This is a genomic window from Enterobacteriaceae bacterium Kacie_13 (genome assembly GCA_013457415.1).
In the GTDB taxonomy this organism is placed as follows: Bacteria; Pseudomonadota; Gammaproteobacteria; order Enterobacterales; family Enterobacteriaceae; genus Rahnella.
This window is the reverse complement of sequence record CP045665.1, coordinates 2248836-2306506: the sequence shown is the minus strand read 5'-3', so window position 1 is coordinate 2306506 and position 57671 is coordinate 2248836. Positions and strand designations below refer to the sequence as shown.

The window sequence follows — 57671 nt, the reverse complement described above, 5'->3', positions numbered from 1 at the left end:
CAGCATGGTCCATGCGTCCGAAGGCGTGGGAATTCCGTTATCGAAAGAGCAGCGTTCAGAAACCGCGATTGTCTGCGGTATCGCTGATGCGGTTCTTGGCGACAAATACCTCGACTGGATGGCCCTTGCGGATGATTACAACCTGATCCGCGATCATATCGAAGCGACCATTCCGGGCTTCAAAGACTTCAATACGCGCTGCGACATCAAAGGCGGCTTCTACCTGGGGAATGCGGCGGCGGAGTTGAACTTCAACACCCTGAGCGGCAAAGCCAATTTCAGCGCTGCACCCTTGCCGGAAGTGCTGATCCCGATGGGCGATCAGGATGCGCCGTTTACCCTGCAAACGTTGCGTTCGCACGATCAGTACAACACCACGATTTATGGTCTGGATGACCGTTATCGCGGCGTGTACGGCCAGCGCGAAGTGCTGTTCATTCACCCTCAGGATCTGGCTGATTTAGGGCTGAAAGACGGCGAACTGGTGGAAATTGAAACGCTGTGGAACGACGGCGTAGAGCGCAAAGTCAGCGGATTTAAACTGGTGAGCTACGATATTCCGCGCGGCAATCTGGCGGCCTATTATCCCGAGACAAACCCGCTGGTGCCGATGTCCAGTTTTGGCGACCAGACCCATACCCCGACGTCGAAAGCCGTTCCGGTGACTATCCGTCGCTGCGAGCAACCTGTCTGTCTGCAACGCATCGCCTAAACCGTTTTGCGAGGCATGCCTTAAATCTCCCCTTTCGCTTCAGGGTTATGAGGCGAAAGGGGGATAAGAGCTTGCCCGACGGGGTCAGATCGCGTAAAACTGTCTGCCGCTAATCGAGCCACATTAACCCCCAATTCTCTGGACGATATGTTTCAAGATAACCCGCTGCTCGCGCAGCTAAAACAGCAACTTCACTCTCAGACTCCACGTGTCGAAGGCATCGTGAAAGGCACTGAGAAAGGCTTTGGCTTTCTTGAAGTAGACGGCCAAAAAAGCTATTTCATTCCGCCTCCGTACATGAAAAAAGTCATGCACGGGGACCGCGTGATCGCCTCCCTGCAAACCGAAAAAGAGCGTGAAGTCGTCCAGCCGGAAACCCTGGTTGAACCTTTTCTCAGCCGTTTTGTGGGCCGCGTGACCAAGAAAGACGACCGTCTTTCCATCATTCCCGATCATCCTTTATTACGCGATGCCATTCAGTGCCGCGTAATGCGCAACATCAATCATGAAGTGAGCGATGGCGACTGGTGTGTGGCCGAGATGCGTCGTCACCCGCTGAAGGAAGGCGATCACAGCTTCCAGGCTGAAATCACCGAATGGATCACCACCGGCACCGATGACCTCGCGCCGTGGTGGGTCACTCTGGCACGTCATAATCTGGAACGTGAAGCGCCAAAATCTGAAATAGCCGAACTGCGCGATGAAGGTCTGACCCGCGAAGATCTGACTGCCCTGCCGTTTGTCACTATCGACAGCGGCAGTACACAGGATATGGATGACGCGCTGTTTGTGAAAGACAACGGCGACGGCACCCTGCAAATGACTATCGCCATTGCTGACCCGACGGCGTACGTCGCCGAAGGCAGCGATCTCGATAACACCGCTAAGAAACGCGCATTCACCAACTATCTGCCGGGCTTTAATATCCCGATGCTACCGCGCGAATTGTCCGACGACATCTGTTCCCTGTGGCCAGATGTCAGCCGTCCGGTTCTGGCATGTTCCGTTACGCTGGGCACCGATGGCGCGCTCGGCAACGACATTCGTTTCTTCGCCGCGACCATTGAATCCAAAGCCAAGCTGGCCTACGACAATGTCTCTGACTGGCTGGAAGCGGATGAGAAAAGCGAATGGCAGCCTGCCACCGATGTGATAGCCGATCAAATTCGCCTGCTAAAACGCGTCTGTGACGTGCGCAGTGCATGGCGTACTGAGCACGCGCTGGTCTTTAAAGATCGTCCTGATTACCGCTTCGTGCTGGGTGAGAAAGGCAACGTGCTGGAGATTGTCGCCGAGCACCGCCGTATCGCTAACCGCATCGTGGAAGAATCGATGATCGCCGCCAACGTCTGTGCCGCTATCGCCCTGCGCGACAGTCTTGGTTTCGGCGTCTACAACGTGCATAACGGTTTCGATCCATTGCTGGTTGAGAACGCGGTGACCGTATTGCAGGCCAACGACGTGGAAGCCAACGCCGAAGAGTTGCTGACCCTGCCGGGCTTCTGCGCACTGCGCCGCAAACTTGATGCTTTGCCTACGCAGTTCCTGGACAGCCGCATTCGCCGTTCCCAGACCTTCGCAGAAATCAGCACCACCCCTGGCCCGCACTTTGGTCTGGGTCTGGAAGCGTACGCAACCTGGACTTCACCGATCCGTAAATACGGCGACATGGTAAATCACCGTTTGCTGAAAGCGATGATCCTGAACCAGTCTGCCGAGAAACCGCAGGATGAGATGACTGTCCAGCTGGCTGAACGTCGCCGTGCCAACCGCATGGCCGAGCGCGACGTCGGTGACTGGCTGTATGCACGTTATCTGGAAGATAAAGTGGGTACTGACATGAAGTTCAGCGCTGAAATCATCGATGTCACCCGCGGCGGTCTGCGTATCCGCCTGCAAGATATCGGCGCCGTCGCCTTCATTCCTGCTCCGTTCCTGCATAGCGTGCGCGACGAACTGGTATGCAGCGCGGATACCGGCACCGTACTGATTAAGGGCGAAGTGGCCTATCGTCAGAGTGACATCATTGATGTGGTGATCGCAGAAGTGCGGATGGAAAATCGCAATGTGATTGCCAGGCCGGCGGCTTAGCTAACGCTGGGATTATTGATGTGATTGAAAAGCCGGTTAAGAACCGGCTTTTTTTTGTGCGGAGCCGCACACGGGGGCTTTCATTCAACCTCAAGTTCAAGTTCAAAACCTTGGGTTGCCACCCAAACCGGCCTTAAGGGGGGCTTATCGCCGCCCCCCTTAAGAATCCCAGGCTCTTTAAAACACGTGCCATGCATACCGGCTCTGTTTCAGAAACGCCTGCTATTGCCGCAAAATCCCGCCACTGCGCGGTTCCCTCCGGTCGGGTTACAACCCGCGCAGAAAGCCGCGCGGTTTTCCACCTCTTCCTCCGGCGTGATTTTTGAAAACGGCCACAGGCTTTTTAGGTCACAACTTCACCCGCTCAGATCATTTCAAAAAACCAAACACTTTGTTCAATCTCTATTTGTCTTCAAAAATGGTGAGATGGCGCGATCAAAAAATCCTGCCGAACGGAGCGGGCTGGAGACCTATGGCTCCAGCACCGAGAGAGGGAACCGCGCAGCGGCAGGGTTTTGCGCCACATGCGGGCGCTACAGAACATGTCCATCGACCCAGCGATAGCGCGTGTTTTAAAGAGCCTGGGGGGTCTTGGGGGGCGGCGGCGATATGCCGCCCCCCAAGTCGGTGTGGGCCGATGCCCACGACCTTGACCTTAAGGCCGGTTTGGGCGGCAGCCCAAGGTCTTGATTTTGAGGTTAAATGCCGCCCAGTGCGCGGCCCCGCACTATCAGATCTGATAGTCAATTACCGTCTCACTCTCCTGCCCTGACGCAAACACCTTCTCCTTAATATCATTCACCGATAAGCCCGGATTACATAATTCGATAAACCGCCAGACATAGTTACGCTGCAACTGCGCCCTTTTCAGACCCAGCCAGACGGTGTTGGCTTCGAACAGGTGTTCAGCATTGATGAGCTGAAGGCCTGTATCGCGTGCGGCTTCATAAGCTTTGTCGGCGAGAATACCGACGCCTAAACCAAGCTCGACGTAGGTTTTGATCACGTCAGAATCCTGGGCGCTGAGCACGATATCCGGGCTAAGTGCGGCACGGCTAAATGCTTCGTCAAGACGCGAGCGACCGGTAATGCCCTGACGATAGGTAATCAGCGGCTGTTCGCTGAGATGTTGCAACGTGATTGGATGCTGCAACGTCAGCGGATGCCCCTGCGGGACAACGATAGCGTGGTGCCAGCGGTAATACGGGAACGCGGCAACCGAGGTATCGTTCATCAGCTTCTCGCTGGCGATGGCGACATCTGCCTGCCCGCTGAGTAACATCGCCAGCACTTCGTTCGGAGAGCCCTGATGAAGCTCAAGCCGGACGCCAGGATAAATGGCGCGGAAGGCTTTGATGACTTTTGGCAGACTGTAACGCGCCTGCGTATGCGTGGTGGCAATGGTCAGCACGCCCGCATCCTCTTTCGAGAAGACATCCGCCAGCCGCCGGATATTCTGAGCTTCGTTGAGAATACGCTCAGCCACGGCCAGTAACTCTTTACCGGGTTCGGTCAGCCCCAGCAAACGCTTGCCGCGACGGATAAAAATTTCGACGCCCAGCTCGTCTTCCAGCTCGCGAATGTGGCGGCTGACGCCTGACTGCGAAGTGAAGAGCATGTTCGATACTTCGGTCAGGTTGTAATTGCATCGCGCTGATTCCCTGATAATTTTGAGTTGTTGAAAATTCACCGCCGTCGCCCCTGTCTGTTCAAAACCCTATTGTTACGGCCTGCGGGTATGCCAGACAAATAAGAAAAAGCGGTTACTTATGCTTTTTCCGACTATAGAGGTTTGCGGCGGATTTCCGGGGTTACTCCGGAACGGGTGTCAGCACCGGTTTGCCGGAGAAATGCGCGTTCAGGTTATCGAGCACCAGCGCCAGCATATTTTCGACTGATTCAGGCGAGCGCCCTGCCACATGCGGCGTGATCACCAGATTGTCCAGCGTCAGCAACCCGAGTGGAACCTGCGGTTCGCCCTCCACAACGTCCAGCGCTGCCCCGGCAATTTCGCCATTTCGCAGGCTGGCTGTCAGCGCGTCGGTATCTACCACGCTGCCTCGCGCAATGTTAATGAGAAAGCCTTCTGCGCCCAGCGCACGCAAAACGGCGTCATCCACCAGACTGACTGTGTTTTTGCCCCCCGGCGTGGCAACCACCAGGTAATCCGCCCAGGCGGCCAGTTCCGTTACGCTGCAAAAATATTGATAAGGCGTGTCTGCCTGTTGATTGCGGTTGTGATAACCAATCGCCATATCAAATCCACCCGCTGCGCGGCGTGCAATCAGCGCGCCGATATTTCCTAACCCTACGACACCGAGCTTTTTGCCCGCCATGCCGGGGACATTCCAGCGCGCTTTATTCCACTCACCGCCCCGAACCGCCTGGTCAAACTGCGGAATGCGGCGGGTGATGGCCAGCATCAGTGCCAGGGTGTGGTCAGCAACCGATGAATTGTTGGTGCCCGGTCCGTGCGTGACCAGAATACCGCGCGATTTTGCCGCCGCGACGTCAATATGTTCATACCCGACGCCCTGCGCACAGACAATTTTCAGCTGCGGCATTGTCGCCATTTCGGCATCACTCAGGCCGATGCTGCCGATGGTTAACACCGCCTGAATTTGCTGTGCAAGTTCGGGCGAGAGCGTGGCGCGCTGCCCGGGTGTGGTAGCAAAATGGAGGGTAAATCCGGCGGCGGCAAAACGTTCAGGGTAGCCAGCATCCAGCGGGACATGGCTTAGCAACGCGATAGTCATGGAGGCTCCTTTATTAATCATGGAAACAGGACGCATAAAGAGGGTGAATGCGCTCAGCGCCCGCCTGTTTACTGCGGGTCAGAGTGAATATCAGCGAATGCAGGGCTCATGTACAGCAGTTAAACTTTGCAGAATGATGCAGACGAAAAATGCCGGTGTGAAGGTTTCACACCGGCGAATTTAAACAGCACGGATTAAATAACTGAAATGTATTTCTGAGAGCGAATTACACCGCTTTATGTTGATAAGTCGCGATAATCTTGCTGTAGGCGTAAGACACGGTGCCTTCATATGTACATTGATACAGGTTGTTGTGATCGCTGGTGTGACACATTTCCAGGCCCTGATTGTAATCGCGGGTCGCATCCCAGCCGGAGATGGTGCCGAAATTGTATTTCTTCGCCAGGTCGATCAGTTTTTTCATGTGCTCAGTAGTGAAACTCGGGCCGGTGTCGTTGATGCCGAACATCGGTGTCACACCAATACGGCGCCACAGTTTGGCGTCTGACCATTCGGTGAAGACAGTTTTGATCTGACGATGCATTGCCAGCATCGACATTTCCACACCGGTATACATATCCGGCGGTGGCGCGACGTCGCCGAAGTCCATCGACATAGCATTAAACAGTGCAGGAGAAATGCCAGAGTCATGCACCATGCGCACGAAATCTATACCGAAAGAGGTCAGACCCTGTGAATCATCGGACGTCTGGCCATCAACCGGCAGTGTGAAGGCGATTTGCAGTGACGGATTGTTTTTCTGCACTACCGCCATGGTCGCCAGCAGGCGGCTAAGCATTTCGGTTTGCTGCAGTGCGCCGCCTTCGATATCGAAGTCGATGTGATTTACTGCATAGTTGTCGAGCACGCCCTGATACAACGCGGCCAGTTCACCCACGTCGGTGATGTGCTCTTCGAGGAAGTTGGAATTCGCTCCGCCGAAGGAAATCGCCACATCACCACCCGCAGCGCGAAACGCGGCGATATCTTCTTTACCGTAATCAGAGACCGTGGCATCACCGGTAAAATCTGCGCCGTAATCGCCAACGTTCGCATCAGTGATGCTTACCAAACCACCCCAGCATGGACGGTAGTTCGGCACCCCTTCACCGTTATTCATGTCGGCAGCGGTGATAAAGCCCAGCGTATAAGCTTTCAGGCCGGACTCTTTACCGAACACGCTCGGACGCGGCGTCGGCCAGCCGGTGAAGTCCATAAACGGGGCGTGGTTGAAGCTGTAGTCTCCTGAATCCGGCAGAGTTTTATCGGTAGTAACGTTCAGCACTGGAGATTTAGCTGAGAAATTACCGGCCAGATCGTAAGCACGCACCTGAACGTTGTAGGCCGTTTGCGCCGTCAGCCCGACCAGAGTGACCGATGTGCTGGTGGTTTTCTGGGTTTTGGCGACTTTGGTTTTGGTGTTGGTATACGTGACTTCGTAACCGCTGACCATCACGTTGTCGGTAGACGCCTTCCAGCCAACGGTCAGGGTTACTGCACCGCTCGCCACCACTTTGACATCAGAAGGTACCGTCGGTGCCTGAGTATCAGCCACCTGATCGGCTACTTCGCCGTTGACTTTAAAGCCGCGCGGCAGATTACCAATGCTCACGCCGGTGTTATTGCCAATCATAATGGCAAACGTGCCTTTGCCGCCCGCCGGGATAACGCTGCAATCGTCAATCAGCGTACCTTTGATCGGGCTGCTCCAGGTTTCGAACTGGAAGTTAATGTTTGCAGATGCGCTCTGTGAATTATCGAGCGTAAATTCTACTTTTCCTGATTCCAGATCGGTGTCCGTCATATTAAATACGTCAATAAAACAGGCGGCTGACCAGACGTCGTCAACATTTTCCCATGCAGCGGAAACCATATATTTTTGTTTGGTAGTGCTCATAAATCGTAACTCCAAAGATAAGTGTCAGTGAGTGAATAGCGGAAAGCAGACGATGCGAGCGGGGTAAAATGCGTTATCTCATCGCTCGCCACTGCTTTCTCTGTGGCCAGTATCAGAGCCTGATTTCAAAAGAGAAAATCACACTGCATCAAAAATTTTCGTGAGGAATGAAAGCTTAACTATCAGTGATTAAGAGGCGTATTTGTGATTGATGGTGAGACGTAAAAACGCATCAATCAGAAATGTTTTCATCACACTGTTTTTACTATGGCACGTTTGATGCCTCTTTTTTGTCATACGCAAAAGTGTGATTTAACCGTTAATTGGCCGCTGGCAGGGGAAAAGCTGTAACTGCAACTACACTGATTTGATAGCAACCGACAAGCGGCCCCATGAGCCGCGGATCTTTTTCGCTCAATTCTTTCTCAGGATTTATTCTGATTGACCTGCTCAGGAGTGTGAAACGAATGGCAAAAGCCCGATCCAGTAAAGTGACCCAGCCCACGGCCAGCACTGATGAAGTCCGCACTGTCCCCTCAAACGCCCAGGTCAACATCGCTGTTGACGAACTCGGCGTGCGCATCATGCATCCTTACAGTGATGGCGAAATCGTCCGCAGTTTCGATTCCGGTCACACCACCCGCGTGCGTGAAGGTTTACCGGTACCCCTCGGCGCGACGTGGGACGGTCTGGGGGTGAATTTCGCGCTGTTTTCCGCGAATGCCACCAAAGTCGAACTGTGTCTGTTTAATGAGGAAGGCGAACAGTACGACGTCATCGAACTGCCGGAATACACCGATGAAGTCTGGCATGGCTATCTGCCGGATGCCCGCCCGGGTCTGCTCTATGCTTATCGCGTGCACGGTCCTTACGCACCACACGACGGGCACCGGTTTAATCCGGCCAAGCTGCTGCTCGATCCTTACGCCAAGCAAATCGTCGGCGACCTGAAATGGGACGACGCGCTGTTTGCTTATGACATGCAAAGCGCCAAGAAAGATTTGCATATCGATAATACCGACAGCGCGCCCTTCCTGCCCAAGTGCCGCGTGATCGACCCGGCATTCTCCTGGGCTCGTTCACGCAAAAAGCATATTCCCTGGGAAAAAACGCTGATCTACGAAACGCATTTGCGCGGCTATACCATGCGTCATCCGGCGGTGCCGGAGCATCTGCGCGGTACGTTTTCCGGGATGAGTACGCCGCACATTGTCGAATATATCCGCTCACTGGGGGTGACCTCCGTCGAACTGATGCCGATCCACGCATTTACCGATGACCGGCATTTGCAGGATAAAGGCCTGCATAATTTCTGGGGTTACAACACGCTGAGTTTCTTCGCGCCGCATCCACAGTATATGGCCACGCACACCGTAAACGAATTCAAGCAGATGATCGCCACCTTCCACGCGGCGGGCATCGAGGTGATCCTGGACGTGGTCTATAACCACACGGCGGAAGGCAATGAGCTTGGCCCGACGCTGTCGTTTAAAGGGATCGACAACGCCAGTTATTACCGGCTGATGCCCGATAATAAACGCTATTACATCAATGATACCGGTACCGGCAATACGCTCAATCTCAGTCATCCACGGGTGTTGCAGATGGTGACGGATTCGTTGCGCTACTGGGCGACGGAAATGCAGGTGGATGGTTTCCGCTTTGATCTGGCGACCATTCTCGGGCGGGAAAGCTACGGTTTCGACGAGGGCTGCGGATTCCTTGATACCTGCCGTCAGGATCCGATCCTCAGCCAGTGCAAACTGATCGCCGAACCCTGGGATTGCGGTCCCGGCGGCTATCAGGTGGGCGGGTTCCCACCGGGCTGGATGGAGTGGAATGACCGCTTCCGCGATACGGTACGTAAATTCTGGCGCGGTGACGAAGGCCAGCTGGCGCAGTTTGCCACACGACTTTCCGGCTCGGCGGACATCTTCAATCACCGTGGGCGCAAGCCTTACGCCTCGGTGAACTTCATCACCGCCCACGACGGTTTCACCCTCAATGACTGGGTTTCTTACGAGAAAAAGCACAACAGCGCCAATGGTGAAAACGGCAAGGACGGCAGCGATAACAATATTTCAGCCAACTATGGGGTCGAAGGCCCGACTGACGATGCGGAAATAAATGAACTGCGACTGCGGCAGATGCGCAACATGCTGGCAACGCTGCTGTTTTCACAGGGTACGCCGATGCTGCTGGCCGGGGATGAATTCGCCCGCTCGCAGGAAGGTAACAATAATGCTTATTGTCAGGATACCGACATCGCCTGGGTGAACTGGAACGTTGGCGATAAAGGCAAATCGCTGTTGCTGTTTACTTACAGGCTGATCGCCCTGCGTAGGCGTTTCCCAATTTTGCATCGCGGACGTTTTCTCACCGGGGCGGTGCATGAAAAGCACGGCGTGAAAGATGTGAGCTGGTTCCAGCCGCAGGGGCCGGAAATGACCGACGCAGCGTGGAGCGATCCGCACGCGAAATGCATCGCCATGCTGCTCGATGGCCGCGCACAGCCGACCGGCTTGCTGCGTCAGGGATCGCTGAGCACCGTGCTGTTGCTGTTCAACGCCTCACACAAAGACGTTATGTTCACCCTGCCATCGGTGGCACACGGTGAGAGCTGGCGGCATATTCTCGATACCTTCCAGCCCGATGACGTGAACGAGCATAACTTCGATTTTGGTCGCGAATATGTCTGTACCTCACGAACCGTGGTGCTGTTTGAATTGATCAGCGCCGCGAAACATTAATCTATAACGACTTCGCCACGCTGCTTCAGGCATTGAGGATCTGAAGCAGTGTTTCACGCCCTTCCGCCAGCCCTTTCTCCCGACCGAGCGCCTGACGGCTTACGCCTTCTGCGCGGATCACGTGGCAATCTGCCACGCCCATCAGTTCCAAAATCGAGGCCAGATACGGCTCCTGAAAATCATGCAGTTTGCCTTCCGGCGTGCTGTATACGCCGCCGCGCGTGGAAGCAATATACGCCGTTTTTCCAGGGATCAGCCCCACCACGCCCTGCGGCGTATAACGGAACGTCAGCCCTTTCTGGCAGACCTGATCCAGCCACGCTTTGAGGTTGCTGGGAATGGAATGGTTGTACATCGGCGCGCCAATCACCAGCACATCGCAGGCGGTCAGTTCTTCAATAGACTGATAAATGCCGTCCAGCTCAGCCTGCAAAGCGGGCGTAATCACTTCATCCTGCGAATTATGCAGCAGGCTCATCGCCGCAGCAGAAAGATGCGGAGGCGGCGTGGTGCCCAGATCACGATAAGTCACTACAGCGTCATGATGTCGGGCGCAAAGCTCGGCGACAATCGTCGCCGACAGTTCACGGGAAACGGAGCCTTCAATAAACGGGCTGGAATCAAGGTGTAAAATTTTCATAGTAGTTTCTGTTTTCATCTCTTAATTAGAATGAACACAGGTTAATCGTTGTGCTATTAATCTAAAATACCTGATATCACAACATATCGTTGCAGGCCTGCAACGATACCCAACCGGAAGATCTCAGATGAAGGACAATCTCAATGACATGGCGCTATTCGCCGCTGTGGTAAAGCATCATGGCTTTACCGCCGCCGGGCGCGCGCTGGGTGTGTCGAAATCCCTGCTCAGCCGCCGCGTGGAAGCGCTTGAATCGCGCCTCGGCGTACGTCTGTTGCAGCGCACGTCGCGGCACTTTTCCGTTACCAGCGTCGGCGAACGGTACGCGGCTGAATGTCAGAAACTGCTGGAACAGGCGCAGTCCGCGCAGCAGGTAATTGATGATTTGCAGCAGAGCCCGCGCGGGTTGTTGCGCATTTCAGCACCGGTGATGATGGCAGAGACGGTGATTGCGCCGCTGATGAAGACATTTCTGACGCGTTACCCACAGATCACACTCGAACTTCTGGCGATCAACCGCTCTGTAGATTTGTTGGAGGAAAACTTCGATGTCATGATCCGCTCGCACAACGAACCTCTGGAAGATTCCGGGCTGCATCGCAAACCGCTCGGCACATTGCGCTACGTGCTGGTCGCCAGCCCGGCATTTATCACCGCCCTGCCGGTGCCACCTTCAGTCGAACAACTGAGCGCCCTGCCGACGCTGGTGCGAAAGACACCCTGGGCCGGGGAGCAATGGGAACTGGTACATCCGCAAGAAGGTAGCCGCAGAATATCGCTGACGCCGCGCATGGTGAGTAACAATTTGCTGGTGCTTTGTCAGGCGGCTGCCGACGGACTGGGTATCGCGCTATTGCCGGAAATCGCCTGTGCCCAGCGGATTGTGCAAGGAGAACTGCAACATCTTTTGCCGGAGTGGCATACGCCGCCCTCTTCGGTTTCAGCGTTGTATGCCAGCCACAAAGGCCAGTCTCCCGCGCTGCGGGTCTTTCTGGATTTCCTCAGTGAGACGCTCAATAACGATTTGTGAACCGCGTTATTCCGGATCTTTAAGATAGGCTTTGAACTGCGGCGTCATATGGCTTTTGAAGCTGTCGCCGTCTTTGGTGATCAGATAGACCGCCAGATGTTGCTGCTCCGCCAGCGCCATCGCTTTTTGGGTGCCTAACACCATCAGACCGGTATCCCAACCGTCTGCTTCCAGCGCGGTCGGCGCAATTACCGTGGCGGATACCAGCTTATGGGTGATCGGCTCTCCGGTCGCCGGATCAATGATGTGCGACAGACGTTTGCCGTTTAGCTCGTAATAGTTGCGATAACTGCCGGACGTACTGATGCCCATGCCCTGCAAATCGACAATCGCCTGCACGGCCGTCTCTTTGTCGGTCGGTTTTTGAATCGCCACCTGCCAGGGTTTGCCCTTAGCGTTATGGCCGCGCGATACCACGGCACCGCCCACCGACACCAGATAATTGCTTATACCATTGCCTTCCACCAGCCGGGCCAGATGGTCGGTGGCGTAGCCTTCACCCACCGTCGAGAGATCGACATACATGCCTGGTAAATCTTTCTGCAAATACTGCCCGTCGCTTTGCTCAATAACTTTCAGATGCTGTAAGCCGATACGCTGACGCGCAGCACTGATCTGTTCTGCCGTCGGGGTTTTCACCGGCTGTTTATCAGGACCAAATCCCCACAGATTGACCAGAGGCCCGACCGTGATATCCATCGCGCCGCCGGTTAAAGCTCCGATACGCATAGAAGTGACAATGGCATCCGCCATGCCGGAGCTTATCGGCTGCGGCACGTTGCCCTGATACTGGTTGAAACGCGAGAGCACTGAATCTTCTTTGTACGTGGACAACTGGTGATCGTCCTCTTTGAGCTGCGCCTCGATTTGCTCACGCAGCGCCGCCTCCCGGTTTTTATCGACCCCCGCCAGACTGACACGATAAAACGTGCCCATGGTTTTGCCTGCAATGACTAGTGCGCTGTCCTGTGTGGAAGACGCACCATCGCAGGCGGATAACAGACTGACGGCGCACAGCACGAGGGCGTGGCGCAATAAAACCGGTGTTAAAGACATGAAGAAAGACTCGTCTGAGTGCCCGAAACCGGACAAGAAAAGGTGCGCAATAGTAAAGGATGACATCTAAACCGCAGCAGAACTGCGGCAAATTATCCTGATATTTCACCGTCGGGTAAAGCCACGTCGTCGCCGGTAAATATTCCTGAAATGTGCACTGCGACAATAAACGACTTTTTTGAATCTATACTTAGCTGCTGGAACAGAAAGTCATTTGCAAGAATGAGCTTCTGTTCTGCCACACAATTGAGGAGAAAGAATGCCGTACCTTGATGATCCCTTAATTATTTTCACCGACCTGGATGGCTCGCTGCTTGACCACCACGATTACAGCTGGCAACCCGCGCAGCCCTGGCTGGACAGGCTTGCCGCCGCGCAGATCCCGCTGATTCTGACCACCAGTAAAACGTCCGCAGAAGTGGCGGCCTTGCAGTCTGCTTTACAGTTAACGCATCTCCCTTTTATTGCTGAAAACGGCGCAATGATCCACTTTCCGTCCGGCTGGACGCCTGAAAGTCCGGTGCCTGGCGCACGCTACGCCGATATCCGCCATACGCTTGTGGAGTTGCGGCATCGGTATGATTTTGAGTTTCGTGGTTTTGGCGATGTCACGCCCAAACAGGTCGCCATCTGGACGGGACTGTCTGAGCCAGATGCTGCACTGGCGATGCAGCGTGAAGCCTCTGAGCCGCTGATCTGGTTTGGCAACGATCTGGACTTCAGCCATTTTAAAAAATGCCTGACCCGCGAAGGTCTGGCGCTGACCCGCGGTGGTCGTTTCTGGCATGTGATGGGAGTCGATGCGGGAAAAGGTCCGGCGGTGCAGTGGTTAGCAGCCGAATACCAGCACCAGCGCGGTAAGCCGGTCATCACCCTCGGACTCGGCGATGGCCCCAATGATTTATCCATGCTGGAAGCGGTCGATCACGCCGTGGTCATCAAAGGCCATCACGATCATGAGATGCCGCTGAGCCGTCACCACGCCTCACAGGTGTTTCGCACCACGGAGTTTGGCCCGCACGGATGGGTTCAGGGACTGGACCATTTTATTACGCTCCCGGACACGGGAAATTCAAAATGAATGAGAAGAGAAATACTTTAGCTATTGTTTGTTCCCAATAATTTTATCAATTCCAAAATTGGAGAATACCGCATGAGTGATTTTTATCAGGATGGAGTCATTACTAATTTCCATAATTTGACTAACCGTAAAGTTGAAGAACTGGAATACGATCTGCAGGTGTTTTCGGGCCGACGCTCAATGGGATTAATATTACCTTCACTTTTTTCAGAACTTGAAGGTCCGGCGCTGACAAAAATTGTCGATGAACTGACAAAAGTCCCCTATCTGGAAGAAATTGTTATTGGTTTAGATCGCGCTTCTCGCGATCAGTTTTTATTTGCTCGTGAGTTTTTCTCCCGCCTGCCGCAGCGTCACCGTATTTTATGGAATGACGGCCCGCGCCTTAAAGCGCTGGATGAAGAGCTGAAAAAAGAAAATCTCTCACCAATGGAACCGGGTAAAGGCCGTAACGTCTGGTTCTGCGTCGGCTACACACTGGCGTCGCGGCGCACGTCCGTCGTGGGCCTGCATGATTGTGACATTGTCACTTATAGCCGCGATATGCTGGCGCGCCTGATGTACCCGGTCGCCAATCCCAATTTCCATTACGATTTTTGTAAAGGCTATTATGCCCGCGTGGCGGATGGAAAATTCAACGGGCGCGTGGGCCGCCTGCTGGTTTTCCCGCTGCTAAAATCCCTGCAAATCGTTTATGGACACTCCGATTTTCTCGAGTACCTGCGCACTTTCCGTTATCCGTTGTCCGGAGAATTCGCCATGCGCACTCACGTTCTGAATGACTTGCGTATTCCAAGCGACTGGGGTCTGGAGATAGGTGTCCTTTCCGAACTGCACCGCAATACCGCGACCCGCCGTATTTGTCAGGTGGATATCGCCGATAATTACGACCACAAGCATCAGCCGATGTCAGAAGATGATGCCACCAACGGCCTGCAGCGCATGAGTATCGACATCACCAAAGCGCTCTACCGAAAGATGGCAATTCTGGGCGTTAACATTACCAGTGAATCTTTCCGTATCCTGAAAGCCACCTACTACCGCAACGCGCTGGATATGATTGATGGATTTGAGAATGATGCGCGTATGAACGGGCTGTCTTTCGATCGTCACAGCGAAGAATCCGCAGTAGAGTTGTTCTCCGGCGCGATTATTGAAGCAGGTCAGGCATTTGTCGATACGCCAAGTGAAAAGCCATTTATCCCGAGCTGGAGCCGTGTGCAGTCTGCGTTCCCGGATATGCTGGATCGTCTTCACGAAGCAGTGGAAAAAGATAATGAAGGCGACGTATAATTTCGCAAGATAATTTAATGACACAAATCAACGCTGCAATTGCAGCGTTTTTGCTTTTCGTAAAATCAAAATCGACGCGATGAATATCCTAAGCCGCCTTAAATTGATTCAGGCAACGTATTCGTTAAAAATTTTATATACATTTTGCAAATAAATTGACCCAAAGCTAAATCTCATTGATTCTCAATTCGTGTAAATAACTCGTTCAGATCAAAATAATGAGAAAAAAAACCCGTTAAAAATCGTAGTTTTTTAACATTTCGCTCTTTTCGCGCCATTCAGCTACTTATCACTCGCTGCAAAAGATGTTAAAATTGACCCATATCAATATTGCCTGAGTGACTCTTATGATCCCGGAAAAGCGTATTATTCGACGTATCCAATCTGGTGGCTGTGCGATCCATTGTCAGGACTGTAGCATCAGCCAGCTTTGCATTCCTTTCACGCTGAATGAACATGAACTCGATCAGCTCGACAACATCATCGAAAGGAAAAAGCCGATCCAAAAAGGTCAGGCACTGTTCAAAGCCGGCGATGAATTGAAATCCCTTTATGCCATTCGCTCCGGGACCATCAAAAGCTACACCATCACCGAACAAGGCGATGAACAGATCACCGGTTTCCATCTGGCGGGCGATTTAGTCGGTTTTGATGCGATTGGCGGTCTGCAGCATCCAAGCTTCGCACAGGCGCTGGAAACTTCCATGGTCTGTGAAATTCCGTTTGAAACGCTCGACGATCTTTCCGGAAAAATGCCCAATCTGCGCCAGCAAATGATGCGTCTGATGAGCGGTGAGATAAAAGGTGACCAGGATATGATCCTGTTGTTATCTAAGAAAAATGCGGAAGAAAGACTGGCTGCGTTTATCTATAACCTCTCCCGCCGTTTCGCAGAACGGGGTTTCTCTCAGCGCGAATTCCGCCTGACAATGACCCGTGGCGATATCGGTAACTACCTCGGCCTGACCGTGGAAACCATCAGCCGCTTGTTGGGCCGTTTCCAGAAATCAGAAATGCTGAGCGTGAAAGGCAAGTACATCACCATTGAGAATCACGCCATGCTCTCTCAATTAGCGGGCCAGTCTGTCGCTGTATCTGTCTGATAGTCCACATCGTTAAATTTTGAGTCGGCTCAGCAATGAATAATTTGTTGATCCGACTCAATTTCCCCTCTGTCCGATTGCTTAATCTTGGTTTACTCTGTACTTAATACAGTGAACGCTGTTCTCTCACAGGTGTTAAGGAGTCCCCATGGCTAAGTATCAAAATTTACTCGTTGCTATAGACCCCAATCAGGATGATCAACCTGCTTTGCGTCGCGCCGTGTATCTGGTGCAACGTAACGGTGGCCGGATCAAAGCTTTCCTGTCTATTTATGATTTCTCCTATGAGATGACCACCATGCTGTCGCCGGATGAACGGACAAGCATGCGACAGAGTGTGATCAATGAACGGGCCGAATGGATTAAAGAGCAATGTAAGTACTACATCGAAGCGGGTATCCAGATTGAAGTAAAAGTGGTCTGGCACAATAAACCCTTCGAAGCGATTATTCAGGAAGTCATTTCAGCCGGTCACGATCTGCTACTGAAAATGGCTCATCAGCACGACCGTCTGGAATCTGTCATCTTCACCCCGACCGACTGGAATTTGCTGCGCAAATGTCCGTGTCCGGTCTGGATGGTCAAAGACCAGCCGTGGCCTGAAGGCGGTAAAGCCGTTGTTGCGGTTAACCTTTCCAGCGAAGAGCCCTATCACGACCCGCTGAACATCAAGCTGGTAAAAGAAACCATCGAACTGGCCTCTCACGTCAATCAGACAGAAGTTCATCTGGTCGGTGCTTATCCGGTCACGCCAATCAATATTGCCATCGAACTGCCGGACTTCGACCCGAGTGTCTATAACGATGCAATCCGTGGTCAGCACCTGATTGCCATGAAAGCGTTGCGGCAGAAATTCCAGATTGATGAGAAATTCACGCACGTGGAAAAAGGCCTGCCGGAAGAAGTGATCCCGGACCTGGCGGAACATTTGCAGGCGGGTGTCGTGGTATTAGGCGCGATTGGTCGTACCGGATTATCAGCGGCGTTCCTCGGCAATACTACCGAACAGGTGATCGACCATCTTAAATGCGATTTGCTGGCTATCAAGCCGGATGATTTTGAATGCCCGATTACGCAAGACGATGATGAAGAGGATGACGACGAATAGCGTCTGAATCACCTATAAAAAGGCCAGTCAGTTGACTGGCCTTTTTCATTTCAACGCTTCAATCATTACAGCGCGCGCAATATTTTCTCTACGCTTTCTTTCGCATCGCCAAACAACATTTGTGTGTTGTCTTTGAAGAACAGCGGATTTTGAACGCCAGCATAACCCGTATTCATCGAACGTTTGAAAACAATCACGTTCTGCGCCTTCCACACTTCCAGCACCGGCATTCCCGCGATCGGGCTGCGTGGATCTTCCAGCGCTGCCGGGTTTACGGTGTCATTGGCACCGATAACCAGCACGACGTCGGTATCCGTGAAGTCGCCGTTGATTTCGTCCATTTCCAGCACGATGTCATAAGGCACTTTCGCTTCAGCCAGCAAGACATTCATGTGGCCAGGCAAACGCCCTGCAACAGGATGAATACCGAAACGCACTTTGATGCCTTTGGCACGCAGCTTCGCGGTGATGTCGTGAACCGGGTACTGTGCTTGCGCCACCGCCATGCCGTAGCCTGGGGTTATTATCACTGAACTGGCGTTTTTGAGCATGTCTGCCACATCTTCCGCGCTCACTTCGTGATACTCACCCATCTCTTCCGCATTGCCGGTTGAGGAACCGTCAGTACCGAAACCGCCTGCAATCACGCTGATGAACGAACGGTTCATTGCTTTACACATGATGTAAGACAGGATCGCACCGGAAGAACCGACCAACGCACCGGTGACGATCAGCAGGTCGTTGCTGAGCATAAAGCCCGCCGCCGCCGCCGCCCAACCCGAATACGAGTTCAGCATCGATACCACCACCGGCATGTCTGCGCCGCCGATAGAGGACACCAGATGCCAGCCGAAGCCCAGCGCGATGATGGTCATGATCAACAGGGCAAATACTTGCAGGCCCACGCTTTCGGTACGAACAAACGTCACCATCAGCAGGAAAGACACCACCAGCGCCGCCAGGTTCAGTTTATGACGATGTGGCAATGCCAGCGGTTTGGAAGAGATAATCCCGCGTAGTTTGCCAAAGGCCACAATCGAACCGGTGAAGGTCACCGCACCGATGAAAATACCAAGGAAGACTTCGGTCAGATGGATGTTTTCCATCACACCTTCCATCGGTACCGCACCGTGATCGAGGTAGCTGTTGAAGCCAACCAGAACCGCAGCCAGACCTACGAAACTGTGCAGAATGGCCACCAGTTCCGGCATTTCAGTCATTTCGACCTTACGCGCCAGATAAACACCAATCGCGCCACCGATGACCATCGCAACAATGATCCAGCCAACGTTACCGGAGTCAGGACCAAGAATGGTCGCGATTAAGGCGATCGCCATCCCGGTCACACCGAAGATGTTCCCCTGCTTAGACGTTTCATGTTTAGAGAGCCCCGCAAGGCTGCAAATAAACAGAATAGCGGCAACAATATATGCTGCTGTAACTAAACCCCCAGACATATGCTACCCCTTAATTCTTACGAAACATCTTCAGCATGCGCTGAGTGACGGTGAATCCGCCGAAAATATTGATACTGGCGATCAGGACGGCAATAAAAGACAGGAAGCTAACCCAGCCACCATGACCAATCTGCAATACTGCGCCCACCACGATGATCCCGGAAATTGCGTTCGTCACCGACATCAGCGGAGTATGTAGTGCATGGCTGACATTCCATACCACGTAGTAACCGACCACGCAGGAGAGCGCGAAGACGGTGAAGTGGGACAGGAACTCTTTCGGTGCCACATTTGCCAGCCAGCCAAACAGCACAATAGCCACGGCCATAATGATGAATTTAGTCCACGGCGAGGCCGGTTTGGCTTCCGCTTTGGCTACAGGCTCAGCCGCTTTGGCAGCCTGAGGTTGTGCCGAGACCTGAATCGGTGGCGCAGGCCAGGTCACTTCACCGGCTTTCACGACGGTTACGCCGCGAACTACGGTGTCTTCGAAGTCGATCTCGATTTCGCCGTTTTTCTCTTTACACAGCAGTTTCAGCAGGTTAACCAAATTGGTGCCGTATAGCTGAGAGGACTGCGTTGGCAACCGGCTTGGCAAATCGGTATACCCAATGATCTTCACGCCATTGTCGGTTGTGGTGATTTTATCCGCCACGGTCAGTTCGCAGTTACCGCCAGTTTGCGCCGCCAGATCGACGATCACGCTACCCGGTTTCATGGACGCGACCATTTCTTTGGTGATGAGTTTCGGTGCCGGACGGCCAGGGATCAGCGCGGTAGTTACGATGATATCTACTTCTTCGGCCTGAGCAGCAAACAGCGCCATTTCCGCTTTGATGAAGGCCTCGGACATCACTTTGGCATAACCGTCGCCGCTGCCCGCTTCCTCTTCGAAGTCCAGTTCAAGGAACTCCGCGCCCATGCTCTGAACCTGCTCTTTCACTTCAGGTCGGGTATCAAAAGCACGCACGATAGCACCGAGGCTGCCGGCTGCGCCGATAGCCGCAAGACCCGCCACGCCGGCGCCGATAATCATGACTTTTGCCGGTGGCACTTTACCTGCAGCGGTGATTTGCCCGGTAAAGAAACGGCCGAATTCGTGAGCGGCCTCGACAATCGCACGGTAACCGGCGATGTTGGCCATTGAGCTCAGGGCATCCAGAGATTGCGCGCGGGAGATGCGCGGCACAGAATCCATTGCCATTGCGGTGACCTGACGGTCAGCCAGCTTTTGAATCAGTTCAGGGTTCTGTGCAGGCCAGATGAAGCTGACCAGCGTGGTGCCTGCCTGTAGTTTATCGATTTCATCGTTTTCAGGTGCATTCACCTTCAACACGATATCTGAATGCCAGACGTCCTCGCCGCTCACCACGGACGCGCCCGCTTGTTCGTAAGCGGCGTCCTCAAAGCTGGCTAACTTCCCGGCACCTTGTTCGATAGCGACCGTAAAGCCGAGTTTGAGCAGCTGTTCCACCGTTTTCGGCGTGGCTGCAACCCTGGCTTCATTGGTCAACCGCTCTCTTGGTACACCAATACGCATAGTATTCCCTTCACCCTTTTCATTGATGATTTGTGTCATCGTCATAACATTTCAATTACCCGCCTGCCGGCTTATGTAGAACGCCAGAACGTGTTTTTTCAGGCTGGTTATAACCTACTGAATATCTGATCAATAATCTACGTATCGCAGTGATAGTCAGGTAATTAATAATAAAAAAGTTGATATGGACCGCAAAGCTGCTGCAAACGCTGAGAAATACGCCTTTGATCCACTTCTTCAGGCGGCGGAAACCAGATCTATCACTCTGCCCTTTTCACCCATGAGCCGCTGACAGCGGGCATAAAAGTTAGAAAATAGTGAATAATTAACATTAATTTCACTACTTGGATTATTCCTCAAACTTATATAAGTTAGGGTCAGCAAAAAAAGAACAGTGTCATGGCGTTGACGCCCGCATTATTGCCATAAATTACTGAGACACTCGGTATTGTTACATGCAATAATCGGTCGCTAACCTGTTACACATCAAGAATTCAGCACGTTTCAACATTACTGCGCAAGGTGAAAGGATTTTTTATGAAGCTGACAAAAACGATCATCGTATCGGCCCTGTTTTCTGTTTCTGCGCTGTCTGCTGCACATGCCGCGCAGGAAATTAGCCCGCAGAAAGCAGCAGCCATCAAACCCTTTGATCGCATTGTTATTTCCGGGCGTTTTAACACGCTCGGCGATGCGGCTGATGCCGTATCCCGCCGTGCCGATACTCTGGGCGCGGATTATTTCTACATTCAGGACACCAACACCACTAACAATAGCGGTAACTGGCGCGTCGTTGCAGATATCTATAAAAAAGATGCGCCAGAAGTGAGCAAAGACCCAAATTACCGTGTGATCAACGGCGTGGTCGAGCTGCCTAAAGATGTCGCTTATCAGCTTGAGCCTTTCGATACCGTCACGGTCAGCGGATTCTACCGCAGCCAGCCAGACGTCAATGATGCCATCACCAAAGCAGCGAAAGATAAAGGGGCTTACTCTTTCTTCATCGTACGCCAGATTGATGCCAACAGCGGCGGCAACCAATACATCACCGCGTTTATCTACAAAAAAGATGCACCGAAACGCGTAGTACAGGATCCGGACGCTATCCCTGCGGATTCCGAAGCCGGTAAAGCCGCACTGGCCGCCGGTGGTGCAGCCGCGAAGAAAGTTGAAATTCCAGGCGTTGCCTCTTCAGGCAGCCCAAGCCGTGACGTGGGCCGTTTCTTCGAAACGCAGTCATCCACTGGCAAACGTTACACTGTCACTGCTACTAACGGTGCAAAAATTCAGGAAGTGAACGACGTGACCGCTGCACAGATGGTTCCGTTTGACTCCACGACCTTCACCGGGCACTTCAACAGCACCACGGATGTTTCGCAGGAAGTGGCGAACCGTGCCGCTGCCAAAGGTGCCAAGTTCTACCACATTACCCGTCAGTGGCAGAACAAAAGCGGTGGTAACCTCACCGTAAGCGCTGACTTCTTCAAATAAGTCTGACGCAAAAAAGCACAGCAAAAAGGCAGCCAGAAATGGCTGCCTTTTCTTTTTCCCACGTAGGGTTTATTCGCCCCAGGTTCTTTCCAGAACGTTTACCCAGTTCTTATAGCAAATCTTCTCCAGCAACGCCTGCCCGTACCCTGCTTTTCTTAATGCGTCTACCAGCACCGGTAATCCGCGCACATCAGCCATAAACGGCGCCATCGACGCACCGTCGAAATCTGATCCAAAGCCCACACCCTCTTCACCCAGATGTTCCACCAGATAATCCACGTGGCGCACCATGATGTCGGTGCCGGTATCGTCGCTTCTTTTACCGTCTTCGCGCAGGAACGGCACCGCGAAGTTCAGACCCACAAAGCCTTTACTCTCTTTGATGGCACCGAGTTGCTTGTCGGTCAGGTTACGCGACTGCGGACAAATGCTGAAAGCATTGGAATGGCTGGCCACCAGCGGCGCATCGCTCAGTTCGGCAACCTGCCAGAACCCTTTTTCGTTCAGATGCGACAGATCAATCATGATGCGCTTCTGGTTACAAGCCTGCACCAGACGGATACCTGCCTCTGTCAGGCCGGGTCCGGTATCCGGCGAGGTCTGATATTTGAAGGGTACGCCGTGTCCAAAGATGTTCGGACGGCTCCACACCGGACCCAGAGACCGTAATCCCATGCTGTAGAGCACATCGAGATTATAGAGATCGGCATCAATCGCTTCAGCCCCTTCAATATGCATAACCACAGCTAATGCATGGTTATCAATCGAGTGACGAATATCACGCGCCGTACGGCAGATTTTCACTTTTCCCTGCGACTGTTCTTCGATGCGCAACAGGAACGCCATCATGCCAAACGTGACGTCGCGTGCAAAATCGAAAGAAGGTGTCGGGGAAAAATCAGGATGTTTTTGAGTACCTTCCAACAAGAATTGGGTATCGACTGAACGATCTGGCGCGGTCTTTGCAAGATCAACCGCAGGAGTCGGTACCCAGGCGGCGAAAAGCCCGCCAGCAAAGCCTGCTTCACGGCAGCGAGGCAGATCCATTTGTCCGCTGGCCGGGCCCTGAAGGAATACGTGCTCCGGATTTTGACGATGTTCTGTCCAAAGTTGCAGCAAAACGTCGTTATGTCCATCAAAAACCGGCATTAAGTCTTCAGTTCCGTGCGCTACGTTATTCATAAAAAAGGTCTACCTTTGATTGAGCGTGACAAAGACAACGGAGATTTGCTCGCATGAGGTGCATCACCGGATCCATGTTGCACTAAAGATGAACAGAGCCGTTGTCGTTCACATTAGATTTTTCAATATGAAAAGTTGAAGCATGCAAAGCAACGGTTTTTCATTAAAGCCAGTTGCACGCGATGAAGTCAAGGGTTCGCCCACGTAATACTTAATTTTACTTTTATATATCAATACTATGGGAGTTTTTATGGTTACCAGGCGTCAATTCGTTACCGGTTTTTCCGCAATACCTGCACTGTCTTACCTGAAATTTGATGCGGTGTTTGCTGCCACGCCAGCCTCGATTCTGGTGATGGCTATTCAGCTCGACATCATTACCAGTCTTGACCCGCATGAAAGCTTCGAGTCAGTTGGGAGTGAAATTACCGGCAATATGTATCAGCAACTGGTGAAACCTAAGCTGGCCTCCCCTGATGAAATCGAGGGCGATCTCGCTCTGTCATGGACTGCTTCCGACGACAAAAAAACCTTTACCTTCAAACTGGATCCGAAAGCCAAATGGGCAGACGGCAAACCGCTGACCGCCGAAGACGCTGCGTTTTCTCTGCAACGCGTAGTGAAACTGGATAAAAGTCCGGCTTACATTATTAACCAGTTTGGTTACACCAAAGATAACGTCGACAGTATGATTACCGCGCCGGACGCCGAAACGCTGATCATTACTACCGCAGAACCGGCTTCCGAATCCTTCCTTCTCTATTGCCTGACCGCCAACGTCGGCAGCATCGTCCAGAAATCCGCCTGTCTGGCGAATCAGGCGGGCGACGATCTCGGTAACGCCTGGCTGAAGAAAAACAGCGCCGGGTCCGGTGCATTTAAACTGCGCGACTGGAAAGTCAGCGAATCCGTCATTCTTGAAAGCAATAAGAGCAACCCTCACGCGGGCAACATTCAGCGCATCATCATGCGTCATATCGTTGATCCTTCCGCCCAACTGCTGATGCTGCAAAAAGGCGATATTGATATCGCCCGCAACCTGACCACCGAGCAACTGCGTCCGCTGATGAACGACAAGAACTTCACGCTGGTGCGTAAAGGCATCGCCGGAACCTACATGCTTTCCGCCAATACCGCGCATCCGAATCTGGCCAAACCGCAGGTATGGCAGGCGCTGAAGTGGGCGGTAGACTACGAAAATATCCAGCAACATATCGTACCGCTGACGCACAAAATTCATCAGAGCTTCCTGCCGGAAGGTTTCCCGGCGGCGGTGAATACCATCATGTACAAACGCGACGTCGCCAAAGCCAAAGCGCTGCTGGCCGAAGCCGGTTTCCCGAACGGCTTCGAAATCACGCTTGACCACTACTCCGCATCGCCTTCTTCCGACATTGTACAGGCATTGCAGTCCAATCTCGCCGAAGTCGGGATAAAAGTGACGCTACTGGCTGCCGAGAGCCGTCAGGTGCTGACCAAGATGCGTGCGCGTCAGCAGCAACTGGCCCTGACTCAATGGGGCGCTGATTACTTCGATCCGAACTCCAACGCCGAAGCGTTTTGCAGCAATCCGGATAACACCGATGCCGCCAAGAGCCGTACGCTGGCATGGCGTTGCAGCTGGCAGGATAAAAGCATCTCCGATCTCAGCACCAAAGCGCTGAAAGAGTCGGATCCGGCCACCCGCATCAAACTCTATGAAGAGTTGCAGACAAAACATATGGAAAACAGTCCGTTTATCATCATGCTGCAACCGACCAACACCGCCGCCTGCCGTAACGTGATTTCCGGCGTGGCATTAACCGTTATGAATACCAGCCCTTACGAGAAGGTTGTTAAAGCGTGAGCAAGAGACTCAAAGGCTATCTGAGTACCTGCATCAGCGTTTGTCTTACTTTGTTTGGTCTGTCGGTAGTGACGTTTTTTATCGGTCGCGTCATGCCGACGGATCCGGTCCTGGCTGCGGTTGGCGATAACGCCCCGCAGGCAGTCGTCGAACGGGTTCGTCACGAAATGGGGCTGGATCAGCCCCTCTGGTTGCAGTTCTTCCATTACCTCAGTCAGGTGTTTCACGGCGACTTAGGCCGTTCGGCTCTGACCTCTAATCTGGTCACCACCGATATCGCCCGCTTCTTCCCCGCCACGCTGGAGCTGGCGACGGCGGCCATTATCATTGCGGCCTTGGTGGGCATTCCGCTGGGTGTCTGGGCAGCAACGCGTCAGGGCAGTTGGGTCGATCAGATCATCCGCGTGGTGTGTCTGGCCGGTCATTCACTGCCGGTGTTTGTACTGGCCTTGCTCAGCCTGCTGATTTTCTACTCCGTGCTGGGCATTGCGCCGGGGCCGGGGCGTCAGGACATCATCTATCAGGACATGATCCCACAAGTCACCGGGCTGTTAACGGTCGATTCGCTGATCGCCGGTGATATGGGCGCGTTCTGGGATGCGCTGGCGCACATGGCGCAGCCGGTGCTGATCCTCGCGTATTTCAGCATGGCCTACATTACCCGCATGACCCGTACCTTTATGCTCAATGCGCTAAGCGGCGAATACGTGATCACCGCCCGCGCCAAGGGATTATCGGCGCAACGAGTGATCTGGAAACACGCTTTTCCGACCGTCGGCGTGCAGCTCATCACCGTGCTGGCACTCACCTACGCTGGTTTGCTGGAAGGTGCGGTGGTCACCGAAAACGTCTTCTCCTGGCCGGGTCTCGGACAATATCTCACCGTCTCGTTGATGAATGCGGATATGAATCCGGTGATCGGCTCCACGCTGCTGATTGGTGCGATTTACGTGTTGCTTAACCTGCTGGCCGACCTTCTCTACCGACTATTGGATCCCCGCGTAAAATGACTTCAATCCCTGTTACTTCGCCACCCCGCGCCGGAAGCCGCGCCTGGCTGCTGGCCGATACGCCGCTCACCCGCACGCAGGCCGTGTGGGGACGCCGTTATCGCATCTGGCTCGGTCTGCGCAAAAATCCACTGGCCGTAACCGGCCTGTTCACCGTGCTGGTTGTTCTGCTGGTATCGATTTGCGCGCCGTGGCTGACGCCTTACGATCCCGGCACGCAGGATCTGGCGCACCGTTTAGCCAAACCTTCTTCCCTGCACTGGCTGGGCACCGATGAACTCGGCCGTGACACGCTGAGCCGCATTCTGTATGGCGGTCGCATCACGCTGGGTATGGTGATTATCGTCGTGGCCATTGTTGCTCCGCTGGGTCTGCTGATCGGTTGCGTCGCCGGTTACGCGGGCGGATGGGTGGATCGCCTGCTAATGCGTGTGACCGACATCTTCCTCGCCTTTCCGCGTCTGATTCTGGCGCTGGCGTTTGTCGCCGCACTGCGTCCGGGCATCGAAAGCGCCATTCTGGCGATCGCCCTCACCGCCTGGCCGCCTTACGCCCGTCTGGCGCGCGCCGAAACCATGCAGGTACGCGGCACAGATTATATCGCCGCCTGCCGTCTGACCGGCGCGACCTCCGCCCGCATCGTGCTGCGTCACATTATGCCGCTGTGCGTACCAAGCCTCGTGGTGCGTATCACGCTCGACATGAGTTCGATCATTATCACCGCCGCCAGCCTGGGTTTTCTCGGTATGGGCGCACAGCCGCCGTCACCGGAATGGGGGGCAATGATTGCTACCGCGCGCCGTTTCCTGTTCAGCGAATGGTGGGTGCCGTTAATTCCGGCGATTGCTATTTTTGTGACGTCTCTGGCGTTCAACTTCCTCGGCGACGGGCTGCGTGACGTCCTCGATCCTAAGGAGCAATGATGCTGGTTGATATCAAAGATCTGCACATCACATTCAAAACCAACAGCGGCAGTTTTGACGCCGTGCGCGGCGTATCACTTTCGCTGGGCAAAGAAAAATTCGGCATCGTGGGCGAAAGCGGTTCGGGCAAATCGCTGACCGCGCGCTGCCTGATGAATCTGCTGCCTTCCAGCGCCAGTTGCCGTGCCGAAACCCTGTCGTTTGACGGGATCGACCTGCGCAACGCCAGCGAAAAGCAGATGCGTCAGATACGTGGCAAACGCGTCGGCTTTATTTTGCAGGACCCGAAATACTCACTCAATCCGGTGATGCCAGTGGGTAAACAGGTCGCGGAGGCGTGGCAGACGCACAAGGGTGGCACTAAAAAGCAGGCAATGAACGCCGCGATTGAACTGCTCGATCAGGTGCGAATTCGTGATCCGCATAAAGTCGCGCAGCGTTATGCCCATGAAGTGTCCGGCGGTATGGGCCAGCGTGTGATGATAGCCATGATGCTGGCGCCCGATCCGGAGCTGATGATTGCCGACGAACCGACCAGCGCGCTCGATGCCACCGTGCAGGCCGAGATCTTACGTCTGCTTGATGATCTGGTTTCCAGCCGTGGTATGGGGCTGATTCTGATCAGCCACGACCTGCCGCTGGTGTCGAAATTCTGCGATCGCGTGGCGGTAATGTACGCCGGGCGGATTGTCGAAACGTTACAGGCTGGAGACTTACTGAAAGCACAGCATCCTTACACGCGCGGGTTGCTGGAATGCCTGCCGTCGCTCAAACACCCGCGCGACAGACTGCCGGTGCTGGTGCGTGATGAAGCATGGAAAACCTCATGACAGAACACTCTGCGTTTAACAGCGAATTTTTCGATAACAGCAAAATTACCCTGAATAATTTGCGTATTGCGTTCGATGACACCGAAGTCGTCAAAGGCGTGAGTTTCAGTGTGCCGCCGGGCGGCTGTTTCGGCATCGTCGGCGAAAGCGGCTCGGGAAAATCCACTATTTTGCGTGCGCTGGCCGGGCTGAATCAATCATGGTCAGGAGAAATGGTGATCGGTGGTGAAGACCAGATGCCAGTGCGGCAGAAACGTTTCTTCCGCCGCGTGCAGATGGTATTTCAGGACCCCTATGGCTCGCTGCATCCGCGTCAGACCATCGACCGCATCCTCAGCGAACCGCTGATCGTACACGGCTTTCTCAACATCGAAAAACGCATTGCCGATGCGCTGGCCGAGGTGGGATTGCCGCAGGCAGTGCGTTTTCGTTTTCCGCATCAGCTGTCCGGCGGGCAACGTCAGCGCGTGGCGATTGCGCGGGCGATGATTTCAGAACCCGAGATTTTACTGCTTGATGAACCGACTTCCGCTCTCGACGTCTCGGTGCAGGCCGAAATCCTGAACCTGCTGAGCGATCTGCGCGAACGCCGCAAACTCACTTATATTCTGGTCAGCCACAATCTGGCGGTCGTAACGCATCTTTGCACCAGCATTGGCGTGATGATTGGTGGTGAAATGGTTGAGCTTCTGAGCGCGGACGATTTACGGATGGGCAACATCAGCCATCCGCATACAGCACAATTGCGATCGTTGAGTCTCAGTCTTGAAGAGCCCGAATGAGCTGACTGAACATTTCATTCCAGGCACATTTAAAAGTATTCACTGACTGACAGTATTGGGAGACGTTAATGACATCCACCACACAGTCTGCATTACAGTGGCAGGCGGCTGAGGCTGCGGCAAAGCGCATCACCGGGCGCTGGAATCAACCCGGCGAACCGGGCGGCGCCATCACACTTTTTGACAGCAAAACCCTGCGCAGCTGCGCCACTGGCGGATTGGCAAATCTGACCACATCCGACCCCTTCAGCATCGATTCCGTGGTGCGCTACGCCTCGGTCACTAAGCACATTTTCGCCACGCTGGCCTTACTGCGCAGCGATGCTGGCCTTTCGTTGAGCGACACCCTCGGCCAGCATTTACCGCAGCTGAAAGCACCGATGTCGCAGGTAACCCTCGGACAGGCGCTGGACATGACCGGCGGGTTGCCGGACGTGCGCGAAACGCTCTCGCTGCTCGGTGTTTCGGTTTATAACGTCAGCGACGCCGGGGACATCATGACGTTTCTGGCACAAGACGGCGCACTGAATTTCCAGGCGGGCACCGAGATTTCCTACAGCAATACCGGCTACCGGCTGGTGGAAGAAATACTGAAACAAAAAGGCATTTTGTTTGAAGATCTGCTGCAACAGCATATCGCGCAGCCACTGGACATTGCCTTCCACGCGCCGGAAACCTGGTTTGACATCGTGCCTGATCTCGCTCCCGGATACTGGCAGGATGTGACCGGCTGGAAAACCGCCGTCGCCGGTCTGCATCTTTCGGCGTCCGGCAGCCTGACCGGCAGCGTGCGGTCGCTTTCCGTCTGGCTGCAAAGCCTGCTCAGCAATACCGGTCCCGGCACTGGTGTGCTAAAAACCCTGACGGAAACGCGTTATCTGCACGGCGATATTCCTTCCGCATACGGACTCGGCACCACCTCAACGCCAATCGGTGAACATACGGTTTACGGCCACGGCGGTTCGCACGCCGGTTACAAAAGTTACTTCCTGCTGCACCCGGAACTGGAGGTCGGCGTCGCGCTGGTTTCTAACCGCGAAGACACCACGGCGTACACCCACGCGCTGGAAGTGATGTCGGCACTGCTGGCCACCCCGCTGCCCTTACGCAGCAACGCCCTGCCGGATGGCCTTTACGCCAGTACTGCGGAACCTTACTGGCTGAAAGTCAGCAACGGCACGGCCAGTTATCTGGGTAGTGCAGATAACCTGTATGAGGGCGAGGATGCCGGAGAGGCCATCACGCTGTCGGCGCATATGCCAATGCGTCTGCGCTGGGATGGTAAAGCCATTAAAGGCGAAATCGGCCATGCACCGCGCTACTTCACGCCGGTTGAACCTAACAACTGCCTGAACATGGTTCAGGGGCGCTGGTATCATCCGGAATCCAAAGCCGCGTTTGATATCGAAGGCGACCGGCTGCTGATGGGTGTTGGCACATTGCGCGCCAGCGGTCAGCTGACGTCGCTGGGTGCCGGGCGTTTATTGGTGGAACTGCCGGACGGCCCGTGGAAGAAAAACTTCTGCCTGTATTTTCAGGGCTACAACGTGAAACTGATTTCTAACCGCAGCCGTGTGCTGAACTTTCGCCGCGACGAATGTCGCAGCAGCTGGCAACCGGTAAAATAATCCCCTTCACATCACACAAAGCCTTCCGCCCGGAAGGCTTTTTTGTTAACCCGATCACACTCCACGCATCACAACGGATCAATTGGTACATAATCGCACAAAATGTTCAGTCCTTATTCCATAAGGCCTGTCAGCCCGATTTGCACATTTTATCCTCTGAAATTCCTGTTTTTGATTAGTCACCTGCCGCAACCGTCACTTCTTCTGCTTTGTTAATTGAATTAACATCCACGAAACATAAAACAATAACCTTGTGGTTGATTTGGCTTTAAGAAACGCGCCTAAGCGTCCGGCCAGCGACCGTTATTGTTTTAAACATAATGATTTAAAGATACTTTTTCAAAGCAATGTTGTTGCTACTGTTACAAGGGATAAATCTATGTCTGTTAAAAAAAACGCCACGCGTGCGTTAGTCTGTGCCGCCACACTTCTTTTTTCTGCCACTTCGGTATTAGCTGCCGATCATCCTCAGCTGGATAATGCTCAGGCTGCGAAAGTCATCGACAGCGTTAAATCGACGCTGGCGGAACAACGCAGCACCGGCTGCGTGGCCGTTGTTGATGCATCTGGTTCATTACTGGCCTTCCAGCGCCTGGACGGTTCTCCGGCCGGTTGCGTTGATGCCTCAATTGGCAAAGCCCGCACGTCCGCCCTCTATCACGCCCCGTCGCTGAAGTTCATGCAGCGTTTGCAGGGCGGCGAAACCACGGTTCTGGCGATCCCTCACGCAATCGCCCTGGGCGGCGGCTTCCCGCTGACGCTTAACGGCGAAGTGGTGGGCGCAGTTGGCGTCAGCACGCCAAAGCAGGAGATCGATAATCAATCTTCTGAGAAAGCCGCCAGCATTCTGAAATAACCACACCTGAAGCAGTTTGATTAATGGCCACGCCCGTGGCCGTTTGATGGAAAAGACACAATGATCAATCTCTCTCGTCGCCGGATGGTTCTCGGCACTGCGGGCGTGCTGGCAGCCGGGATCGGCAGCCAGCTGCTTGGCGGTGGCGTGTTTACCACGCTGGCCCACGCCGCGCCGCCTCTGGCTTCGGCCGTGACTATGCCCGACAGTTTTATGCCGCTTTCCAGACAGCTAACCGGTATGGATACGCTGGAACACCATCTCGCACAGGCACTCTACAGCTGGCTACATGACGCCAGACTCGATACCCAGCTCGATGCCCTTGCGGCGCTGATCGCCGCACACAGCGACGTGGTCGGCGACTCTCTGCATCAGCTTTTAGCGCAGCAACCGGCTGAAATGGCACAGCTGTATCAGCAACTGGTCAGCGGCTGGTATCTCGGTGTTGTCGGTCAGCCGGGCAGTCAGCAATGCATCGGATTCGAAAATATTGTCAGCTATCAGTTGCTGAAAAATAACCTGCTGCCGCCAAGCTATGCGCCGGGCGAACCAAATTTCTGGATCCACAAACCTGCCGCCGCGCCACAAAACACTCTTGAGGTAAATGCTCATGGCTGATGCACTGAACGCAGACGTTGTCGTCATCGGTGCCGGTATTGCCGGTTCCCTTGCCGCACTGAAAATGGTCAAAGCCGGGGTTTCCGTGCTGATGTTAGATTCCGGGCCGGTCATAAAACGTGACGAAGCGGTGGAACTGTTCCGCCAGTCGGCCCTGAAAGGCGATTTCACCGAGCCGTACCCGCCAAAACCCTGGGCTCCGCAGCCGAAATTCCAGCCAAAAGACAATAATTATCTGATCCAGAAAGGCCCGGATTTATACGCGGCGCAATACCTGCGAGGCGTCGGCGGCACCACCTGGCACTGGGCCGGACAAGCGTTTCGCCTGCTGCCAAACGACATGAAAATCAAAACGCTGTACGGCATTGGTCGCGACTGGCCGATAAGCTATGACGATCTCGAGCCTTACTACACCGAAGCCGAAATCCAGATGGGCGTTTCCGGTGACGATGCGCTGGACTCCCCCCGTTCACAGCCCTATCCGCTGCCGGGCATTCCGCTTCCTTACGGGTTTGACCGCATCAGCAAACGTATCGCCAAACTGGGTTATGTGCTCGGCATCGGCCCGCAGGCGCGTAACAGCATTCCCTACGATGGCCGCCCGGCCTGCTGCGGTAACAATAACTGTATGCCGGTCTGCCCGATAGATGCGCAATACCACGGCGGGATCTCTGCCCGTAAGGCCATCGAAGCGGGGGTGCGCGTCATTGCCAACGCCGTGGTCTGCAAAATTGAAGCCAATGACAGCGGCGAAATCGTCGCGGTGCATTATCTTGACGCCGATAAAGTGATGCACAAAGTCACGGGTAAACGGTTTGTGCTGACCGCCAATGGCATCGAAAGCCCGAAACTGCTGCTGATGTCCACCAGCGAAAAATACCCGAACGGTATTGCCAACAGTTCCGGCATGGTGGGTCGTAACCTGATGGATCATCCGGGGACCTCCGTTGAGTTTTACGCCGATGAGCCGGTCTATTTTGGCCGCGGACCGATGCGTCCTGGCAGTATCAACAACCTGCGCGATGGCGAATTCCGTGCCGAACGCTCCGCACTGCGCATTGATGTGGCAAACACCTCGCCGGTGCGTTATCTGACCGAGCGTCTGGTGCGTCAGGGCTATTACGGCAAAGCACTAAACGACAAACTGACTTACCAGTCCGAGCGGTTTATCCAGCTTAAATGCTTGCTGGAGATGCTGCCGGAGCCGGAAAATCGCGTAGTGCTCAGTAAAACTGAGAAAGACGAATGGGGGATCCCGCGCCTCGAAGTCCATTACAAATTCCCGGAATACGTTCATCGCGGTTATGACCAGTCGATGCTCGATTTCCAGAAGATCGTCAAAGAAATGGGCGGCACCGACGTGGTGTACAGCAAGCGTGGCGTATACGACAACAACCAGCACATCACCGGCACCATGATCATGGGCAGCGATCCGAAGGATTCAGTGGTAGATGGTGACTGTCGCACCCACGATCATCCGAACCTGTTTATCGCCGGTACCGGCATCATGCCGTCGGCCTCGACGGTGAACTCCACGCTGTCCGGTACGGCGCTGGCCTTACGCATGGCGGATACGGTGCTGAAAAGCCTGGCCTGATTTTCTGAGGATTGAGCAATGAAAATGAATTTCATGCTGGCGATGCTGCCGTTAATGGTGGCAACCAGCGTCTGGGCAGCAGATGCGCCTGACCATGCCGCGCAGATTAAACGCGGGGAATATCTGGCGATCGCCGGTGACTGTACTGCCTGTCATACCGCACCGGGTGCGGATAAAACCGCTAAATTTGGCGGCGGTTATCCGCTGGCATCCCCTTTTGGGGTGATTTACGGCACGAATATTTCATCCGATAAAGAGTTTGGTATCGGCAACTGGACGGATGATGAATTTGTACGCGCGGTACGCGAAGGCGTGGGCAAAGACGGTCAGCAACTGTATCCGGCCATGCCGTATGACTCATTTACCAAAATGAAACGTGAAGACGTGATAGCAATCAAAGCCTATCTGATGTCACAACCGGCGGTACACTCAGCCGGGCCGCAGACTGATTTGTCGTTCCCTTTCAACCAGCGCTGGGGCATGCACGTCTGGAAATGGTTTAACTTCGATAAAGGTGAGCTGAAAAACGATCCATCAAAATCCGCAGACTGGAACCGGGGCGCCTATCTGGTGGAAGCGCTTGAGCACTGCGGTACCTGCCACACACCGCGCACGCTGACCATGGGCATGGATACCGACAAAGCCTTTTCAGGCGGAGATCTGGGATCCTGGGTGGCGTTTAATATCACCCCGGATAAAAATGCCGGAATTGGCAACTGGTCACAGGATGAGCTGGTGACTTACCTGAAAACCGGTTTTGTTGCCGGGAAAGCCTCGGCGTCCGGGGCGATGGGTGAAGCCATCGAACACAGCCTGCAACATCTTTCGGACAGTGATCTGAACGCCATCGCCACCTACATCCGTTCGGTTCCGCCGGTGGGTGATGATAAGCAAACCAAACCGCGCGATGAATGGGGTCAGAAAGATCCCGATGTGTACGGGGTACGCGCACAGGGTCTGTCGATGGATAAATCTGCGGCAGCGCTGTTCAACGCCAGCTGCGCCGCGTGTCACGGCAAAGGCGGCGAAGGAATTGGCGAAGGGTTCCACGCTTATCCGTCACTGTTCAGCCATTCCAGCACCGGCTCTTATGACAACCGTAATCAGTTATCGGTGATCCTCAATGGCGTACAGCGCCACATGGATAAAGGTGAAGTGATGATGCCGTCGTTCGCTAACCAGCTGGACGACGAGCAGATTGCCACGCTGAGTAACTACGTCAGCAAACAGTTTGGTAATCCGGCGGCAGCAACGGCCACGGCGAAGGACGTCGGGGAAATGCGAAAAGCCGCAGAACTGACCTCTCCGCCAAAGATTGAGGAAGGCACGCAGAAGTAATCGTGCACTGAAGTCACGCACGCACACTTGTAAAAAGGAGCTGATGATCGGCTCCTTTTCTTTTTCATTCTCAGGGAAATCGGGGATGATGACTTTTGTTCCCCAGCGTTGCCAGTGTCAGAATTGAACTGCCGACGACACGATTTTTCCCTTGCCGCTTAGCTTCGTATAAGGACAAATCAGCCAGTTTCAGCGACTTACGGATGATCATGCCCGGCAGATACAGCGATACACCAAGTGACACCGTCACTTTTAACTCCCTTCCATCCTCAAGAATAATGGTGCACTCCTCGACTTCTTTACGGATACGTTCGGCAATCACCAGCAACGTTTCAGGGTCATAAGTCGATGTCATTACCAGAAACTCTTCGCCACCGTAGCGCCCGGCAAAATCATCATTGCGCGTCAAATGCCGTAATAACCGCCCCACTTCTATCAAAACCCGGTCACCGGCCAGATGCCCGAGTGTGTCATTGACGTGCTTAAAGTTATCGATATCCAGCAGGATCAGCCCGCAAGCTTCGCGCTGGATCTGCCGCTGTGCCAGCCAGTAATCGATGCTGGCGCGATTATTGATTTGCGTCAGTTCATCAGTGGCCGCCTTCACGCGAATGGTGAAGACTTTGCTCATGTACATCTCTTTATAATTCAGCGCGTGATAACAGAGGATCATACAACCGGCGGCAATTGCCTGATAAAAAATCAGTTCTGACCAGGGAACGTAAATCCCATGAATACTCGATACCAGCGCCAGGCGGAAAATCCCGACCAGAATAATGGTGATATAGAGTTCGCGGTGTTTGCGTCTGCGCCAGACGCGGAAAGTGAACAGCGTACAAAGAATAATGGCGATAAACAGATTATTGAGGGTGAACATGCCGCTGAAAAAAAACGCCACAATAAAACTGCACAGCCCGCTGAGCCAGCCACCAAAAAAGGTCACCAAAATCATCGGCAGCATTTCGAAGCTAAATGATAGGTCGTCGACAAGAATCAGACGATTGCCACGCAAATACAGGGCCGTAAATCCCGCCACTATGCCAAAGACAATGCGTTTCCAGTGCGCTCCTTTAAAGGTGAAGGGTTCGCTGCGGCTCAGGACAAAAAAGATGATCGACAGCGTGGCATACGTAACACAAATATCCGCATACAAGCTATTGAGCGTTAATATATCCGGCATAGATAAATGCGTCCCCTCACGCTTTTCTCTCCAAATTACAGGTTTTAACTTAAATATAGATGATCAATGCCTTGATTGTTCCCGACAGTTAAATATAGCGGGACGTGTCACATTGCCGGGAATTAAACTGGCGCACAGGTTACAGGCCTGAGCTTTGCCACTCCTTGATTTACATCTAGATGACGTCAGGAGGATCGGCGTAAGCTAGTGTTTTCGGGAAATGGATGCCCCGTGTTCTTTTCAATCCTTTTTCGTCAGGTGGTTTACGCCGTATGAATACCTCAGGAAGTCGCCGTATCAGGCTTTTCAGTGCTCTGATTGATGCCTGTCTCCATGAAAAATACTCTCTCCCACGTCTGCTCAAAGATGCCATTGCCGGCGTCACTGTCGGGATTATCGCAATCCCACTCGCCATGGCACTGGCGATTGCCAGCGGTGTTCCACCGCAATACGGCCTTTATACGTCAGCGATTGCAGGGATCGTGATCGCCATTTGCGGCGGTTCCCGCTTCAGCGTTTCCGGCCCGACCGCCGCGTTTGTGGTGATCCTCTTTCCGGTTTCACAACAGTTTGGCCTGTCCGGTTTATTACTGGCGACGCTGATGTCCGGTTTCATTCTCCTGCTGATGGGGATGGCGCGCTTTGGCCGGCTTATTGAATACATTCCGCTGCCGGTCACACTCGGTTTTACCTCAGGGATTGCGATCACTATCGGCACCATGCAGTTCAAAGACTTCTTTGGGCTGACGATGGCGACGGTACCGGAGCACTATCTGAGTAAAGTCGCGGCGCTGGTGATGGCCATGCCGACGCTGGATTTCGGCGATGCGGCCATTGGTATCGTGACGCTCGGCGTGTTGATCTTCTGGCCGAAACTGGGGTTGCGTGTTCCAGGGCATCTTCCGGCTTTACTGGCGGGTTGCGCGGTAATGGCAATTTTCATGCAGGCCGGACATCCGGTGGCCACTATCGGCTCGCGCTTTCATTATCTTCTGCCTGATGGCTCACAGGGAAACGGCATTCCGGCGATCCTGCCGCAGTTCACGCTGCCCTGGAATCAGGGCAGCGGACTAAGCTGGTCGCTGGTGCAGGCGCTGTTACCCGCAGCCTTTTCCATGGCGATTCTTGGCGCGATCGAATCGCTGCTGTGCGCCGTCGTGCTCGATGGTATGACCGGTAAAAAACACCACTCGGACAATGAACTGATCGGTCAGGGTATCGGTAATATCGTCAGTCCGTTCTTTGGCGGGATCACCGCGACAGCGGCCATTGCCCGCTCGGCGGCGAACGTTCGCGCGGGGGCGACCTCACCGGTTTCCGCCATCATTCACTCACTGCTGGTGATACTGGCCCTGCTGGTGCTCGCGCCGTGGCTTTCATGGCTGCCGCTGGCGGCGATGGCCGCACTGCTGCTGATGGTGGCATGGAACATGAGCGAAGCGCATAAAGTGGTGGATTTGCTGCGCCGCGCGCCAAGAGACGACATTTTGGTGATGCTGACCTGTATGAGTCTCACCGTGCTGTTCGACATGGTGATCGCCATTACCGCCGGGATCGTGATGGCCTCGCTGCTGTTTATGCGCCGCATCGCTAAACTCACCCGCCTGACGGAAGTACCTGTCGAAACGCCGCACGATATGCTGGTCATGCGTATCAACGGCCCGCTGTTCTTCGCCGCCGCCGAACGTATCTTCAGCGAATTGCAGTCACGCAGCGCAGGCAAGAAAGTGATCGTTTTACTGTGGGATCGCGTGGCGGTGCTGGATGCCGGTGGCGTGAATGCATTACGTAACTTCATCGACAACCTGACGGAAGGCACCGAACTTCGTATTGCTGAAATTCCCTTCCAGCCGCTGAAAACCCTGGCCCGTGCCAGAATGCAGCCGATCGAGGGGAAACTCAGTTTCTACGGGAAGCTGGAGGAAGCGATTTAAGCGCCCCCGTAAACAACAAAGGCGACCACAGTGGTCGCCTTTGTTCATTCTGATACCGCCAGATTATTTGCTGGTATCGAGTGCCGGGAAGCTTTTCACCAAATCGTCGATGGCTTTCATCTGAACCAAGAATGGTTCCAGTTTATCTAATGGCAATGCGGACGGGCCGTCGCATTTCGCGTGAGCCGGATCTTCATGCGCTTCGATAAACAGGCCGGCGATACCCACCGCCATACCTGCACGCGCCAGCTCGGCGACCTGAGCACGGCGGCCACCTGACGCTGCGCCAAACGGGTCGCGGGTTTGCAGGGCGTGAGTCACGTCAAAGATAACCGGGTGGCCGCCTGTCGCGTTAATCATCACGTTCATACCCAGCATGTCGACGACCAGATTGTCATAACCGAAGTTGCTGCCGCGATCGCACAGAATGACCTGATCATTACCGCCTTCTTTGAATTTATCGACGATGTTACCCATCTGACCCGGGCTGACGAACTGCGGTTTTTTCACGTTAATGACTGCGCCGGTTTTCGCCATCGCTTCCACTAAGTCAGTCTGGCGCGCCAGAAAAGCAGGCAGCTGGATGACGTCAACCACTTCAGAGACCGGCTGTGCCTGCCAGGATTCATGAACGTCGGTGATAATTTTCACGCCAAAAGCCTGCTTCAGCTCCTGGAAAATCTTCATGCCTTCGTCAAGACCTGGACCGCGGTAAGAATGAATCGATGAGCGGTTGGCTTTATCGAAAGACGCCTTGAAAACGTAAGGAATGCCCAGTTTTTGCGTCACAGTGACGTAGTGTTCGCATACGCGCATCGCCATTTCGCGCGATTCGAGTACGTTCATCCCACCGAACAACACAAACGGCAGATCGTTGGCGACATTGATGTCCTGAATGCTAACCACTTTATGTTTCATGCTTTGGCCTTTTTAGTGATAAATCTTTCATCTGCGATCGCCTCCAGAGGCGCTTTCAATATTCGTCAGATGATAACGTAAGGTAATGATAAATTAATGCAGCGTCACGTGCTTGTGCTCGATCGCATGGATCTGCACTTTAATGACCTCTGAGATCGGGTCTTCCGGACACTGTTCAACGAAATAATTGAGATCTGAAACCGCCACCTGATTGCAATCGAGCTGCACGTAAATCAGGCCACGGTCGCGGATTTCGTAGGGGTCTTCCGGGTCGAATTGCAACACGGTTTCACTTGCGCGCAGCGCCAGTTCAAACTGTCTTTCTTCCATTAGCGCAGCTTTCAGCGTGTCGAGCATTTTACGCACGATCACCGTGTTTTCCGCTTCTTCCAGATCGTCGTCTTCAATTTCTGCCGTGATGCCGAGATTGCCCTTAAGCCAGACGCTGAGCATATGCTCGTTAAGGGTGTCGCCGTTGATAGGATTAAGCAACCACATCTCTTCATCCAGCCAGTCGGCGCGCAGGATCAGTTGGGTCGGGAAAATCACCGGCATCAGCGGTAAATCTAGTTCATGTGCGATGTGCAGGAAAATCACACCCAGCGAGACCGGTGTGCCCTGCCTGGAGGCCAGCACTTTGTCGATCCAGATAGCATCAGACAGGCGGTAGATACCGCCCGCGCCGCCGAATCCCCAGGTGCGATAAAACAGTTCAATCAGGACTTCGAGCTGCTGATCCTGATCGAGATCTTCAGGCACGGCGCTGCGCGCTTCATCAACCAACAGTTTCAACTGACGGCGGACATCTTCCGCATTGAAATCAAAGCGCACAGATTCAGTCACTTTGATCACTCCGGCACTGAGACGGGCAGTGTTAAATTCAAAATCAGCAAGGGTACTCATAGTTATCCCAATAGCAGCGGCATTTTCGTCAGCGCCAGTTTGAGAACCAGATAGAGGCAACCCAGGGCCAGAATAAAGGCCAGCCAGCGTGTTTTCTGGCTAACGGGGCGCTTGCTCAGGGCTACAAAACCTAACGCGATGTAGATAATAACGCCGAAAAGCTTTTCGGTCAGCCAGGTTCCCTGTGGGCTGAACGGATAAAAGTGTGTGATGAAGATAAGCGAGATACCGCTTAATAACAGCAACGTGTCCACAACGTGTGGCACGACCTTCACCCAGCGTTTCTGCATCATAGCAGAACCCGCCCATTTCCAGAAAAAACGTAAAACAAACAGCGTAATGCTCAACGTAATGGTGAGTAAATGCAGATTTTTTATCCAGACGTAGGTCATTGCCCGCTTCCTCGGATATTTGGATTTATTATAGGGTTAGACGTTTACGCCCTTTGCCCGAGCGTCACACGGTCGTTGTCGCCATAATCTTTTACGGTCGATACCTGCTGATAACCGGCGTCACGCAACAACGTCTGAACTTCATCCGCCTGCTGCCAGCCGTGTTCGAGCAACAGCCAGCCGCCCTGCTGAAGATACGCCGGTGCGCTGCGAATAATATGAGCCAGATCAGCCAGGCCGGCATTATCGGCAACCAGCGCACTCGCCGGTTCAAAACGCACATCACCCTGCGCAAGATGCGGATCGGCGGCGTCAATATACGGCGGATTACTGGCGATAAGCGCGAAGGTTTCACCAGCAACCGGCGTGAACCAACTGCCTTGCAGGAAACGTGCATTGGGGATGGCGAGCTTTCGTGCATTATATTGCGCCAGGCTGACCGCTGCGGGTTGCAGATCAATGCCTGTTAGCTGGCAGTCCGGGCGTTCGCTGGCAATCGCCAGCGCAATCGCCCCGGTGCCGGTGCCTAAATCCAGCACGCGAACCGGTTCTTTTGGCAAGCGCGCCAGGGCCTGTTCCACCAGACATTCAGTATCAGGACGGGGAATCAGTGTGGCGGGAGAAACTGAGAGCGACAACGACCAGAACTCGCGTTCGCCGGTCAGATAAGCGACCGGCTCACCCTGCTCGCGTCGCGCAAGCAGAGTCTCAAGCTGTTGAAGTTGCTCAGCCGTAAGTTCTGTTTCGCCGAACGCCATAATGAAAGTTCTTGCCCGGCCTGTCACAAAGCCGAGCAAGATTTCCGCGTCACGCTTCGGGCTTTCTCCCCCGGCCAGACGCGCGGTAGCGTCACGCAGCCAGTGCTGGAAATCCATTAGTCCTGCTCAGACAGCGCGGCGAGTTGATCGGCCTGATATTCCTGGACGATCGGCTGGATGAGTGCATCCAGTTTGCCTTCCATCACTTCGTCCAGACGGTAAATCGTCAGGTTGATACGGTGATCGGTAACACGGCCCTGCGGGAAGTTATAGGTACGGTTACGGTCCGAACGGTCACCAGTACCCAGCAGGTTACGGCGCGTCGAGGCCTCTTCGGCATGACGTTTGGCCACTTCAGCGGCACGGATACGCGCACCCAGCACGGACAATGCCTTGGCTTTGTTTTTGTGCTGCGAACGTTCGTCCTGACACTCCACTACAATACCGGTAGGAATGTGCGTAATACGGATGGCGGAGTCGGTGGTGTTAACGTGCTGACCGCCGGCGCCCGATGAACGGAATGTATCAATACGCAAATCACCGGCGTTAATTTCCGGCATTTCGGCTTCAGGGATTTCAGGCATCACCGCCACGGTACAGGCGGATGTATGAATACGGCCCTGAGATTCGGTTTCAGGCACGCGCTGAACGCGGTGTCCGCCCGACTCAAATTTGAACTGGCCGTAAGCGCCCTCGCCGATCACTTTGGCGATCACTTCTTTATAGCCACCGTGCTCGCCTTCGCTGGCGCTCACGATTTCCACGCGCCAGCGACGCATTTCGGCATAACGGCTATACATGCGGAATAAGTCACCGGCAAAAATCGCCGCTTCGTCACCACCGGTTCCGGCTCGGATTTCAAGGAAACAGCCGCGCTCATCGTCAGGGTCTTTCGGCAAAAGGAGAAGCTGTAATTTTTCTTCAAGCTCTTCGATGGTGGCTTTGCAGTCTTTGATTTCGTCCTGCGCCATTTCGCGCATCTCGGGATCGTCGAGCATCATTTCGGCGGTCTCTAAATCTTCCTGCGCCTGACGCCAGGCCAGAAAACATTCAGAAACGGCGGTCAACTGTGAGTATTCGCGGGAAAGACCGCGAAATTTATCCTGATCGGCAATAACGCTGGCGTCGCCGAGCATCGCCTGCACTTCTTCGTGGCGCTCTTGTAACGCTTCCAGTTTGGCAACAATAGAAGGCTTCATGCGTGGTGTTTAACCCTGTGAGAAAAGGAGGAACTATTGCTGACCCAGCCCGAGGCTGTCGCGTAAAATTTGCAAACGCTCCACATCACCGTCGCTGGCTGCCTGTTGCAGAGAACGGGTAGGTGCGTGAATAAGGCGGTTTGTCAATTTGTGGGCTAATTCATGGATCACCGCCTGGACGTCAGCGCCCTGCGCAATCGCTGCGATGGCTTTGGCTTCTGCGTCGGCGCGAATAATATCAGCACGCGAGCGATAATCACGAATAATTTCAACGGCTCCCTGCGAACGCAGCCAGGCCATGAAGTTGGAGCTTTCCTGCTCAACAATAGTTTCCGCCTGAATTGCGGCGGCTTTGCGTTGGGCAAGATTGTTTTGAATGATGCTGTGCAGGTCATCAACACTGTAAAGATAGGCGTTGGCCAGTTTGCCGACTTCCGGTTCGATATCGCGCGGAACGGCAATATCCACCATCAGCATCGGCTGGTTACGGCGTGCTTTCAACGCGCGTTCCACCATACCTTTACCGATAATCGGCAGCGGACTGGCGGTCGAACTGATAATGATGTCAGCTTCGGCCAGACGGGAGTCGATATCCTGCAGGCTGATCACTTCCGCATTCACTTCACTCGCCAGCGCCTGCGCACGTTCGCGGGTACGGTTGGCGATCATCATATGGCGGACGTTATGCTGATGCAGATGACGCGCAACCAGCTCGATGGTTTCACCCGCGCCGACCAGCAACACACTGACTTCTGAAAGGGATTCGAAAATCTGACGCGCCAGCGTACAGGCGGCAAACGCGACGGAAACAGCACTGGCACCGATATCAGTTTCAGTACGCACGCGTTTTGCGACGGAGAAGGACTTCTGGAACAGTCGCTCCAGCTCACCGGACACCGCCTGACCATTTTGAGATTCGGCGAAAGCCTTTTTGACCTGCCCGAGAATTTGCGGCTCGCCGAGCACCAGCGAATCCAACCCGCTGGCGACGCGCATCAGATGGCTGACGGCTTCATTCCCGTGATGCCAGTACAAGCTTTTGCGCACTTCATCTTCGCTAAGATGGTGATAGTCACATAACCATTTCACCAGTTGATCCTGCAGATTCCCCTGCTGTTCAACGCTGAGATACAGCTCAGTGCGGTTGCACGTAGACAACACCACGCCGCCCTGCACCAGCGGTTGCTGGAGAAGACTGGAGAGCGCCTGATCGAGTGTCTCGGGTGAAAAGGTTACCCGTTCCCGCAGAGACACCGGGGCCGTTTTGTGGTTGATACCTAATGCAAGCAGGGTCATATGGGAAGCGGTTATCGGCTTATACTTTATAATAGTATGGGTTTACGTCTGCTGCGCATTCTACAAGATGCGCGAGATCAATAAAAGGCGTACAGCATCATCGGTTAAATCCAATTACAAATCAGCATTGTCCCAAAACAGCGGTATCACCGATCATCAGCACAGGGTTGAGAACACCCGATGCTTTGGCTGTGCTAAACTAGCGCACGCCGAATTTGTCCTGGCCCTTTTGGTTTATCGAGACATTTTGTTGACCAAAACAACATTCCGCCATCGCACAAAGGATTTAATCTGTTATGCCAATGCGTAAAACCCATTTTGTTCGCCTTCTCCCTCTTGCAAGCTTAGTGCTTGCCGCGTGTTCTTTTAATACGCCCAAAGGCCCGGCGACCAGCCCGACGTCTGCGCAATGGCGTGAACACGAAGCTCAGGTCAAACAGCTTGACCACTATCAGACCCGCGGCTCTTTTGCTTATCTTTCTGATAAGCAAAAAGTCTATGCCCGCTTTTTCTGGCAACAATATTCCCGTGACAGCTACCGTTTACTCCTGACTAACCCGCTAGGCAGCACCGAAATGGAGCTGAAAGTTCAAAGCGGCGTGGCGCAGCTGACCAATAATGAAGGCAAGCATTACACCAGCGACAATCCAGACGACATGATCCAGAAGCTGACCGGTATGTCGATCCCGCTGGATAATCTGCGTTTGTGGATGCTCGGCCTGCCGGGTGATGGCACCGATTTCACCCTCGACAGCCAGTACCGCCTTTCTCAGGTGAAATTCACGCAGAACGGCAAACCGGGCACCGTGGTTTACCAAAGCTACGACGACGACGCTAAACCTTCCCTGCCTCAGCGTCTGGAAATGACGCAGGGCGAACAACGCATCAAGCTGAAAATGGATAACTGGACGCTAAACTGAGATGACGCAGCAATTATGGCCGTCGCCGGCTAAACTCAATTTATTCCTATACATCACCGACCAGCGTCCAAACGGCTATCACGACCTGCAGACGCTGTTCCAGTTTGTGGATTACGGCGACAGCCTGAGTTTTACCGTGCGTGATGACGGCGCCATCGTGCTAACCACGCCAACGGACGGCGTGGCGGATGACGATAATCTGGTTGTGCGCGCCGCACGTCTTTTGCAGTCACACGCGGGCGTCTCTCAGGGTGCGGAGATTTCTCTGCAAAAACGTATCCCGATGGGCGGCGGTCTGGGAGGCGGTTCCTCCAATGCGGCGACGGTGCTCATCGCGCTCAACGTGTTGTGGAATTGTGGCTACTCTGATGCCGAACTGGCGCAGCTGGGTATCCGGCTTGGTGCCGATGTGCCCGTTTTTGTGATGGGTCATGCAGCCTTTGCCGAAGGCGTCGGCGAGATTTTGCTACCAGTAGAACCGCAGGAAAAATGGTTTCTGATTGCTCACCCCGGCGTGAGTATTCCGACCCCGGTGATTTTCGGCGACCCTGAACTGACCAGAAATACACCAAAACGCACTGTTAATGTGCTTTTGAACACGCCTTACGCAAATGATTGCGAACCGATTGCGAGAAAACGATTTTACGAGGTTGAACAGCTACTTTCTTGGCTGTTAGAATACGCGCCGTCAAGACTGACTGGGACAGGGGCTTGTGTGTTTGCCGAATTCGACACCGAATCTGCTGCCCGTCACGTTTTAGACAAAGCCCCATCGTGGATGCGGGGTTTTGTCGCGAAAGGCATTAACATTTCGCCCTTGCACCGTTTTCGTGAAACCTGGTTGAGGGATGCGGGCAAAGCGTAGAGCGTCACAGCGGTTTTGTGTCTGTTCTTTGCCAGCTACTTGCTACAACTTATTCACACCGAGTTTTGTTTTAAGATTCAAGATTTAAAGTTTTAAAGATTTTTATTTTCTCGTGAGCATAATGCTTTGGTACCGCTCACCGCCCGGTGGTGCCAAAAGCCAATGTCTTCCCTGGACGCAAGCCTGAGGTTCTTCTCGTGCCTGATATGAAGCTTTTTGCTGGTAACGCCACCCCGGAACTAGCACAACGTATTGCCAACCGTTTATACACCAGCCTTGGTGACGCCGCCGTCAGTCGTTTCAGTGACGGTGAAGTAAGTGTGCAAATCAACGAAAATGTACGTGGCGGAGATATTTTCATTATCCAGTCCACCTGCGCGCCTACTAACGATAACCTGATGGAACTGGTCGTGATGGTTGATGCCTTACGCCGCGCATCCGCCGGTCGTATCACCGCCGTTATTCCTTACTTCGGCTACGCACGTCAGGACCGCCGGGTTCGTTCAGCCCGTGTTCCTATCACCGCGAAAGTGGTGGCTGATTTCCTCTCCAGCGTTGGCGTTGACCGCGTTCTGACAGTGGATCTGCACGCAGAACAAATTCAGGGCTTCTTCGATGTGCCTGTAGACAACGTATTCGGCAGCCCAATCCTGCTCGAAGACATGCTGCAACAGAACCTGGAAAACCCAATCGTGGTTTCTCCGGACATCGGTGGCGTTGTCCGCGCCCGTGCCGTTGCCAAACTGCTCAACGATACCGACATGGCCATCATTGATAAACGTCGCCCACGCGCAAACGTTTCTCAGGTGATGCACATTATCGGTGACGTCGCTGGCCGTGACTGCGTGCTGGTTGATGACATGATCGATACCGGTGGCACGCTATGTAAAGCGGCTGAAGCACTCAAAGAACGCGGTGCGAAGCGCGTATTCGCTTATGCAACACACCCGATCTTCTCCGGCAATGCAGTGGAAAACATCCGTAACTCCGTCATCGACGAAGTCATCGTATGCGACACCATCCCGCTCTCCGCTGAAATTCGTGCGCTGAAGAAAGTCCGTACTCTGACGCTGTCAGGTATGCTGGCTGAGGCTATCCGCCGCATCAGTAACGAAGAATCCATTTCTGCGATGTTCGAGCATTAATCATCACGCCCCTGTTTTCAGGGGCGTTTTGTTTTACATGTTCTGATTCTTCAGAAATGTAAAAAACCGTTGTGGCGTGAGCGACAACGGTTTTTTTTATCCAGCCTTCAGGCTAAATCAGGAATGGCGATGAGACTTACTGCAACGTGAGTCGTAATGACGCACCCACCAGTAGCGATCTGCAACACGTTCGCGGCCACCAACTCTCGCACCGGCCAGCCATAAAATCGCACCGATAAAGATGCTGCCTATCGCGCCGTGCGCCAGGAACTGCGGAAGCCCAAGCTCAGGCAGTTGATTTAAAATGGAATAACCAACGCCACCGACCATTGTGAGCAAACCGAGACCCATCAGGGCATTGCCCAGTCTTGTTGCGGTTTTACGTTTCATATGTCACCTCCAGATAGCGTTCATTTAGCATCATTGCTGTCTTGTCTTTTCCTGCCTTAACTATAGACGTCCCATCCGGTTCACTTTGCGGCCACGATCACAATCACAGAACATTAAGTGACAAAACTTTACGTTTTCCAGATATATACGTTCGGAGGGTGAATAGTTATCCAGAGTCATTATTCATTTTTGTCTCTATATACCGCTTTTCCCCCGCCCTTTATTTGGCATGGCACTGACAGGCAGGTAAACTGTGCGCCTAAACCTCACCAGATTAAGAAGCGAAAACCGTGAGCAGCATTAAATTAATTGTCGGGCTGGCCAATCCCGGTGCCGAATATGCCCAAACCCGTCACAATGCGGGTGCCTGGTATGTCGACCTCCTCGCCCGCCAGCATAATCAGCAGTTGAAAGAAGAAAGTAAGTTTTTCGGTTATACCGCGCGACTGTCTCTGGCCGGTGAGGATGTCCGTCTGCTGGTGCCAACCACCTTTATGAACCTCAGCGGTAAAGCGGTACTGGCGATGGCGCAGTTCTATCGCATTGAGCCGGAAGAAATTCTTGTCGCCCACGACGAGCTGGATATCCCTCCCGGGCTGGCGAAAATCAAACTTGGCGGTGGCAACGGCGGCCATAATGGTCTGAAAGATATTCAGAGCAAATTCGGTAACAACCCGAACTTCTACCGTCTGCGGATCGGCATCGGTCATCCGGGCGATAAAAGCAAAGTGGTGGGATTTGTGCTCGGTAAGCCACCGGCCAATGAGCAAAAGCTGATTGACGATGCGATCGACGAAGCGCTGCGCTGCACGGAACTGCTGATGAAAGAAGGCCTGGAAAAAACCATGCGCCGTCTGCATAGTTTTAAAGCTGAGCTGTAACGCATTCAGACAGGGTGCAGAGAATCTTTGCGCCCTTTTCTCCCCACGCCCACCCGCCGTAACTCAAATTTCGTTATCTGTCCTGCAATTCCAAAGCTCTTTGTTGCCAACCGCAACTATTCATGAGCATTATGCGAATCTCATTTACATTCAGTTACGCCTAATGATTAACGTTGCTTTGATTGATGACCACGTGGTGGTTCGCTCTGGTTTTGCCCAGTTACTCGGCCTTGAGCCCGATATCCAGATTGTCGGCCAGTATACTTCGGCGGCGAATGCGTGGTCGTCGTTGCTGAAAATGAACATCGATGTGGCGGTGATGGATATTGCCATGCCCGACGAAAGCGGACTGAGCCTGCTTTCGCGCATACGCCACCAGCGACCTGATTTCCGGGCCATTATTCTAAGCATTTACGACACCACGGCATTTGTGCAAAGCGCGCTGGACGCCGGAGCCGGTGGCTATCTCACCAAGCGTTGCGGGCCGGAAGAACTGGTGCAGGCAGTGCGCACGGTTCACGCCGGTGGCCGTTATCTCTGTTCAGATGCCCTGCTGGCGCTGCGACAGAGCCAGCAAACGCCGAAAGCACTTCAGGCGCTGACGCCGCGCGAACGCGAGATTTTCGACTTGCTGGTCAATGGGTTGAGCGTGAAAGCGATCGCCGAACAGCTCGAACTCAGCCATAAAACCGTGCACGTCCATCGCGCCAATATTCTCGGAAAACTCCAGTGCGAAACCACCATCGAACTGGTGCATTTCGCCATCTTGCATAACCTCCTCGCCTGATGCGCAGAGTTGGCCTGACGCTGTTTCTCGCCATTTTCTACAGCCTGTGCTGGCTGGCGCTGTGGTCGATCAGTTTTTATCTCACGCAAAACGGCCAGCAGGCAATGCTGCTTCTGCCGCAGGGTTTGCGACTGGCTCTGATGACCCTGCTTTCCCGCCGATACTGGCCGGCGATGCTGGCCGGCGAGTGCGGTATCGCCGTCTGGCTGCACAGCGAACAATTGCAGACGCACTGGATTATTCTGCTTTCGCCGTTCCTTAGCCTGATCCCCGCCGCGCTGGTGCAGTTTTTCTGGCGGCGATTCACTCTTTACTGGCAGCGGCTATTGCTATTGCTTGGTGCCGTGGCGGGCAATAGCCTGTTGCAAATGGTGATACCGGGCCTGTGGCTAAGTTCACCGCTGAGCCAGACGCTGCTCGCCTCTTTCACCGGCGGCATTCTGCTGACGCCTTTCATCTATCTGATTTACGAATATCTCAAGCAGCAACATCTGCAAAACCTGCTGGCGCAGGAGATCCCCGATCCGCCGCTGCGCACCTCGTTACTGATCTGGTGCTCATTGTTCTTCGCCCTCGCCGTTTGTCTGCAAATGACGCTGGCACCCGAAGTGGAAAGGCTGCTGATCATTCTGGTATTTCTGCCCAACGTGGTGATGGCCTACGCCTTTGGCTGGCAAGGCGGCGTGCTGGCAGCGGTACTGGGCAGCCTGATGATCACCGTCACGCGCCAGATGAGCGGCGCGTTTCACAACCTGCTGGAACTGGAACTGTTTCTCTCGACGCAGGCGCTGCTCGGCATCGGGCTTGGGATCGCCATCAGCCGTCAGCAACAACTGGCATCGCATCTCAACCGCTACCGGTTGCAGCTGGAGAGGGAACTTCACACCCGCCGCCAGCTGACCGAACGGCTGGTGCATACCGAAGAAGCCGTGCGCAAGGAAATTGCCCGCGAGCTGCATGATGAGATCGGTCAGAACATTACCGCGATTCAAATCCAGGCGATGCTGGTCGACCGCAGCCAGCACGGTGACGCCACCCATGCTGCAGCGAAGCAGATCGGCGAACTGTCTCAGCGTATTCACCACACCACGCGGCAGCTGTTGCGCCAGCTCCGCCCGCCGGTACTGGACGAAATGGCGCTTGATAAAGCCCTGCATCATCTGGCCGGTGAATTTGCCTTCGCCCAGCAAGGCATCGATTTTCAGCTCGACTACCGGCTGCCGGGCGTGCCTACCGACGATACGCTGATTTTCACCCTGTACAGGCTGGTGCAGGAGTTGCTCAACAACATCAACAAGCATGCCGGTGCCACCGAGGTACGCGTCAGCCTGACCGAACAACAAAACATGCTGGTGCTGAACGTCTGCGACAATGGCATTGGCTTCACACAACCGATGAAAGAAGGGTTCGGGCTGCGCGGAATTGAAGAGCGGGTCCGGGCACTGGGCGGCGAATGGCTGCTCAGCCAGCAGGATGGCACGCGCATAATTGTTAAGTTGCCCACAGATTTGCAAAGAACACCGCCCTGACTAGGAATAATTCCTAGTCATCTAAAACCTTGTCTCATCCGCCCGACAAAACACCCGCCTACACTCGCCTCAATACGTTGGAGAACACCATGACCGCAACGCCGTTATCCGCCACCGATGTGGATAAAAACTATCGTTACTGGCGCGTGCATTTATTGCTGTCGATGGTTGCCGGTTACGCCGCGTTCTACCTCACCCGCCGGAGCGTGACCTTCGCCATGCCGGTGATGCAGTTGGAACTGGGTCTGACCAAAGGTGATATCGGCCTTCTCGGCACGTTATTTTATCTGGCCTACGGCGGATCAAAATTTATCTCGGGGATCTACAGCGACCGCACAGGAGCCCGCTGGTTTATGGGCGTCGGATTACTGATGACCGGCGTACTAAATATCCTGTTTGCCTTCTGCCATTCGCTGACTGCGCTGCTGATTGTGTGGACACTGAACGGATTTTTTCAGGGCTGGGGATGGCCGCCGTGCGCCAGATTGCTGACGCACTGGTATTCGCGCAACGAACGCGGGTTCTGGTGGGGCTGCTGGAATACCTCGATCAACATCGGCGGCGCGGCGGTTCCGCTGCTGTCGGGATTATTGGCAGCAACGTGGGGCTGGCAGGCGGCGTTACTGGTACCCGGCGCGGTGGGGATTGTTCTCGGACTGTGGCTGTGCCGCCAGTTATGCGGGACACCACAACAGGAAGGTTTACCGACCGTAGGCGAATGGCGACGTGATCCGCTGGAACTCCGGCAGGAACAGCAAAGTCCACCGATGGGCATGATGCAGATTTTGCGCCAGACGATTTTGCAGAACCGAACGCTGTGGCTGCTCGGCGTCTCGTACGTGCTGGTGTACCTGATCCGCATTGCGCTCAACGACTGGGGCAATATCTGGCTGGCGGAGAACCACGGCGTCAACTTGCTCAGCGCAAACGCGACACTGTCACTTTTCGAACTCGGCGGTTTGCTCGGTGCACTGTTCGCCGGATGGGGTTCTGACCTGCTGTTTCGCGGCCAGCGCGCGCCGATGATTTTACTTTTTTCACTGGGGCTGTTTCTGACTGTCACCGCCCTGTGGCTGGCACCTGTGCATCATTTCGGGCTGCTGGCGCTGAGTTTCTTCAGCATCGGATTTTTTGTTTTCGGCCCGCAAATGCTGATTGGCCTTGCGGCCACGGAATATTCACACAAAGACGCGGCGGGCACGGTGACCGGATTCCTCGGCCTGTTCGCCTACCTCGGCGCTGCGCTGGCCGGGTGGCCGCTGGCAGTAGTGATGCAACATTACGGCTGGTCGGGATTTTTTGCCGTACTGACGATGGCGTCGGCCTTCGTCGGGCTGCTGCTGATGCCGATGATGATGGCAGGGATCAGCAAACGCGAATTACAGTCCGCTCCGCCGGATAACTGACAAGGTTCTCTGTCCTGCAACATAACAAGAAAAAGGTAAACATCATGAAATGCAAACTCACCTACTCCCTCCTCGCCGCTGCCGTCGCCATGACCGCATTTACCGGTGCCGCACAAGCTAAAGGCCGTCTGGTGGTCTATTGCAGCGCCACCAATGCTATGTGTGAAGAAGAAACCAAAGCTTTCGGCGAAAAGTACGACGTCAAAACCTCCTTCATCCGCAACGGTTCCGGCAGCACGCTGGCTAAAGTCGAAGCCGAGAAGAAAAACCCGCAGGCGGACGTCTGGTACGGCGGTACTTTAGATCCACAGTCGCAGGCAGGTGAAATGGATCTGCTGCAGGCGTATAAATCCCCTAATCTCGCGCAAATCATGCCGAACTTCCAGGATCCGGCCAAGCGCAAAGGGAACTACTCCTCCGCCGTATACATCGGCATTCTGGGGGTCGGCGTCAACACCAACCGCCTTAAAGAGAAAAACCTGCCCGAGCCGAAGTGCTGGAAAGACCTGACTAATCCAATCTATAAGGGCGAAATTCAGATTGCCGATCCGCAGAGCTCCGGCACCGCCTACACCGCGCTGGCCACCTTCGCGCAACTGTGGGGCGAAGACCAGGCATTCGATTACCTGAAAAAGCTCAACACCAACATTTCCCAATACACTAAATCCGGCATCGCCCCGGCCCGTAACGCTGCGCGTGGCGAAACCGCAATCGGCATTGGTTTCCTGCACGATTACGCGCAAGAAAAAGAGAGCGGCGCACCGCTGAAACTGATCTCCCCGTGCGAAGGTTCCGGCTATGAAATCGGCGGCATAAGCATCCTGAAAGGCGCCCGCAATCTCGATAACGCCAAACTCTTTGTCGACTGGGCGCTGTCCAAAGAGGCTCAGGAACTGGCGTGGAAAAAAGGCCAGTCCTATCAGATCCTGACCAACACCACCGCAGAAACCTCCCCGAACTCGCTGAAAATGGGCGATCTAAAACTGATCAACTACGACATGGACAAGTACGGCGCGTCCGACATGCGTAAAGAACTCATCACCAAATGGGTCAATGAAGTGAAGATGGGCAAAGAGACTCAATAAAGCTCACCACTTAGCCTCTTCGCCTTAACGCGCAGGGGCATTATTTTCGCCAACACCTTTTACTTTCTCAATAAGGGGACGCTATGTCTCACTCACTAACCCTGCCTGACACCCGACGCCGCGACCCGGTTTTCGGCTGGCTGGGGCTGATTCTGGCGGCTTTTGTGCTGCTGCCGTCATGGAGCCTGGACTACGGTCTGCTCGAATCCACTTCGGATGAAATCCTTGCTGCCTACGGCTGGTCGGGGCTCAATCTCAGCCTGCTGTGGCTGATCTTGCCGATGGTTCTGCTGTTCCGTCCGCGTTATGCGCAGCGTCTGGAAGCCCGTCGCCGTCATCAGTTTGACGCCGCCTGGTCGGTGTTCTGCGCGCTGTTTATGATTGTCAGCGCCACGCTGACAGGTCACGGGCTGGGCTACGGCAGCATTCTGATGTTTATCGCACTCGGCGCGATTTGCTCACTGGCGCTTTCACGACTGGAATGGCTGGGCGGTGACCGCTTCGTGCTCGGCTCACTCATCTGCATCATCGCGCTGATCGCTGTCTTCATCATTTATCCGAGCATTGCGATTTTCATTCCGATGTTCACTAACGACGCCGGTGATTTCGCGCCGCTGGCGTTTATGGCCGTGCTCGGTCAGTCGCATATTTTGCGGGTCATCTGGAACTCGTTCCTGCTTTCGGTCGCCGTCGGCATCGGCTGTACTTTCTTCGGGCTGGTGCTGGCGATTTACACCACGCGTATCGCTAAACGGTCAGCGGTGATTGGCCGTATTTTTTCGATTCTTCCGATCGTCACCCCACCGTTTATCGTTGGCCTTGGCGTGACGTTGATGATGGGCCGCTCCGGTTATCTCACCGAGTTCATGGCGGACTGGTTCGGGCTGACCAACACCAACTGGCTGTACGGCTTCACCGGCATCTGGCTGGCACAGGTTTTGGCGTTCACCCCGATGGCGTTTATGATCCTCGACGGCGCAATCAAAACCATTCACCCTTCTCTGGAAGAAGCGTCGTATACCCTGCGCGCCAGCCGCTGGCAGACCTTCCACCGCGTATTTTTGCCGCTGCTCAAACCGGCGCTGGCCAACGCGTTTCTGATCGTCATCGTTCAGTCGCTGGCAGATTTCAGTAATCCGCTGGTGCTCGGCGGCAATTTCGACGTGCTCGCCACCCAGATCTACTTTTACATTACCGGTGCACAGCTGGACTATCAGGCCGCCAGCACGCTCGGCGTCATCCTGCTGGTGTTTTCCTTGCTGGTGTTCTGCGTGCAATACATGTGGATCGGCAAACGCTCGTACGTCACCATTTCCGGCAAAACGTCACGCGGCGACGTTCAGCCGCTGCCGGTCACGCTGGTCTGGGGAGTAACCGCGCTGCTGGCGGTGTGGGTGGCGTTCAACGCCCTGCTTTATGGCAGCATTTTCTACGGCAGCTTCACCGTCAACTGGGGCGTTGATTACACGCTGACTTTCGCCAACTTCACCAAGTTGTTCGGTCAGGGCTTCTCCGATGGCGCATGGCCTTCACTGCTCGACACCCTGCTCTATGCCGGGATCGCCGCGCCGATAACCGCCTTATTTGGCCTGCTGATTGCCTACATCGTGGTGCGCCAGCAGTTCCGGGGCAAAAAAACCATCGAGTTCAGCACCATGCTGTGCTTCGCAGTACCGGGAACGGTTGCCGGGATCTCCTACATTCTGGCCTTTAACAGCGCGCCGGTTTATCTGACCGGCACGGCGGCGATTGTCATTATTTCCATGGTGATGCGTAACGTACCGGTGGGGATCCGCGCCGGTATCGCCGGGCTGGGGCAGCTGGATAAATCGCTGGATGAAGCGTCACTCAGCCTGCGCGCCGGATCGATGCGCACGGTGATGTACATCCTGCTGCCGCTGCTGCGACCGGCGATTCTCTCCGCGCTGATTTACAGCTTCGTGCGCGCCATCACCACCGTCAGCGCCATCGTGTTTCTGGTCACGCCGGATACCCGCGTCGCCACCGCCTACATCCTCAACCGCGTGGAAGACGGCGAATACGGCGTGGCGATTGCTTACGGTTCGATCCTTATCGTCGTCATGCTGGCGATCATTTTCATCTTTGACTATCTGGTTGGCGAAGCGCGTATTTCCCGCTCAAAAGCCAAAACCGGCCAATAATTCTGGAGTGCTTTGATATGACCATGACAACTGAACATCCGGTTAAACCGGCACCGGCAGAAGCCACCAAAAGTTTTGTTGAACTGAAAAGCGTCGCCAAGCGTTTTGGCACCAATACCGTACTGGAAGGCCTGAATCTGGCGATCCCGAAAGGCAAAATGGTCACCCTGCTCGGCCCGTCCGGCTGCGGTAAAACCACCGTCCTGCGCATGGTCGCCGGACTGGAAAAACCCTCAGAGGGCCGCATTTTCATCGACGGCGAAGATGTCACCGACCGCTCGATTCAGCAGCGTGATATCTGCATGGTGTTTCAGTCCTACGCGCTGTTCCCGCACATGTCGCTTGGGGAAAACATCGGTTACGGCCTGAAAATGCTCGGAAGACCTAAAGCGGAGATCCGCGACCGGGTGCGTGAAGCCTTATCGCTGGTCGATCTGGACGGGTTTGAAGACCGCTACGTCGATCAGATTTCGGGCGGTCAGCAGCAGCGTGTGGCGCTGGCGCGCGCGTTGATCCTCAAACCGAAAGTGCTGCTGTTTGACGAACCGCTGAGTAACCTCGACGCCAACCTGCGCCGCAGCATGCGCGAAAAAATCCGCGAGCTTCAGCAGCAGTTCAACATCACGTCTTTGTACGTGACGCACGATCAGAGCGAAGCCTTTGCGGTGTCCGACACCGTGCTGGTGATGAACAAGGGCAAAATCATGCAGATTGGCGCACCGCAGGAGCTGTACCGCCAGCCCGCATCGCGCTTTATGGCGAGTTTTATGGGCGACGCCAACGTCTTCCCGGCGGATTTGCACCGCGACACGGTGGAGATTTTCGGCTACCGCATCCCGAAACCCGCTGCGTTCGCGCCGGGGATGCAGCAATGTACGGTCGGCGTGCGCCCGGAAGCGATTACCCTCGGACTACAAGGGGATGACAGCCAGCGCTGCACCATCACCCACGTCGCTTATATGGGGCCGCAGTATGAAGTAACAGTAGACTGGCACGGGCAATCACTGCTGCTGCAGGTCAACGCCACGCAGCTGCAACCCACCGCTGGCGATAACTTCTTCCTGCAGATCCACCCGTACGGAATGTTTGTTCTGGTGTGATGTAGGACTGAGATATGAAAAAGGTGCCGTTTTTATGCGGCACCTTTTGTGTTTCAGAGGGTATCTTCAGCGACGTAATACTCAGGGTCATCCAGCTCATGCGAACAGAACGGCCCGGCTTTTTTCAGCAGGCTTACGCAGTCGTTGCTCAGATGCCGCAGCCGGATGGTTTTTCCGGCCTCGAGATAGCGCGCCGTGAGCTTATCAATCGCCTCGACGCCGCTGGAATCCATCACCCGCGTGCCGGCAAAATCCAGCACCACGTTTTGCGGATCGTTCTTCGGCTCAAACAGTTCCGAAAACGACGCCGCCGAGCCGAAGAACAGCGGACCTTCAAGCTTATACACCGTCAGACTGCCCTTGGTTTTGTGTTCGCGAATGCGGATCCGCGCCTGCTGCCAGGCAAAAACCAGCGCTGAGATAATCACGCCGCTGATCACTGCCACCGCCAAATCGGTAAATATCGTAATCACCGTCACAATTACCATCACCAGCGCATCGGCCTTCGGCATACGACGAAAACGACGCAGCGAACTCCACTCGAAAGTGTTGTAGCAGACGACCAGCATGATCCCCGCCAGCGCCGCGACAGGCAGCAGGCCGATATACCCGGAAAGACTGACCACGAACAGGATCAGCAAAATCGCCCCGACGATACCTGAGATACGCCCACGACCACCGGAGGTGAAATTGATGATCGATTGCCCAATCATCGCGCAACCGGCGAAGCAGCCGAACAGCCCGCAAATTGTATTGCCCGCGCCCTGCGCGATGCTTTCCCGGTTGCCATTGCCTTTATGGCCGCCCATTTCATCAAGTACGGTCATGGTCAGCAGCGATTCAATCAGCCCGACCAGCGCGATGACCACCGCATACGGCAGCACCACTTTCAGCATCCCGACCGTGAAAGGCGCGACAGGCAGGCTGAAGTGTGGCAAGGCGCCGGAGATATCCGCCAGGGAGCCGACCCGCAGCGTATGCAGATTAAAACCAATCGCCACTGCCGAGACCACGATCAGCGCCGCCAGAGATGACGGAATGATTTTAGTCAGTTTAGGGAACAGCACGACGACGAAAATAGCCAGCAGCACCAGCCCGTACATCAGCGGCCCCTGCCCGGCTATCATATGCAGCTGCGCCAGCATAATCACAATCGCCAGCCCGTTCACAAAACCGTGAACCGCCGGCAGCGGCACCAGCCGGATAAATTTCCCGAGCCTGAATACGCCGATCAAAATCTGGATCACCCCGGCAAATATCGTCGCCCACAGCACATATCCCATGCCGTGCTGCGCCGCCAGACTCATCAGCACCACCACGATAGACCCTGCCGCGCCGGAGACCATCCCCGGTTTTCCGCCGAACAGCGCCGTCACCAGCCCGATAATAAACGCCGTGTGCAGCCCGACAATCGGCGACAGCCCGGCCACCAGTGAGAACCCCACCGCTTCGGGGATCATCGACACCGCCACCACAAATCCCGCCAGCGTTTCATTCTTTACTTCCGACAACTTAAGACCACGCAGGCTAAACATAAAACATCCGGTTCTTTTCCAGTCAGTTAAAAAATTGTGACAAGTATCTAAAAATGGCGAAAGCGAGGCAAGGTTTTATCCACCTTGTCAGGGATAACCTCGCGACAAGCGGATCGAGAAAAACATGGATTTTGTGTATAATGCCAAACATTATGGTCATTACATCAGGCAATTAACTTTAATTACCTGATAACTAAGATATTAAGGTGATAAAAACATGGGATTCAAATGCGGTATCGTTGGCCTGCCGAACGTCGGTAAATCCACTCTGTTCAATGCGCTGACCAAAGCGGGTATCGAAGCAGCAAACTTCCCGTTCTGCACCATCGAACCTAACACCGGCGTCGTACCAATGCCCGATCCGCGTCTCGACCAGCTGGCTGAGATTGTGAAACCGCAGCGTATCCTGCCGACCACCATGGAATTCGTGGATATCGCCGGTCTGGTAAAAGGCGCATCGAAAGGTGAAGGCCTGGGCAACCAGTTCCTGACCAATATCCGTGAAACCGAAGCGATCGGTCACGTGGTGCGCTGCTTTGAGAACGACAACATTATCCACGTAAACAATAAAGTGGATCCGGCTGATGACATCGACGTTATCAATACTGAACTGGCGTTGTCCGACCTCGACACCTGCGAGCGCGCTATTCACCGTGTGCAGAAGAAAGCCA

Annotated in this window: 48 protein-coding genes (2 of these 48 cut by a window edge); 31 read left to right on the top strand and 17 right to left on the bottom strand. The window is 54.2% G+C overall.

The window, feature by feature from the left end; genetic code table 11:
- Together GE278_10545 and GE278_10540 are read left to right on the top strand one after the other, a co-directional pair.
- A protein-coding gene (locus GE278_10545) for an FdhF/YdeP family oxidoreductase (GenBank protein QLK61171.1) crosses the window boundary here: on the top strand, positions 1 to 712 show its end. Its footprint begins 1595 nt before the window's first position; the window shows 712 of its 2307 coding nt (coding positions 1596–2307); the start codon falls outside the window, past its left edge; it ends in the stop codon at positions 710 to 712.
- Positions 713 to 859: 147 nt separating this feature from the next.
- The gene (locus GE278_10540) at positions 860 to 2803 is read left to right on the top strand and encodes an exoribonuclease II (GenBank protein ID QLK61170.1); all 1944 of its coding nucleotides are present in this window, start codon (positions 860 to 862) and stop codon (positions 2801 to 2803) included.
- Between the two features lie 730 nt (positions 2804 to 3533).
- Here the strand turns inward: GE278_10540 and cbl are convergent.
- The 3 genes from cbl to GE278_10525 form a co-directional block, all read right to left on the bottom strand.
- Positions 3534 to 4493 carry an HTH-type transcriptional regulator Cbl gene (gene cbl / locus GE278_10535; protein QLK61169.1) on the bottom strand — a complete coding sequence of 320 codons (960 nt, stop codon included), beginning with the start codon at positions 4491 to 4493 and terminating at the stop codon, positions 3534 to 3536.
- A gap of 121 nt (positions 4494 to 4614) precedes the next feature.
- Positions 4615 to 5559 carry a 2-hydroxyacid dehydrogenase gene (locus GE278_10530; protein QLK61168.1) on the bottom strand — a complete coding sequence of 315 codons (945 nt, stop codon included), beginning with the start codon at positions 5557 to 5559 and terminating at the stop codon, positions 4615 to 4617.
- Between the two features lie 226 nt (positions 5560 to 5785).
- The gene (locus GE278_10525; GenBank protein QLK61167.1) at positions 5786 to 7456 is read right to left on the bottom strand and encodes a hypothetical protein; all 1671 of its coding nucleotides are present in this window, start codon (positions 7454 to 7456) and stop codon (positions 5786 to 5788) included.
- Between the two features lie 467 nt (positions 7457 to 7923).
- On the opposite strand from GE278_10525, the gene glgX reads away from it, so the two are divergent.
- Entirely contained in the window at positions 7924 to 10206 is a 2283-nt protein-coding gene (gene glgX / locus GE278_10520; protein ID QLK61166.1) for a glycogen debranching protein GlgX, read from the top strand.
- Between the two features lie 25 nt (positions 10207 to 10231).
- Here the strand turns inward: glgX and GE278_10515 are convergent, their stop codons facing one another.
- Entirely contained in the window at positions 10232 to 10846 is a 615-nt protein-coding gene (locus tag GE278_10515) for an FMN-dependent NADH-azoreductase (protein QLK61165.1), read from the bottom strand.
- Positions 10847 to 10973: 127 nt separating this feature from the next.
- Between GE278_10515 and GE278_10510 the strand changes: the two genes are divergently transcribed.
- A complete protein-coding gene (locus GE278_10510; GenBank protein QLK61164.1) occupies positions 10974 to 11876 on the top strand; it encodes a LysR family transcriptional regulator in 903 nt (300 codons plus the stop codon).
- Positions 11877 to 11882: 6 nt separating this feature from the next.
- Here GE278_10510 and apbE read toward each other — a convergent pair whose 3' ends face one another.
- Positions 11883 to 12932, bottom strand: a complete 1050-nt coding sequence (gene apbE / locus GE278_10505) for an FAD:protein FMN transferase ApbE (GenBank protein ID QLK61163.1) — start codon at positions 12930 to 12932, stop codon at positions 11883 to 11885.
- 259 nt (positions 12933 to 13191) lie between these two features.
- Here apbE and GE278_10500 point away from each other — a divergent pair, with 259 nt between their 5' ends.
- The 4 genes from GE278_10500 (at position 13192) to uspE (ending at position 17517) form a co-directional block, all read left to right on the top strand.
- Positions 13192 to 14013 carry a mannosyl-3-phosphoglycerate phosphatase-related protein gene (locus GE278_10500; GenBank protein QLK61162.1) on the top strand — a complete coding sequence of 274 codons (822 nt, stop codon included), beginning with the start codon at positions 13192 to 13194 and terminating at the stop codon, positions 14011 to 14013.
- Between the two features lie 72 nt (positions 14014 to 14085).
- Entirely contained in the window at positions 14086 to 15306 is a 1221-nt protein-coding gene (locus tag GE278_10495) for a glycosyl transferase (GenBank protein ID QLK61161.1), read from the top strand.
- A 347-nt stretch (positions 15307 to 15653) separates the two neighbouring features.
- Positions 15654 to 16409: a fumarate/nitrate reduction transcriptional regulator Fnr gene (gene fnr, locus GE278_10490; protein QLK61160.1), complete on the top strand. Its 756-nt coding sequence runs from the start codon at positions 15654 to 15656 to the stop codon at positions 16407 to 16409.
- 148 nt (positions 16410 to 16557) lie between these two features.
- A complete protein-coding gene (uspE, locus tag GE278_10485) occupies positions 16558 to 17517 on the top strand; it encodes a universal stress protein UspE (GenBank protein ID QLK61159.1) in 960 nt (319 codons plus the stop codon).
- Between the two features lie 65 nt (positions 17518 to 17582).
- Here the strand turns inward: uspE and pntB are convergent, their stop codons facing one another.
- Both pntB and pntA read right to left on the bottom strand, forming a co-directional pair.
- Complete coding sequence (gene pntB, locus GE278_10480; GenBank protein QLK61158.1) at positions 17583 to 18974, bottom strand: Re/Si-specific NAD(P)(+) transhydrogenase subunit beta; 1392 nt, start codon at positions 18972 to 18974, stop codon at positions 17583 to 17585.
- A 10-nt stretch (positions 18975 to 18984) separates the two neighbouring features.
- Complete coding sequence (pntA, locus tag GE278_10475) at positions 18985 to 20514, bottom strand: Re/Si-specific NAD(P)(+) transhydrogenase subunit alpha (protein ID QLK63266.1); 1530 nt, start codon at positions 20512 to 20514, stop codon at positions 18985 to 18987.
- Positions 20515 to 21051: 537 nt separating this feature from the next.
- Here pntA and GE278_10470 point away from each other — a divergent pair.
- Entirely contained in the window at positions 21052 to 22005 is a 954-nt protein-coding gene (locus tag GE278_10470) for a DUF1471 domain-containing protein (GenBank protein ID QLK61157.1), read from the top strand.
- Between the two features lie 69 nt (positions 22006 to 22074).
- Here the strand turns inward: GE278_10470 and GE278_10465 are convergent, their stop codons facing one another.
- Positions 22075 to 23187, bottom strand: coding sequence for a peptidase (locus tag GE278_10465; GenBank protein ID QLK61156.1), 1113 nt, complete (start codon positions 23185 to 23187; stop codon positions 22075 to 22077).
- A 250-nt stretch (positions 23188 to 23437) separates the two neighbouring features.
- On the opposite strand from GE278_10465, the gene GE278_10460 reads away from it, so the two are divergent.
- From GE278_10460 to GE278_10415, 10 genes are all read left to right on the top strand, one after another.
- Positions 23438 to 25033 carry an ABC transporter substrate-binding protein gene (locus GE278_10460; GenBank protein QLK61155.1) on the top strand — a complete coding sequence of 532 codons (1596 nt, stop codon included), beginning with the start codon at positions 23438 to 23440 and terminating at the stop codon, positions 25031 to 25033.
- Positions 25030 to 26043, top strand: coding sequence for an ABC transporter permease subunit (locus tag GE278_10455; GenBank protein QLK61154.1), 1014 nt, complete (start codon positions 25030 to 25032; stop codon positions 26041 to 26043). The genes GE278_10460 and GE278_10455 overlap by 4 nt, the downstream gene beginning before the upstream one ends.
- Positions 26040 to 26966, top strand: coding sequence for an ABC transporter permease subunit (locus tag GE278_10450; GenBank protein ID QLK61153.1), 927 nt, complete (start codon positions 26040 to 26042; stop codon positions 26964 to 26966). Before GE278_10455 ends, GE278_10450 begins: the two co-directional genes overlap by 4 nt.
- Entirely contained in the window at positions 26966 to 27796 is an 831-nt protein-coding gene (locus GE278_10445; GenBank protein ID QLK63265.1) for an ATP-binding cassette domain-containing protein, read from the top strand. Before GE278_10450 ends, GE278_10445 begins: the two co-directional genes overlap by 1 nt.
- On the top strand, positions 27793 to 28578 hold the full coding sequence (locus GE278_10440; GenBank protein QLK61152.1) for an ATP-binding cassette domain-containing protein: 786 nt from the start codon (positions 27793 to 27795) through the stop codon (positions 28576 to 28578). Before GE278_10445 ends, GE278_10440 begins: the two co-directional genes overlap by 4 nt.
- A gap of 68 nt (positions 28579 to 28646) precedes the next feature.
- Positions 28647 to 30206: a serine hydrolase gene (locus GE278_10435; GenBank protein ID QLK61151.1), complete on the top strand. Its 1560-nt coding sequence runs from the start codon at positions 28647 to 28649 to the stop codon at positions 30204 to 30206.
- Between the two features lie 379 nt (positions 30207 to 30585).
- Positions 30586 to 31062: a heme-binding protein gene (locus GE278_10430; protein ID QLK61150.1), complete on the top strand. Its 477-nt coding sequence runs from the start codon at positions 30586 to 30588 to the stop codon at positions 31060 to 31062.
- Positions 31063 to 31122: 60 nt separating this feature from the next.
- Positions 31123 to 31680, top strand: coding sequence for a gluconate 5-dehydrogenase (locus GE278_10425; protein QLK61149.1), 558 nt, complete (start codon positions 31123 to 31125; stop codon positions 31678 to 31680).
- Positions 31673 to 33277 (top strand): choline dehydrogenase, encoded by a 1605-nt coding sequence (locus GE278_10420; protein QLK61148.1) that lies wholly within the window; start codon positions 31673 to 31675, stop codon positions 33275 to 33277. The genes GE278_10425 and GE278_10420 overlap by 8 nt, the downstream gene beginning before the upstream one ends.
- Before the next feature lie 18 nt (positions 33278 to 33295).
- Entirely contained in the window at positions 33296 to 34615 is a 1320-nt protein-coding gene (locus tag GE278_10415) for a c-type cytochrome (protein QLK61147.1), read from the top strand.
- A 70-nt stretch (positions 34616 to 34685) separates the two neighbouring features.
- Here GE278_10415 and GE278_10410 read toward each other — a convergent pair whose 3' ends face one another.
- Positions 34686 to 35795, bottom strand: coding sequence for a diguanylate cyclase (locus GE278_10410; GenBank protein QLK61146.1), 1110 nt, complete (start codon positions 35793 to 35795; stop codon positions 34686 to 34688).
- 272 nt (positions 35796 to 36067) lie between these two features.
- Here GE278_10410 and dauA point away from each other — a divergent pair, with 272 nt between their 5' ends.
- On the top strand, positions 36068 to 37729 hold the full coding sequence (dauA, locus tag GE278_10405) for a C4-dicarboxylic acid transporter DauA (protein ID QLK61145.1): 1662 nt from the start codon (positions 36068 to 36070) through the stop codon (positions 37727 to 37729).
- A gap of 63 nt (positions 37730 to 37792) precedes the next feature.
- Here dauA and kdsA read toward each other — a convergent pair whose 3' ends face one another.
- The 6 genes from kdsA to hemA form a co-directional block, all read right to left on the bottom strand.
- A complete protein-coding gene (kdsA, locus tag GE278_10400; GenBank protein QLK61144.1) occupies positions 37793 to 38647 on the bottom strand; it encodes a 3-deoxy-8-phosphooctulonate synthase in 855 nt (284 codons plus the stop codon).
- 93 nt (positions 38648 to 38740) lie between these two features.
- On the bottom strand, positions 38741 to 39550 hold the full coding sequence (locus GE278_10395) for a tetratricopeptide repeat-containing protein (GenBank protein ID QLK61143.1): 810 nt from the start codon (positions 39548 to 39550) through the stop codon (positions 38741 to 38743).
- A 2-nt stretch (positions 39551 to 39552) separates the two neighbouring features.
- Positions 39553 to 39942, bottom strand: coding sequence for a siroheme synthase (locus GE278_10390; GenBank protein ID QLK61142.1), 390 nt, complete (start codon positions 39940 to 39942; stop codon positions 39553 to 39555).
- A 44-nt stretch (positions 39943 to 39986) separates the two neighbouring features.
- Complete coding sequence (gene prmC, locus GE278_10385; protein QLK61141.1) at positions 39987 to 40817, bottom strand: peptide chain release factor N(5)-glutamine methyltransferase; 831 nt, start codon at positions 40815 to 40817, stop codon at positions 39987 to 39989.
- Positions 40817 to 41899 carry a peptide chain release factor 1 gene (gene prfA / locus GE278_10380; GenBank protein QLK61140.1) on the bottom strand — a complete coding sequence of 361 codons (1083 nt, stop codon included), beginning with the start codon at positions 41897 to 41899 and terminating at the stop codon, positions 40817 to 40819. The genes prmC and prfA overlap by 1 nt, the downstream gene beginning before the upstream one ends.
- Positions 41900 to 41932: 33 nt before the next feature.
- On the bottom strand, positions 41933 to 43195 hold the full coding sequence (gene hemA, locus GE278_10375; GenBank protein ID QLK61139.1) for a glutamyl-tRNA reductase: 1263 nt from the start codon (positions 43193 to 43195) through the stop codon (positions 41933 to 41935).
- 296 nt (positions 43196 to 43491) lie between these two features.
- Here hemA and lolB point away from each other — a divergent pair, with 296 nt between their 5' ends.
- From lolB to prs, 3 genes are all read left to right on the top strand, one after another.
- Positions 43492 to 44115 (top strand): lipoprotein localization protein LolB, encoded by a 624-nt coding sequence (gene lolB / locus GE278_10370; protein ID QLK61138.1) that lies wholly within the window; start codon positions 43492 to 43494, stop codon positions 44113 to 44115.
- A gap of 1 nt (position 44116) precedes the next feature.
- Positions 44117 to 44980, top strand: coding sequence for a 4-(cytidine 5'-diphospho)-2-C-methyl-D-erythritol kinase (gene ispE, locus GE278_10365; protein QLK61137.1), 864 nt, complete (start codon positions 44117 to 44119; stop codon positions 44978 to 44980).
- Positions 44981 to 45177: 197 nt separating this feature from the next.
- Positions 45178 to 46125, top strand: coding sequence for a ribose-phosphate diphosphokinase (prs, locus tag GE278_10360; GenBank protein QLK61136.1), 948 nt, complete (start codon positions 45178 to 45180; stop codon positions 46123 to 46125).
- A 117-nt stretch (positions 46126 to 46242) separates the two neighbouring features.
- Here prs and ychH read toward each other — a convergent pair whose 3' ends face one another.
- A complete protein-coding gene (gene ychH, locus GE278_10355) occupies positions 46243 to 46515 on the bottom strand; it encodes a stress-induced protein YchH (protein QLK61135.1) in 273 nt (90 codons plus the stop codon).
- Between the two features lie 290 nt (positions 46516 to 46805).
- Between ychH and GE278_10350 the strand changes: the two genes are divergently transcribed.
- From GE278_10350 to GE278_10320, 7 genes are all read left to right on the top strand, one after another.
- The gene (locus tag GE278_10350; GenBank protein QLK61134.1) at positions 46806 to 47396 is read left to right on the top strand and encodes an aminoacyl-tRNA hydrolase; all 591 of its coding nucleotides are present in this window, start codon (positions 46806 to 46808) and stop codon (positions 47394 to 47396) included.
- Between the two features lie 163 nt (positions 47397 to 47559).
- The gene (locus GE278_10345) at positions 47560 to 48183 is read left to right on the top strand and encodes a response regulator (protein ID QLK61133.1); all 624 of its coding nucleotides are present in this window, start codon (positions 47560 to 47562) and stop codon (positions 48181 to 48183) included.
- On the top strand, positions 48183 to 49712 hold the full coding sequence (locus GE278_10340) for an MASE1 sensor histidine kinase (protein ID QLK61132.1): 1530 nt from the start codon (positions 48183 to 48185) through the stop codon (positions 49710 to 49712). The genes GE278_10345 and GE278_10340 overlap by 1 nt, the downstream gene beginning before the upstream one ends.
- A gap of 89 nt (positions 49713 to 49801) precedes the next feature.
- A complete protein-coding gene (locus GE278_10335) occupies positions 49802 to 51118 on the top strand; it encodes an MFS transporter (protein QLK61131.1) in 1317 nt (438 codons plus the stop codon).
- 44 nt (positions 51119 to 51162) lie between these two features.
- Positions 51163 to 52203 carry an extracellular solute-binding protein gene (locus GE278_10330; protein ID QLK61130.1) on the top strand — a complete coding sequence of 347 codons (1041 nt, stop codon included), beginning with the start codon at positions 51163 to 51165 and terminating at the stop codon, positions 52201 to 52203.
- Positions 52204 to 52286: 83 nt separating this feature from the next.
- Entirely contained in the window at positions 52287 to 54365 is a 2079-nt protein-coding gene (locus GE278_10325) for an ABC transporter permease subunit (protein QLK61129.1), read from the top strand.
- A 23-nt stretch (positions 54366 to 54388) separates the two neighbouring features.
- A complete protein-coding gene (locus GE278_10320) occupies positions 54389 to 55465 on the top strand; it encodes a ferric ABC transporter ATP-binding protein (GenBank protein QLK63264.1) in 1077 nt (358 codons plus the stop codon).
- A gap of 53 nt (positions 55466 to 55518) precedes the next feature.
- On the opposite strand, the gene GE278_10315 is transcribed toward GE278_10320, so the two are convergent.
- Positions 55519 to 57000, bottom strand: a complete 1482-nt coding sequence (locus GE278_10315) for an STAS domain-containing protein (protein QLK61128.1) — start codon at positions 56998 to 57000, stop codon at positions 55519 to 55521.
- Between the two features lie 217 nt (positions 57001 to 57217).
- Between GE278_10315 and ychF the strand changes: the two genes are divergently transcribed.
- Positions 57218 to 57671, top strand: the start of a protein-coding gene (gene ychF / locus GE278_10310; protein QLK61127.1) for a redox-regulated ATPase YchF. The gene runs 638 nt beyond the window's last position; only the first 454 of its 1092 coding nucleotides appear in the window; it begins with the start codon at positions 57218 to 57220; the stop codon falls past the right edge of the window.

Bases quoted from the DNA above. Each gene is read 5' to 3' on its own strand.
- GE278_10470 (QLK61157.1), top strand. From the start codon at position 21,052: ATGAAGCTGACAAAAACGATCATCGTATCGGCCCTGTTTTCTGTTTCT.
- GE278_10325 (QLK61129.1), top strand. From the start codon at position 52,287: ATGTCTCACTCACTAACCCTGCCTGACACCCGACGCCGCGACCCGGTT.
- GE278_10320 (QLK63264.1), top strand. From the start codon at position 54,389: ATGACAACTGAACATCCGGTTAAACCGGCACCGGCAGAAGCCACCAAA.
- lolB (QLK61138.1), top strand. From the start codon at position 43,492: ATGCCAATGCGTAAAACCCATTTTGTTCGCCTTCTCCCTCTTGCAAGC.
- GE278_10420 (QLK61148.1), top strand. From the start codon at position 31,673: ATGGCTGATGCACTGAACGCAGACGTTGTCGTCATCGGTGCCGGTATT.
- ychH (QLK61135.1), bottom strand. From the start codon at position 46,515: ATGAAACGTAAAACCGCAACAAGACTGGGCAATGCCCTGATGGGTCTC.
- GE278_10530 (QLK61168.1), bottom strand. From the start codon at position 5,559: ATGACTATCGCGTTGCTAAGCCATGTCCCGCTGGATGCTGGCTACCCT.
- GE278_10330 (QLK61130.1), top strand. From the start codon at position 51,163: ATGAAATGCAAACTCACCTACTCCCTCCTCGCCGCTGCCGTCGCCATG.
- hemA (QLK61139.1), bottom strand. From the start codon at position 43,195: ATGACCCTGCTTGCATTAGGTATCAACCACAAAACGGCCCCGGTGTCT.
- kdsA (QLK61144.1), bottom strand. From the start codon at position 38,647: ATGAAACATAAAGTGGTTAGCATTCAGGACATCAATGTCGCCAACGAT.
- GE278_10465 (QLK61156.1), bottom strand. From the start codon at position 23,187: ATGAATAACGTAGCGCACGGAACTGAAGACTTAATGCCGGTTTTTGAT.
- GE278_10515 (QLK61165.1), bottom strand. From the start codon at position 10,846: ATGAAAATTTTACACCTTGATTCCAGCCCGTTTATTGAAGGCTCCGTT.
- GE278_10450 (QLK61153.1), top strand. From the start codon at position 26,040: ATGACTTCAATCCCTGTTACTTCGCCACCCCGCGCCGGAAGCCGCGCC.
- GE278_10435 (QLK61151.1), top strand. From the start codon at position 28,647: ATGACATCCACCACACAGTCTGCATTACAGTGGCAGGCGGCTGAGGCT.
- GE278_10510 (QLK61164.1), top strand. From the start codon at position 10,974: ATGAAGGACAATCTCAATGACATGGCGCTATTCGCCGCTGTGGTAAAG.
- GE278_10495 (QLK61161.1), top strand. From the start codon at position 14,086: ATGAGTGATTTTTATCAGGATGGAGTCATTACTAATTTCCATAATTTG.
- prfA (QLK61140.1), bottom strand. From the start codon at position 41,899: ATGAAGCCTTCTATTGTTGCCAAACTGGAAGCGTTACAAGAGCGCCAC.
- GE278_10430 (QLK61150.1), top strand. From the start codon at position 30,586: ATGTCTGTTAAAAAAAACGCCACGCGTGCGTTAGTCTGTGCCGCCACA.
- uspE (QLK61159.1), top strand. From the start codon at position 16,558: ATGGCTAAGTATCAAAATTTACTCGTTGCTATAGACCCCAATCAGGAT.
- GE278_10395 (QLK61143.1), bottom strand. From the start codon at position 39,550: ATGAGTACCCTTGCTGATTTTGAATTTAACACTGCCCGTCTCAGTGCC.
- pntB (QLK61158.1), bottom strand. From the start codon at position 18,974: ATGTCTGGGGGTTTAGTTACAGCAGCATATATTGTTGCCGCTATTCTG.
- GE278_10460 (QLK61155.1), top strand. From the start codon at position 23,438: ATGGTTACCAGGCGTCAATTCGTTACCGGTTTTTCCGCAATACCTGCA.
- GE278_10540 (QLK61170.1), top strand. From the start codon at position 860: ATGTTTCAAGATAACCCGCTGCTCGCGCAGCTAAAACAGCAACTTCAC.
- GE278_10445 (QLK63265.1), top strand. From the start codon at position 26,966: ATGCTGGTTGATATCAAAGATCTGCACATCACATTCAAAACCAACAGC.
- ispE (QLK61137.1), top strand. From the start codon at position 44,117: ATGACGCAGCAATTATGGCCGTCGCCGGCTAAACTCAATTTATTCCTA.
- GE278_10415 (QLK61147.1), top strand. From the start codon at position 33,296: ATGAAAATGAATTTCATGCTGGCGATGCTGCCGTTAATGGTGGCAACC.
- GE278_10335 (QLK61131.1), top strand. From the start codon at position 49,802: ATGACCGCAACGCCGTTATCCGCCACCGATGTGGATAAAAACTATCGT.
- GE278_10500 (QLK61162.1), top strand. From the start codon at position 13,192: ATGCCGTACCTTGATGATCCCTTAATTATTTTCACCGACCTGGATGGC.
- prmC (QLK61141.1), bottom strand. From the start codon at position 40,817: ATGGATTTCCAGCACTGGCTGCGTGACGCTACCGCGCGTCTGGCCGGG.
- GE278_10440 (QLK61152.1), top strand. From the start codon at position 27,793: ATGACAGAACACTCTGCGTTTAACAGCGAATTTTTCGATAACAGCAAA.
- GE278_10340 (QLK61132.1), top strand. From the start codon at position 48,183: ATGCGCAGAGTTGGCCTGACGCTGTTTCTCGCCATTTTCTACAGCCTG.
- dauA (QLK61145.1), top strand. From the start codon at position 36,068: ATGAATACCTCAGGAAGTCGCCGTATCAGGCTTTTCAGTGCTCTGATT.
- glgX (QLK61166.1), top strand. From the start codon at position 7,924: ATGGCAAAAGCCCGATCCAGTAAAGTGACCCAGCCCACGGCCAGCACT.
- fnr (QLK61160.1), top strand. From the start codon at position 15,654: ATGATCCCGGAAAAGCGTATTATTCGACGTATCCAATCTGGTGGCTGT.
- GE278_10390 (QLK61142.1), bottom strand. From the start codon at position 39,942: ATGACCTACGTCTGGATAAAAAATCTGCATTTACTCACCATTACGTTG.
- GE278_10410 (QLK61146.1), bottom strand. From the start codon at position 35,795: ATGCCGGATATATTAACGCTCAATAGCTTGTATGCGGATATTTGTGTT.
- GE278_10345 (QLK61133.1), top strand. From the start codon at position 47,560: ATGATTAACGTTGCTTTGATTGATGACCACGTGGTGGTTCGCTCTGGT.
- apbE (QLK61163.1), bottom strand. From the start codon at position 12,932: ATGTCTTTAACACCGGTTTTATTGCGCCACGCCCTCGTGCTGTGCGCC.
- pntA (QLK63266.1), bottom strand. From the start codon at position 20,514: ATGCGTATTGGTGTACCAAGAGAGCGGTTGACCAATGAAGCCAGGGTT.
- GE278_10315 (QLK61128.1), bottom strand. From the start codon at position 57,000: ATGTTTAGCCTGCGTGGTCTTAAGTTGTCGGAAGTAAAGAATGAAACG.
- GE278_10525 (QLK61167.1), bottom strand. From the start codon at position 7,456: ATGAGCACTACCAAACAAAAATATATGGTTTCCGCTGCATGGGAAAAT.
- GE278_10425 (QLK61149.1), top strand. From the start codon at position 31,123: ATGATCAATCTCTCTCGTCGCCGGATGGTTCTCGGCACTGCGGGCGTG.